Annotated in this window: 49 protein-coding genes and 1 other RNA gene (1 of these 50 cut by a window edge); 29 read left to right on the top strand and 21 right to left on the bottom strand. The window is 65.6% G+C overall.

Features of this window, described 5'->3' with window-relative positions; genetic code table 11:
* The 5 genes from M3I54_RS29140 to M3I54_RS29120 form a co-directional block, all read right to left on the bottom strand.
* Window positions 1–929 carry the 5' portion of a glycosyltransferase gene (locus M3I54_RS29140; RefSeq protein WP_254342124.1) on the bottom strand. It extends 178 nt beyond the left edge of the window, so only the first 929 of its 1,107 coding nucleotides appear in the window; its start codon is at window positions 927–929; its stop codon lies beyond the left edge, outside the window.
* A 189-nt stretch (window positions 930–1,118) separates the two neighbouring features.
* Window positions 1,119–2,282: a DegT/DnrJ/EryC1/StrS aminotransferase family protein gene (locus tag M3I54_RS29135; protein WP_254342123.1), complete on the bottom strand. Its 1,164-nt coding sequence runs from the start codon at window positions 2,280–2,282 to the stop codon at window positions 1,119–1,121.
* A gap of 145 nt (window positions 2,283–2,427) precedes the next feature.
* Entirely contained in the window at window positions 2,428–2,799 is a 372-nt protein-coding gene (locus M3I54_RS29130) for an SMR family transporter (RefSeq protein WP_254342122.1), read from the bottom strand.
* Window positions 2,800–2,935: 136 nt separating this feature from the next.
* Entirely contained in the window at window positions 2,936–4,627 is a 1,692-nt protein-coding gene (locus M3I54_RS29125) for a glycosyltransferase family 39 protein (RefSeq protein ID WP_254342121.1), read from the bottom strand.
* A 161-nt stretch (window positions 4,628–4,788) separates the two neighbouring features.
* Window positions 4,789–5,163, bottom strand: coding sequence for an Mth938-like domain-containing protein (locus M3I54_RS29120; protein ID WP_254342120.1), 375 nt, complete (start codon window positions 5,161–5,163; stop codon window positions 4,789–4,791).
* 523 nt (window positions 5,164–5,686) lie between these two features.
* Here M3I54_RS29120 and M3I54_RS29115 point away from each other — a divergent pair.
* From M3I54_RS29115 to M3I54_RS29090, 6 genes are all read left to right on the top strand, one after another.
* Window positions 5,687–6,925: a pyridoxal phosphate-dependent aminotransferase gene (locus tag M3I54_RS29115; protein WP_254342119.1), complete on the top strand. Its 1,239-nt coding sequence runs from the start codon at window positions 5,687–5,689 to the stop codon at window positions 6,923–6,925.
* A gap of 49 nt (window positions 6,926–6,974) precedes the next feature.
* Window positions 6,975–8,306, top strand: coding sequence for a homoserine dehydrogenase (locus M3I54_RS29110; protein WP_254342118.1), 1,332 nt, complete (start codon window positions 6,975–6,977; stop codon window positions 8,304–8,306).
* A 10-nt stretch (window positions 8,307–8,316) separates the two neighbouring features.
* Window positions 8,317–9,768, top strand: a complete 1,452-nt coding sequence (gene thrC / locus M3I54_RS29105) for a threonine synthase (RefSeq protein WP_254342117.1) — start codon at window positions 8,317–8,319, stop codon at window positions 9,766–9,768.
* Between the two features lie 297 nt (window positions 9,769–10,065).
* Entirely contained in the window at window positions 10,066–11,292 is a 1,227-nt protein-coding gene (glp, locus tag M3I54_RS29100) for a gephyrin-like molybdotransferase Glp (protein ID WP_375542230.1), read from the top strand.
* Window positions 11,293–11,305: 13 nt separating this feature from the next.
* The gene (gene moaD / locus M3I54_RS29095) at window positions 11,306–11,563 is read left to right on the top strand and encodes a molybdopterin converting factor subunit 1 (RefSeq protein ID WP_069267522.1); all 258 of its coding nucleotides are present in this window, start codon (window positions 11,306–11,308) and stop codon (window positions 11,561–11,563) included.
* A gap of 19 nt (window positions 11,564–11,582) precedes the next feature.
* Window positions 11,583–12,065 carry a molybdenum cofactor biosynthesis protein MoaE gene (locus M3I54_RS29090; protein WP_254342115.1) on the top strand — a complete coding sequence of 161 codons (483 nt, stop codon included), beginning with the start codon at window positions 11,583–11,585 and terminating at the stop codon, window positions 12,063–12,065.
* Between the two features lie 99 nt (window positions 12,066–12,164).
* On the opposite strand, the gene M3I54_RS29085 is transcribed toward M3I54_RS29090, so the two are convergent.
* Window positions 12,165–12,725 (bottom strand): group III truncated hemoglobin, encoded by a 561-nt coding sequence (locus M3I54_RS29085; protein WP_254342114.1) that lies wholly within the window; start codon window positions 12,723–12,725, stop codon window positions 12,165–12,167.
* A gap of 210 nt (window positions 12,726–12,935) precedes the next feature.
* Here M3I54_RS29085 and M3I54_RS29080 point away from each other — a divergent pair, with 210 nt between their 5' ends.
* Window positions 12,936–13,436 (top strand): Rrf2 family transcriptional regulator, encoded by a 501-nt coding sequence (locus tag M3I54_RS29080; RefSeq protein ID WP_254342113.1) that lies wholly within the window; start codon window positions 12,936–12,938, stop codon window positions 13,434–13,436.
* A gap of 254 nt (window positions 13,437–13,690) precedes the next feature.
* Window positions 13,691–16,288: an ATP-dependent chaperone ClpB gene (gene clpB, locus M3I54_RS29075; RefSeq protein ID WP_254342112.1), complete on the top strand. Its 2,598-nt coding sequence runs from the start codon at window positions 13,691–13,693 to the stop codon at window positions 16,286–16,288.
* A 109-nt stretch (window positions 16,289–16,397) separates the two neighbouring features.
* Here clpB and M3I54_RS29070 read toward each other — a convergent pair whose 3' ends face one another.
* The 4 genes from M3I54_RS29070 to M3I54_RS29055 form a co-directional block, all read right to left on the bottom strand.
* Window positions 16,398–16,898, bottom strand: a complete 501-nt coding sequence (locus tag M3I54_RS29070) for a YidB family protein (RefSeq protein ID WP_375542229.1) — start codon at window positions 16,896–16,898, stop codon at window positions 16,398–16,400.
* 65 nt (window positions 16,899–16,963) lie between these two features.
* Window positions 16,964–17,554, bottom strand: a complete 591-nt coding sequence (locus M3I54_RS29065; protein ID WP_254342110.1) for a helix-hairpin-helix domain-containing protein — start codon at window positions 17,552–17,554, stop codon at window positions 16,964–16,966.
* 218 nt (window positions 17,555–17,772) lie between these two features.
* Entirely contained in the window at window positions 17,773–19,785 is a 2,013-nt protein-coding gene (locus tag M3I54_RS29060; RefSeq protein WP_254342109.1) for a sigma-54-dependent Fis family transcriptional regulator, read from the bottom strand.
* Window positions 19,786–19,989: 204 nt separating this feature from the next.
* Complete coding sequence (locus M3I54_RS29055; protein ID WP_254342108.1) at window positions 19,990–20,247, bottom strand: hypothetical protein; 258 nt, start codon at window positions 20,245–20,247, stop codon at window positions 19,990–19,992.
* Window positions 20,248–20,262: 15 nt separating this feature from the next.
* Here M3I54_RS29055 and M3I54_RS29050 point away from each other — a divergent pair, with 15 nt between their 5' ends.
* The 6 genes from M3I54_RS29050 (at window position 20,263) to lipA (ending at window position 26,378) form a co-directional block, all read left to right on the top strand.
* Complete coding sequence (locus tag M3I54_RS29050) at window positions 20,263–21,330, top strand: NAD(+)/NADH kinase (RefSeq protein ID WP_254342107.1); 1,068 nt, start codon at window positions 20,263–20,265, stop codon at window positions 21,328–21,330.
* Window positions 21,331–21,379: 49 nt separating this feature from the next.
* Window positions 21,380–22,156 carry an SDR family NAD(P)-dependent oxidoreductase gene (locus M3I54_RS29045; protein WP_254342106.1) on the top strand — a complete coding sequence of 259 codons (777 nt, stop codon included), beginning with the start codon at window positions 21,380–21,382 and terminating at the stop codon, window positions 22,154–22,156.
* Between the two features lie 66 nt (window positions 22,157–22,222).
* The gene (locus M3I54_RS29040; protein ID WP_254342105.1) at window positions 22,223–23,200 is read left to right on the top strand and encodes a thiamine pyrophosphate-dependent dehydrogenase E1 component subunit alpha; all 978 of its coding nucleotides are present in this window, start codon (window positions 22,223–22,225) and stop codon (window positions 23,198–23,200) included.
* Between the two features lie 46 nt (window positions 23,201–23,246).
* Window positions 23,247–24,251, top strand: a complete 1,005-nt coding sequence (locus M3I54_RS29035) for an alpha-ketoacid dehydrogenase subunit beta (RefSeq protein ID WP_254342104.1) — start codon at window positions 23,247–23,249, stop codon at window positions 24,249–24,251.
* Between the two features lie 4 nt (window positions 24,252–24,255).
* A complete protein-coding gene (locus tag M3I54_RS29030; RefSeq protein ID WP_254342103.1) occupies window positions 24,256–25,377 on the top strand; it encodes an acetoin dehydrogenase dihydrolipoyllysine-residue acetyltransferase subunit in 1,122 nt (373 codons plus the stop codon).
* Window positions 25,378–25,379: 2 nt separating this feature from the next.
* Window positions 25,380–26,378, top strand: a complete 999-nt coding sequence (lipA, locus tag M3I54_RS29025) for a lipoyl synthase (RefSeq protein WP_254342102.1) — start codon at window positions 25,380–25,382, stop codon at window positions 26,376–26,378.
* A gap of 44 nt (window positions 26,379–26,422) precedes the next feature.
* Here lipA and M3I54_RS29020 read toward each other — a convergent pair whose 3' ends face one another.
* The 8 genes from M3I54_RS29020 to trxA all read right to left on the bottom strand — a co-directional run bounded on the left by M3I54_RS29020 (window position 26,423) and on the right by trxA (window position 35,321).
* The gene (locus tag M3I54_RS29020) at window positions 26,423–27,790 is read right to left on the bottom strand and encodes an MATE family efflux transporter (protein ID WP_254342101.1); all 1,368 of its coding nucleotides are present in this window, start codon (window positions 27,788–27,790) and stop codon (window positions 26,423–26,425) included.
* Window positions 27,791–27,797: 7 nt separating this feature from the next.
* Window positions 27,798–29,552, bottom strand: coding sequence for a glycosyltransferase family 39 protein (locus M3I54_RS29015; protein WP_254342100.1), 1,755 nt, complete (start codon window positions 29,550–29,552; stop codon window positions 27,798–27,800).
* Between the two features lie 328 nt (window positions 29,553–29,880).
* A complete protein-coding gene (locus M3I54_RS29010; protein WP_028204933.1) occupies window positions 29,881–30,144 on the bottom strand; it encodes a type B 50S ribosomal protein L31 in 264 nt (87 codons plus the stop codon).
* A 158-nt stretch (window positions 30,145–30,302) separates the two neighbouring features.
* Window positions 30,303–31,139, bottom strand: a complete 837-nt coding sequence (locus M3I54_RS29005; protein ID WP_254342099.1) for a M90 family metallopeptidase — start codon at window positions 31,137–31,139, stop codon at window positions 30,303–30,305.
* Between the two features lie 34 nt (window positions 31,140–31,173).
* Entirely contained in the window at window positions 31,174–32,730 is a 1,557-nt protein-coding gene (locus M3I54_RS29000; protein WP_254342098.1) for an MFS transporter, read from the bottom strand.
* Complete coding sequence (locus M3I54_RS28995; RefSeq protein WP_254342097.1) at window positions 32,727–33,278, bottom strand: MerR family transcriptional regulator; 552 nt, start codon at window positions 33,276–33,278, stop codon at window positions 32,727–32,729. The genes M3I54_RS29000 and M3I54_RS28995 overlap by 4 nt, the downstream gene beginning before the upstream one ends.
* 162 nt (window positions 33,279–33,440) lie before the next feature.
* Window positions 33,441–34,703 (bottom strand): transcription termination factor Rho, encoded by a 1,263-nt coding sequence (gene rho, locus M3I54_RS28990; protein WP_027818379.1) that lies wholly within the window; start codon window positions 34,701–34,703, stop codon window positions 33,441–33,443.
* 291 nt (window positions 34,704–34,994) lie between these two features.
* A complete protein-coding gene (gene trxA / locus M3I54_RS28985; protein WP_027818380.1) occupies window positions 34,995–35,321 on the bottom strand; it encodes a thioredoxin TrxA in 327 nt (108 codons plus the stop codon).
* A 455-nt stretch (window positions 35,322–35,776) separates the two neighbouring features.
* Here trxA and ffs point away from each other — a divergent pair.
* The 5 genes from ffs to M3I54_RS28960 all read left to right on the top strand — a co-directional run bounded on the left by ffs (window position 35,777) and on the right by M3I54_RS28960 (window position 40,997).
* Window positions 35,777–35,875: signal recognition particle sRNA small type (ffs, locus tag M3I54_RS28980), an RNA gene on the top strand.
* Window positions 35,876–36,096: 221 nt separating this feature from the next.
* Window positions 36,097–38,469, top strand: a complete 2,373-nt coding sequence (dnaX, locus tag M3I54_RS28975; protein ID WP_254342096.1) for a DNA polymerase III subunit gamma/tau — start codon at window positions 36,097–36,099, stop codon at window positions 38,467–38,469.
* Window positions 38,470–38,551: 82 nt separating this feature from the next.
* Window positions 38,552–38,878 carry a YbaB/EbfC family nucleoid-associated protein gene (locus M3I54_RS28970; protein ID WP_028204938.1) on the top strand — a complete coding sequence of 109 codons (327 nt, stop codon included), beginning with the start codon at window positions 38,552–38,554 and terminating at the stop codon, window positions 38,876–38,878.
* Between the two features lie 179 nt (window positions 38,879–39,057).
* Complete coding sequence (recR, locus tag M3I54_RS28965) at window positions 39,058–39,654, top strand: recombination mediator RecR (protein ID WP_028204939.1); 597 nt, start codon at window positions 39,058–39,060, stop codon at window positions 39,652–39,654.
* Window positions 39,655–39,725: 71 nt separating this feature from the next.
* Window positions 39,726–40,997, top strand: a complete 1,272-nt coding sequence (locus tag M3I54_RS28960) for a CaiB/BaiF CoA-transferase family protein (protein ID WP_254342095.1) — start codon at window positions 39,726–39,728, stop codon at window positions 40,995–40,997.
* 86 nt (window positions 40,998–41,083) lie between these two features.
* On the opposite strand, the gene M3I54_RS28955 is transcribed toward M3I54_RS28960, so the two are convergent.
* Window positions 41,084–42,055 (bottom strand): NADPH:quinone oxidoreductase family protein, encoded by a 972-nt coding sequence (locus M3I54_RS28955; protein ID WP_254342094.1) that lies wholly within the window; start codon window positions 42,053–42,055, stop codon window positions 41,084–41,086.
* Between the two features lie 268 nt (window positions 42,056–42,323).
* Here M3I54_RS28955 and surE point away from each other — a divergent pair, with 268 nt between their 5' ends.
* Genes surE through M3I54_RS28930 form a run of 5 tightly spaced genes read left to right on the top strand, consistent with a single transcriptional unit; the run spans window position 42,324 to window position 46,991 of the window.
* The gene (gene surE, locus M3I54_RS28950; protein ID WP_254342093.1) at window positions 42,324–43,085 is read left to right on the top strand and encodes a 5'/3'-nucleotidase SurE; all 762 of its coding nucleotides are present in this window, start codon (window positions 42,324–42,326) and stop codon (window positions 43,083–43,085) included.
* Window positions 43,082–44,143 carry a protein-L-isoaspartate(D-aspartate) O-methyltransferase gene (locus M3I54_RS28945; RefSeq protein ID WP_254342092.1) on the top strand — a complete coding sequence of 354 codons (1,062 nt, stop codon included), beginning with the start codon at window positions 43,082–43,084 and terminating at the stop codon, window positions 44,141–44,143. The genes surE and M3I54_RS28945 overlap by 4 nt, the downstream gene beginning before the upstream one ends.
* 5 nt (window positions 44,144–44,148) lie before the next feature.
* A complete protein-coding gene (locus M3I54_RS28940) occupies window positions 44,149–45,072 on the top strand; it encodes a peptidoglycan DD-metalloendopeptidase family protein (RefSeq protein ID WP_254342091.1) in 924 nt (307 codons plus the stop codon).
* A gap of 13 nt (window positions 45,073–45,085) precedes the next feature.
* Window positions 45,086–46,192: an RNA polymerase sigma factor RpoS gene (rpoS, locus tag M3I54_RS28935; protein WP_254342090.1), complete on the top strand. Its 1,107-nt coding sequence runs from the start codon at window positions 45,086–45,088 to the stop codon at window positions 46,190–46,192.
* 19 nt (window positions 46,193–46,211) lie between these two features.
* Window positions 46,212–46,991, top strand: a complete 780-nt coding sequence (locus tag M3I54_RS28930; protein ID WP_254342089.1) for a 3'-5' exonuclease — start codon at window positions 46,212–46,214, stop codon at window positions 46,989–46,991.
* A 15-nt stretch (window positions 46,992–47,006) separates the two neighbouring features.
* Here M3I54_RS28930 and M3I54_RS28925 read toward each other — a convergent pair whose 3' ends face one another.
* Window positions 47,007–47,888, bottom strand: coding sequence for an endonuclease/exonuclease/phosphatase family protein (locus tag M3I54_RS28925; RefSeq protein ID WP_254342088.1), 882 nt, complete (start codon window positions 47,886–47,888; stop codon window positions 47,007–47,009).
* A gap of 388 nt (window positions 47,889–48,276) precedes the next feature.
* Between M3I54_RS28925 and rlmD the strand changes: the two genes are divergently transcribed.
* Entirely contained in the window at window positions 48,277–49,581 is a 1,305-nt protein-coding gene (gene rlmD, locus M3I54_RS28920; RefSeq protein ID WP_254342129.1) for a 23S rRNA (uracil(1939)-C(5))-methyltransferase RlmD, read from the top strand.
* A 115-nt stretch (window positions 49,582–49,696) separates the two neighbouring features.
* Here the strand turns inward: rlmD and M3I54_RS28915 are convergent, their stop codons facing one another.
* Window positions 49,697–50,593, bottom strand: a complete 897-nt coding sequence (locus tag M3I54_RS28915) for an outer membrane protein assembly factor BamD (RefSeq protein WP_254342087.1) — start codon at window positions 50,591–50,593, stop codon at window positions 49,697–49,699.
* 41 nt (window positions 50,594–50,634) lie between these two features.
* Here M3I54_RS28915 and M3I54_RS28910 point away from each other — a divergent pair, with 41 nt between their 5' ends.
* From M3I54_RS28910 to M3I54_RS28895, 4 genes are all read left to right on the top strand, one after another.
* Window positions 50,635–51,861, top strand: coding sequence for an RluA family pseudouridine synthase (locus tag M3I54_RS28910; protein WP_254342086.1), 1,227 nt, complete (start codon window positions 50,635–50,637; stop codon window positions 51,859–51,861).
* The gene (gene pgeF, locus M3I54_RS28905; RefSeq protein WP_254342085.1) at window positions 51,858–52,727 is read left to right on the top strand and encodes a peptidoglycan editing factor PgeF; all 870 of its coding nucleotides are present in this window, start codon (window positions 51,858–51,860) and stop codon (window positions 52,725–52,727) included. Before M3I54_RS28910 ends, pgeF begins: the two co-directional genes overlap by 4 nt.
* A gap of 410 nt (window positions 52,728–53,137) precedes the next feature.
* Window positions 53,138–55,153: a class I poly(R)-hydroxyalkanoic acid synthase gene (gene phaC, locus M3I54_RS28900; protein ID WP_375542228.1), complete on the top strand. Its 2,016-nt coding sequence runs from the start codon at window positions 53,138–53,140 to the stop codon at window positions 55,151–55,153.
* A gap of 90 nt (window positions 55,154–55,243) precedes the next feature.
* A partial coding sequence (locus M3I54_RS28895) for an acetyl-CoA C-acetyltransferase (protein WP_254342083.1) occupies window positions 55,244–56,332 on the top strand: 1,089 nt, incomplete at its 3' end.

The following is a 56,332-nucleotide window of genomic DNA, read 5'->3' as shown; positions in this document are numbered from 1 at the left end:
GGACGCGCGCGCACCTGCTGGTAGATGCGGCCGATGTACTCGCCAAGCAGACCGAGCGCGAAGATGATCACGCCGAGCAGGAAGAACGTGATGGCGAAGAGCGTGAACACGCCTTGCACTTCCGCGCCGAGGATGAAGCGGCGAATCAGCAGCAGCAGGAAGAGGCCTGCCGAGCCGAGCGAGAGGATCACGCCGATGAACGAGAGCCACTGCAGCGGCACGACGGAGAAGCCCGTCACGAGGTCGAAATTCAGGCGAATGAGGCTGTAGAGCGAGTACTTCGATTCGCCCGCGAAGCGCTCCTCGTGCGCGACCTCCACCTCGACCGGGTTCTGCGAGAACGTGTAGGCGAGCGCCGGAATGAAGGTGTTGATTTCGCCGCAGCGGTTGATCGTGTCGATGATGCGGCGGTTGTACGCGCGCAGCATGCAGCCCTGGTCGGTCATCTTGATGCGCGTGATGCGCTCGCGCAGACGGTTCATCGCCTGCGAGGCCTTGCGCCGCCAGAGGCTGTCCTGGCGCTGCTTGCGGATGGTGCCGACGTAGTCGTAGCCCTCGCGCATCTTCTCGACGAGCTTGCCGATTTCCTCGGGCGGATTTTGCAGGTCGGCGTCGAGCGTGATGACGATCTCGCCGCGGGCCTGCTCGAAGCCCGCGAGAATCGCCATGTGCTGGCCGTAGTTGCCGTTGAGCAGAATCGCGCGTGTGCTATCGGGACGCGCGCGGAACTGCTCCGCGAGCATCGCGGCCGAGCGGTCGCGGCTGCCGTCGTTGATGAAGATCACTTCGTACGAGGTGCCGAGCTTGTCGAGCGCCGGATACAGGCGCGCGAACAGCGCGGGGAGGCCAGCTTCCTCGTTGTAGACCGGAATGATGACCGAGACTTCCGGCGTGTCCGGGGTCAAGGTGCCTTGTTCCGTTTGACTCATGTGTGCGTCGATTCCGTTATTTGATGCTTCGGTTTGCTGCGTGCGCAAATCGGCGGCGTATGCGCTGCGCCGTCCGCCTGCGTTTCCCCTGTGTCGACCGGAGTTAGCGCTTGAGCGCTTACTCTGCTCCCACGCCCGTCAGGGCGGCTCCATCCAGTCCTCGACTTCTGTTACTGCCTGCCTTGCGAACTACTTCGCAAACTTCGCGCAAATCTCGTTCACCGCGCTGCACACGCGCGCCACATCGGCTTCGGTCATCTGCGTGAAGAGCGGCAGCGTGACCGTGCTCGCGCCGAAGCGCTCCGCGTGCGGGAACATGCCCGCCCTGAAACCGCGCTCGCGGTAGAGCGTGAAGAGGTGGATGGCCGGGTAATGCACGCCCGAGCCGATGCCGCGCTCCTTGAGTTCGCCCATGAAACCAGCGCGGTCGATCGCGAGCTTGTCGAGCGGCAGCGTGATCTGGAACATGTGCCAGTTGCTGTTGGCGAAGTCGGCGAGCGGCAGGCCAATGCCGAGTTTCGCTGCCGCGCCGCCCTCGAAACCCGCGAAGTAGGCCCGCGCGAGCGCGTGGCGCTGACGGGTGAAGCGCTCGATGTGCCTGAGTTGGCCGAGCCCGACGCGCGCCGCCACATCCGTGAGATTGTACTTGCCGCCGAGCACGTCGCAGTCCATGCCGTCGAAGCCCGTGCGCGTAATCCCCTGGAGGCGGTATTTCTGCGCGAGCACGGCCTCGGCTTCGTCGTTGAGGACGAGCGCGCCGCCTTCGATCGACGTGAGGTTCTTGTTGGCGTGGAAGCTGAACGAGACGATGTCGCCGATCGCGCCGATGCGCTTGCCGTTCCACGTCGAACCGAAGGCTTGCGCAGCGTCCTCGATCACGCGCAGCTTGTGCTGGCGGGCGATCGCGTAGAGCCGGTCCATGTCGACGGGCAGGCCCGAGAGAAAGACCGGAATGATGGCTTTCGTCTTCGGCGTGATGGCGGCTTCGAGTTTGTCGAGGTCGATGTTGCGCGTGACGGGATCGATGTCGGCGAACACCGGCGTCGCACCGACTTCATAGACCACATTGCTGGTCGCGACCCACGAGGCGGGCGTGGTGATGACTTCGTCGCCGGGACCCACGCCGGCAATGCGCAGACCGATTTCGAGCGTCGCCGTGCCCGAGTTGAAGGTGCGCACGGGACGGCCGCCGCAGTATTCGGAGAGCGCCGCCTCGAACGCCTGGTTCTGCGGGCCGGTCGTGATCCAGCCCGAGCGCAGCACATCGACGACGCCCTGGATGGTTTCCTCGTCGATTTCGGGGCGCACAAACGGCAGGAACGGAAGGGGCGACTGCGGGGATGACTGGGTCATGAGTGCTTTGCTCTTTGCTCGTCAGAAAGTGGGGCCAGGCAGCGAGGCTGCCGCGGCGCATCTTACGAAATGCCTATATGGGCGCAATACGCTGCGCTGCAAGCGGTCTCGCCACGCGCGCCAGAATCGCGCGCGCCGTGGCGCATTAGCTGCGCGCCAGCACGAACACGCCGATCAGGATGATGCCGATACCCACGAGCCGCTGCACGCTCAGCACCTCGCCGAACAGATACCACGCCGCGAACGCATTGACCACGTAGCCGAGCGAGAGCATCGGGTAGGCGATCGAGACGTCCACGCGCGAGAGCCCGACGATCCACACGACCACGCTGAACACGTAGCAGGTGAGCCCGCCGAGAATCGGCACTTGGGACGCGAGCTTCAAGCCAATGGGCAAGATGTTCGCACGGCTGAATTCGAAGTGTCCAACGGCATTGACACCCGCTTTCAGCAACAGTTGCGCACACGCGTTGAGGCCGACGCCGGCGAGGATGCAGATCAGGGAAATCGGATTCATCGGAAAGGGTGGTTCAACGGGTTATCGGATTGTGGCGGGAGCTGGGGCGGCCGGGCCGCGCAGGCCGGGCCGCGCCGGGCGCGCCTGCGCGGTCCGCCCAATTATCGCCCATGCGTCAATCGGGGCCAGGAAGCGCTCAGGATTGCGGCTTTTCAACGATCACGCGCCGCGCGTCGCGGGCGATCACCTGCATCGGCAGGCCTTGCGCGGCCAGTTCTTCGTAGCGCTTCACGGGAATCAGCGCGAGCGCATAGCGGTCGGACTTCCAGCGCGCCTCCCAGTCGGCAATGGTCGGCACCCATTTTTGCGGCTCCTCGGAGATGCCGAAGGCAAGCTCGTCGGTGACCTCGACCATCGTCATCGTATGGCGCACGTAGAAAGGCAGGGTGTGGTCGAGTACGCCCACCGAGTAAAACGGCGTGTCGGGCGGCAACTTCGCAATGGCGGCGCGCACCGCGGGCGCAAGCGGCGCGCCGGAACTCAGGGTGCCGAACACGTCGTGGCCCGTGCCCGCAATGGTCGCGAGCAGCAGCCACGCGGTGCCGAGCGCGAGCGCCGGTGCGCGCGCGCCGGTGTCGGGCGTGCGCTTCGCCCGGTTCAGGCGCAGGCCGGCCATGGTGACGACGAAGGCCACCGCGGCCGCGGCGAACACCCATACCTGGAACTCCCGGTAGAGCGCGTTCGGATTGCGCGCGTCGCCGAGCCGCGTGAGCACGAACGAGGCCGCCATCAACACGACGGCGAACAGTGCGTAGCCCGCGAGGTGCTTGTTCCACTGGACGCGCGTCATGACAGGCAGATACATGCCGATGATGAGCGCAACGGGCGGCGCGATCGGCAGGACGTAGGAGACGAGCTTGGAGTGCGAGGCGCTGAAGAACAGGAAAATGAACACCGTCCACACAAGCATTAGCATGACGGGCGAGAAACCGTTGGGCTGGCGCGGCGCGCGCAGCGCATGGCGCACACTCTGCACGCTCACCGAAAGCCACGGCAGGAAGCCCACCAGCATGACCGGCAAGAAGTAGTAGAACGGGCCGGGGCGGTTCTGCGCGGGCGTGAGGTAGCGCTGGAACTGCTGGACGACGAAGAAGAAGTTGAAGAACTCGGGATTGCGCTGCTGCACGAGGATGAACCACGGCGAAACGATCGCGAAGAACACGATCAGGCCGCTCACGAGATAGAGGCGCTTCCAGAGCGCCCAGTCGCGCGAAATCGCCGTATAGAGCACGAGCACGGCGCCTGGCAGGATCAGGCCGACAAGGCCCTTGGACAGTACCGCCATCGCCATGGCCGCCCAGGACACCCACATCCACAGGCGCGCGTGCGCTTTGGGCAGGTTCGGGCGCTGCGCGAGCAGCAGCGCGCACAACGTGAGCTGCATCCAGAACGACAGGCCCATGTCGAGCGTGTTGAAGTGGCTCATCAGGTTCCAGTACGGCGCGCAGGCGAGCACGACCGCGGCGAAGAAGCCCGTGGCGGCGTTGAACACGCGCGCGCCGGTGAAGCCGATCAACAGCACGCCCGCGAAGCCGGTGAGCGCCGTGTAGAGGCGCGCCTGCCACTCGCCGATGCCGAACCACGCGAACGTGAGCGCGTTCATCCAGGTTTGCAGTGGGGGCTTTTCAAAGTACTTGTAGCCGTTGTAGCGCGGCGTGATCCAGTCGCCGCTCGCGAGCATTTCGCGGGCCATTTCGGCGTACCGGCCTTCGTCGCTCGGCAGCAGATGGCGCCAGCCGAGCGGCAGGAACCAGATCACGGCGAGGGCGAGGATCAGGAGCAGGATCGCGCTGCGGTTGAGCGGTAGCCTCGATGGCGTATCGTTCATGGTTTTCAGCCTGTTCTTGTTGCAGTCGTTGCGGTCGAGGTGCGGGGCGCGCGCGTTGGCCGCGTGCGGCATGCGGGCCAGGTCCGGCGCGCGCGCTTCGCACGCGGCGCGCAAGTGTACTACGCCGCCGCGCGGCGACCTGATGGCAAGCTTAAGGCGCGTCAGCTTTCGATCAGAAGCGCGGCCGCCACGCGGCGGCCTTCGGCCATGAGGATGTTGTAGGTGCGGCAGGCGGCCTTGAAGTCCATCGCCTCGACGCCGATGCGCTTCGCGGTCAGCGCCGCGGTCAGGCGCGGATGCGGAAAGCGCAGCCGCTCTCCGCTGCCGAATACGACCACTTCCGGGTTCAGCGGGAGAAGCATCTCGAAGAGTTCGGGCGTGAGGGCGTCGAACGACTGCACCGGCCAGTGGGTGACCGGCGATTCGGGCATCACGATGATGCTGCCCGTATGGCGTTCGAGGTTCACTTCGACGTAGTCGGCGCCGTAAGCGGTCACGGTGTTCAGCGCGGCGCTGGAGTCCTGGTGTAGTTTCAAAACGGGGTTCCGGGGTAAGGGCAGGTCGGGTGCGCAAGCGATGGGGGCGCATATCCTGTGCCGACGCCGGCCGCGGCGCGAGCCGCTTTGTAGCCCGCCTTGTCACCCGCTTCGCGACCCGCCTCCTGGCCGATTGCGCATTGCGGAAGTTGGTCAAAATCCGCTAAATTATAGCTTTTTAGCCGCCGCTGCGGCGGCGCCCGCGGGTAGACCGCGCCGGCAGGCCGCTACGCGCGCCATCCGCGCATCGGGCGAGGGCAGCCACAAGCTGCCGGGGTGGTCGGGTTGGCCAGCGGACGCTTTCCGTGGCGTTGTGCGTGCGCCCGGCGCTTCCACGCAATCGTGCACGGCTTTTGTCCCGCCGGGGGGCGCCCCTCCGGCTCCCTTGCCTGTCTTGTCCGCCAAGGCGCCATCCGCCGGCCGGTCAAGGGCATTTCAGCCTGTTCCAGCCCTTTTACCGCGTCTGACTCGCCTCTGACGCTCTGACTGATTCTCTGACCGCTTCTCTGACCGATAGCCCGCCGTGAAACCGATTCTCAAATCCAACAAGCTGCAGAACGTTTGCTACGACATCCGCGGGCCGGTGCTCGAGCACGCGAAGCGCCTCGAAGAAGAAGGCCATCGCATCATCAAGCTGAACATCGGCAATCTCGCGCCGTTCGGTTTCGACGCGCCCGACGAGGTCATTCAGGACATGATCCTGAACCTGCCGGGTTCCTCGGGGTATTCGGATTCGAAGGGCGTGTTCGCGGCGCGCAAGGCGATCATGCATTACGCGCAGCAAAAGGGCGTCAGGGGCGTCGAGCTCGACGACATCTACATCGGCAACGGTGCGTCCGAACTGATCGTCATGGCCATGCAGGCGCTGCTCAACGACGGCGACGAAGTGCTGCTGCCCGCGCCCGACTATCCGCTGTGGACGGCCGCGGTGAGCCTCTCCGGCGGCACGCCCGTGCACTACATCTGCGACGAGTCGAACGCGTGGATGCCCGACCTCGACGACATTCGCTCGAAGATCACGCCGAACACGCGCGCGATCGTCGTCATCAACCCGAACAACCCCACCGGCGCGCTCTATTCGGACGACCTGCTGCGCGGCCTCGTGGCGATCGCGCGCGAGCACGGCCTGATCCTGTTCGCCGACGAGGTCTACGACAAGATCATCTACGACGGCAAGACGCACACGGCGCTCGGCTCGCTCTCCGAAGACGTGATCACCGTCACGCTCAACAGTCTTTCGAAGAGCTATCGCGCGTGCGGCTACCGCGCGGGCTGGATGTTCCTCTCGGGCATGACGGGGGAAAACCGCCGCCGCTCGAAGGACTACACGGAAGGTCTTGGCATTCTCGCCTCGATGCGCCTGTGTGCGAACGTGCCGGGCCAGTACGCGATCCAGACGGCGCTGGGCGGCTACCAGAGCATCAACGAGCTGATCCAGCCGGGCGGGCGCCTCTATCGCCAGCGCGAGCTTGCATACAACATGCTCACGGCTATTCCGGGCGTGACCTGCGTGAAGCCGGAGGCGGCGCTCTACATGTTCCCGCGCCTCGACCCGAAGCTCTATCCGATCGAGAACGACCAGCAGTTCATCCTCGATCTGCTCCTGCAAGAACGCGTGCTGCTCGTGCAGGGCACGGGCTTCAACTGGAAGCAGCCTGACCACTTCCGCGTGGTGTTCCTGCCGAACGTCGACGACCTGTCCGATTCGATCAACCGCATCGCGCGCTTCCTCGACGGTTATCGTCAGCGGTACGGCACCTGAGCAAGTCACACGCACTCCCTTTTCAAACACTTGGACGAACACACGCTGCATGGATCCGATCAAAGTAGGTCTCTTGGGCTTCGGCACGGTGGGCAGCGGCACCTTCACGGTACTGCGCCGCAACCAGGAAGAAATCAAACGCCGCGCGGGCCGCGGCATCGAGGTGGCGCGCATTGCCGTGCGCAACCCGGCCAAGGCCACGGCGGCGCTCGGCGGTGAAGCCGGCGCCGTCGAGCTGACGACCGACTTCAACGCGGTGGTCGACGACCCCTCGATTTCGATCGTCGCCGAAATGATTGGCGGCACGACGCTGGCCAAGGATCTCGTGCTGCGCGCCATTGCCAACGGCAAGCATGTCGTCACGGCGAACAAGGCGCTGCTGGCGGTGCATGGCACCGAGATCTTCGAAGCGGCGCGCGCCAAGGGCGTGATGGTCGCGTTCGAGGCGGCGGTGGCGGGCGGCATCCCCATCATCAAGGCGCTGCGCGAAGGCCTCACGGCCAACCGCATCCAGTACATCGCCGGCATCATCAACGGCACGACGAACTACATCCTCTCGGAAATGCGTGAGCGCGGGCTCGACTTCGCGACCGCATTGAAAGCCGCGCAGGAACTGGGCTACGCCGAAGCCGATCCGACCTTCGACATCGAAGGCGTGGACGCCGCGCACAAGGCCACAATCATGAGCGCGATCGCGTTCGGCGTACCCGTGCAGTTCGACAAGGCCTACGTGGAAGGCATCAGCAAGCTCGACGCCATCGACATCAAGTACGCGGAAGAACTGGGTTATCGCATCAAGCTGCTCGGCATCGCGCGCCGCACCGATCGCGGCATCGAGCTGCGCACGCATCCCACGCTGATTCCGGCCAAGCGCCTGCTCGCCAACGTGGAGGGTGCGATGAACGCCGTGGTCGTGCATGGCGACGCCGTGGGCACGACGCTGTACTACGGCAAGGGCGCAGGCGCCGAGCCGACGGCATCCGCCGTGGTGGCCGATCTCGTGGATGTGACGCGTCTGCACACGGCCGACCCCGAGCACCGCGTGCCGCATCTGGCGTTCCAGCCGGACAGCCTCTCGAACACGCCGATCCTGCCGATCGACGAAGTCACGAGCGGCTACTACCTGCGCCTGCGCGTGGCGGACCAGACCGGCGTGATGGCGGCCATCACGCGCATCCTGGCGGACAGCGGCATCTCGATCGACGCGCTGCTGCAAAAGGAAGCGGAGCAGGTCGACGCGCAAGGCAAGGCGGAAACCGACATCATCCTGATCACGCACGAGACGGTCGAGAAGAACGTCAACGCGGCGATCGCGCAGATCGAAAAGCTCGCGACGGTGAAGTCGCAGGTCACGAAGCTGCGCATGGAAGGACTGAACTAAGGCAAGGGCTATGAATTACGTATCTACGCGCGGCGCGGGCGCCGGCGAGCATCATTCGTTTTCCGACATCCTGCTGGGCGGCCTCGCGCGCGACGGCGGCCTGTATCTGCCGGCCGAGTATCCGCGGATCAGCAAGGAAGAGCTCGCGCGCTGGCGCGGCCTCTCGTACGCGGATCTCGCGTTCGGGATCCTCTCGAAGTTCGCCGGCGACATTCCGGCCGACGACTTGCGCGACATCACGCGCCGCACCTACACGGGCGAGACGTACCGCAACGTGCGCCACGGCGAAGACGCGAGCAAGATCACGCCGCTCACCACGCTCGGCGAGGAAAACGGCGCGCAGCTCTCGCTGCTCGAACTCTCGAACGGCCCGACGCTCGCGTTCAAGGACATGGCGATGCAGCTGCTCGGCAACCTGTTCGAGTATACGCTCGCGAAGGCCGGCCAGGAACTGAACATTCTCGGCGCGACGTCGGGCGACACCGGCAGCGCGGCTGAATACGCCATGCGCGGCAAGAAGGGCGTGCGCGTGTTCATGCTCTCGCCGCACAAGAAGATGAGCGCGTTCCAGACGGCGCAGATGTTCAGCCTGCAGGACCCGAACATCTTCAACCTGGCCGTGGAAGGCGTGTTCGACGACTGCCAGGACATCGTCAAGGCGGTTTCGAACGATCACGCGTTCAAGGCGCAGCAGAAGATCGGCACGGTCAACTCGATCAACTGGGCGCGCGTCGTGGCCCAGGTCGTGTACTACTTCGCCGGTTACTTCGCGGCGACGCAGTCGAACGACGAGCGCGTCTCGTTCACGGTGCCCTCGGGCAACTTCGGCAACGTGTGCGCGGGCCATATCGCGCGCATGATGGGCCTGCCGATCGAAAAGCTCGTGGTCGCGACCAACGAGAACGACGTGCTCGACGAGTTCTTCCGCACCGGCATTTATCGCGTGCGCGGCTCGGCCGAGACGTATCACACGACGAGCCCGAGCATGGACATCTCGAAGGCGTCGAACTTCGAGCGCTTCGTGTACGACTTGCTTGGCCGCGATCCGGCGCGCGTGACGCAGTTGTTCCGCGACGTCGAGGAGAAGGGCGGTTTCGATCTCGTGGCGAGCGGCGACTTCGTGCGCGTCGAGCAGTTCGGCTTCGTGTCGGGCAGCAGCAGCCACGACGACCGCATCGCCACGATTCGTGACATCTACTCGCGCTACAAGACGATGATCGACACTCATACGGCCGACGGCGTGAAGGTCGCCCGCGAACACCTGCAGCCGGGTGTGCCGATGATCGTGCTCGAAACCGCGCAGCCAGTGAAGTTCGGCGAGACGATTCGCGAAGCGCTGGACCGTGAGCCGGAGCGTCCGGCGGCGTTCGAAGGCCTTGAGGCGCTGCCGCAGCGCTTCGAAGTCGTGCCTGCCGACGCCCAGCGCGTGAAGGACTATATCGCCGCTCACACGGCGGACTGATCTACGCAGCCGGGGCCGGATCTGCTTGCGGTCCTGGCGCGTCGACATCTCATCAGCTTTTACGCGGCGGCGGGTTGCTCGAATCCGGCCGCGGCAACGCGCCAGCCGATCCCGCGCACTCGCACGCATTGCGCGCCAGGGATATCCACGGCATACGGCACAGCGCGCCGATCACGCCGCTACAATAACGGCAGACCAACCGCTGCTGGCGGCTCGCCCGCCAAGTCCGAGACGACCTCGATGTCCACGCCTACGTCCCCGTCTTCCGCTGCGCCGGCACCCGCGCCGCGCGCGCCGATGCTCTCCACCGCCGACGCCCTTGCCGCGCTGCTTGCCGCGGCGAAGCCGCTCGCCGGCACCGAAACGATATCGACGTTCGACGCGCTGAACCGCGTGCTCGCCGCAGACGTCGTCTCGCCGCTCGACGTGCCGCCGATGAATACGAGCGCGATGGACGGCTACGCGGTGCGCGTGGCCGATCTCGCGCAAGGCAGCCGCCATCTGCCGGTTTCGCAGCGCATTCCCGCGGGCCACGCGCCACAACCGCTCGCGGCGGGGACGGCCGCGCGCATCTTCACGGGCGCGACGGTGCCGCCGGGCGCGGACGCCGTGGTGATGCAGGAGCAGACCGAGGCCGCGGAAGGCGCCGTCACTTTTCTGCACACGCCCAAGGCCGGCGAATGGATCACGGCGCAGGGCGCGGACATCCGCAAGAACACCGTGATCCTGCCGGCGGGCACGCGCCTTACGCCGGCAGCGCTCGGGCTCGCGGCGTCGGTTGGGTGCGCCGCGCTCACCGTCGTGCGCCGCGTGAAGGTCGCGGTGTTCTTCACGGGCGACGAACTGACGATGCCAGGCGAGCCGCTCAAGCCCGGCGCGATCTACAACTCGAACCGCTTCACGCTCACGGGCCTGCTGCGCAACCTCGGCTGCGACGTCACCGACTACGGCATCGTGCCGGACCAACTCGACGTCACGCGCGCGACGCTGCGCGAGGCGGCCGCCGCCCACGACCTCATCCTCACCTCGGGTGGTGTCTCGGTAGGCGAGGAGGATCACGTGCGGCCCGCCGTCGAGGCCGAAGGCCGTATCAACCTGTGGCAGATCGCCATGAAGCCGGGCAAGCCGCTCGCGTTCGGCGCGGTGCGTCGAGCGCAAGGGGCAACGGGCGTGGAAACCGGCGAGGCGTTCTTCATCGGGCTGCCGGGCAACCCGGTGTCGAGTTTCGTCACCTTTTTGTTGTTCGTGCGCCCGTTCCTGCTGCGACTCGCGGGCGCGACGCACGTGAGCCCGCGCGCGCTCTCGCTGCGCGCCGACTTCACCCAGACGAAGCGCGACCGCCGCAACGAATTTCTGCGTGCGCGCGTGAACCCGGCTGGCGGTCTCGACCTGTTCCCGAACCAGAGTTCGGCGGTCCTCACCTCCACGGTCTGGGGCGACGGTCTCATCGACAATCCGCCCAACCACGCGATCAGCGCAGGCGAGACCGTGCGCTTTATTCCGTTCACCGAATTGCTGTACTGAAAAGCCTCAAGCGATGAAGATCCAGTTGAAATTTTTTGCGAGTGTGCGCGAGGCGCTAGGCGTCGCGGACGAAACGGTCACGCTGCCTGACGCCATCGTGACGGTCGGCGACGTGCGCGGCTGGCTGCGTGCGCGCGGCGGTGTGTGGGCCGAGACGCTGGCGGAAGGCCGCGCGCTGCGCATGGCCTGCAATCACGTGATGACGGATCCGCGCACGCGTATCACCGAGGGCTGCGAAGTGGCGTTTTTCCCGCCTGTGACGGGCGGCTGAGCGCCACGGGAGACTCACGATGCCCGTGCGCGTACAAACGGAAGATTTCGACCTCACCACCGAGGTTGCGCAGTTGCGCGCGCGCAATCCGGCGATCGGCGCGGTGGCGTGCTTCGTCGGCACGGTGCGCGATCTGAACGACGGCAGCACGATCGCCTCGCTCGAACTCGAGCACTATCCAGGCATGACCGAGAAGGCGCTGGAGGCGATCGTCGAGGAGGCGCAGCGGCGCTGGTCAGGCATCGAGGTGCTGATCGTGCACAGGGTGGGCAAGCTCGCGCCGCTCGACCAGATCGTGCTGGTTGCGACGACCTCGAAGCATCGTGGCGACGCTTTCGCGTCCTGCGAGTTCGTCATGGACTACCTCAAGACCGAGGCGCCTTTCTGGAAGAAGGAAGAGACGGAGCAGGGCGCGCGCTGGGTCGATGCACGCGAGAGTGACGATACGGCGCTGGCGCGCTGGGGTGTGGCGTCGGGGAACGCTTCGCCGGAATCCAGCTAGGCGTTCGTCTTTCAGGGTGAAGCGACGGTTTTAGCTCACCCGTGCGTTCTCTAATGCAACTAACCGCCTATTCCGGCACCCCGCTGCAAGCAGATGTGCTCACTCTGCCGGCGTGCTCTCGTCGACATCCATCTGGCGGCCAACGAAACGGGCTGGAAACGGCTCGCCTGTCGGGCGCGTGGGTAAGTCATGGCCGTCCCCGGCGGGGCGCCTGCGCGGCGCTACGCGATCGAGAAGCGCCTGTTGCTCGGGCGGGATCGCGTAATCCCAGCCAAAGCGGCTCAATTGCAGGCTTTGCGCAATACGCAGCGCGGGTTCCATGAACTGCACCGCCGCCGCGGGCTCGTAGCGCCCCTGAACCGTATCGAGGAAGAGATAGAGCCAGCGGCTGAAATGCTGCGGCTCGACGCCTGGCACCGGATCGTGCGCCTGCTGCACATTGCCGCGGTAGCTCCTGGTGCCGACCACGAGGCTCGACCAGAAGCGGCACATTTTGGGCAGATGTTCGTCCCAGCGCCCGGCGAGCACGCCGTCGAACACCGGGCCGAGCATGGCGTCGCCGCGCACGCGGTCGTAGAACGCGTAGACGAGTTCGCGGATGTTCTCTTCAGTGGGCTGGGCGTGCAGCGCGGCGGCGGGGCGGGTGTCGGGGCGAATCATTTGGGGCCTGGGTGATACCTGGAGTGCCTGGCGTGTAGTCGGCGGCGGGGCGCCGGCACGATGCGGCCGTGAGCCGCATACAAGCCGCGAGGGACTGCGAAGTGACCATCGAAGTGGCAATCATACCCAGTCCAGGCAAAACCTGCATGCTACCTGCATGTTATTGTATGGGCTTCTGTCACCCACACCACCTCCGTCCCTGCCGCCGCCATGAGACTGACCGACTACACCGACTATTCGTTGCGCGTGATGTTGTATCTCGCGCTGCGTCGCGACAGCCTGGCCACGATCCAGGAGATTTCGGACGCCTATGGCGTTTCGAAGAACCATCTGATGAAAGTCGTGCAGCGCCTTGGTGAGCTTGGCTGGGTCGACACCGTTCGCGGGCGCAATGGGGGCTTGCGGCTCGCGCCGGCTTCGCTCGATCTGAGCGTCGGCGCGGTCGTCCGTCAGACCGAGAGCGACTTCTCGCTCGTCGGCTGCTTTCCGGACGAACATGGCGACCGGCGTAGCTGTGTCATCGAGCCGCAGTGCCGTCTCAAACACGTACTGGTTGCGGCGCGCGATGCGTTCCTCGCGGAACTCGACCGCCATACCATCGGCGAACTGGCGCAGCCGGCAGGCGAACTGTCCGGGCTGCTTGGCCTCGCACCTATCCAGTTCATGCCGCGTGCGCAAGCGGCTCGACCGGTGTCTTCGCGGGAGCATTGAAGGGCGCGTCAACGTCACCCCTTCGGTTTTTCTTCTCTCCTGAGCAGCGGCGCCCAGCCGTAGCGCTCTGCCTCGTGCGGCTGCGGTCGCGTCGCATTGTTTCCCCGTTTTGTCACGCCTCGGCAGGGCTTGCCGACGGCCGCTGCCCGTGCTCGAATCCAAAAAATCGGAAAAAATGACGCCAGAGCGCTTGAAACCGGCGTGTCCCCCCTCAAATTTGGTGACAGTCTAGAAATCTGGAGGTCTCGCATCCAATGAGAATCGACAAACTCACCACCAAGTTCCAGGAAGCCATCGCCGACGCGCAAAGCCTCGCGGTGGGCCACGATAACCAGTACATCGAACCCGTTCACCTGCTGGCTGCGCTCGTCGCGCAGCAGGACGGCTCCGCGCGCTCGCTCATGTCGCGTGCGGGCGTGCAGGTCCAGGCGCTGCAGAACACGCTCAACGACGCCATCAATCGCTTGCCGCAGGTGCGGGGCACCGACGGCAACGTGCAGATCGGCCGCGAGCTCACGGGTCTGCTCAATCAGGCCGACAAGGAAGCGCAGAAGCTCAACGACACGTATATCGCGAGCGAGATGTTCCTGCTCGCCGTTTCCGAAGACAAGGGCGAAGCGGGTCGTCTCGCGCGCCAGCACGGCTTGACGCGCAAGGCGCTCGAAGCGGCGATCGTCGCGGTGCGCGGCGGTGCGCAGGTGCACACCCAGGACGCCGAGAGCCAGCGTGAAGCGCTCAAGAAGTACACCGTCGATCTGACCGAGCGCGCGCGTTCGGGCAAGCTCGACCCCGTGATCGGCCGCGACGACGAAATCCGCCGCTCGATCCAGATCCTGCAACGCCGCACCAAGAACAATCCGGTGCTGATCGGTGAACCGGGCGTGGGCAAGACGGCCATCGTCGAAGGCCTCGCGCAGCGCATCGTCAACGGCGAAGTGCCCGAGACGCTCAAGGGCAAGCGTGTGCTCTCGCTCGACATGGCCGCACTGCTCGCGGGCGCGAAATATCGCGGCGAGTTCGAGGAGCGCCTGAAGGCCGTGCTCAGCGACATCGCCAAGGACGAAGGGCAGACCATCGTCTTCATCGACGAAATTCACACGATGGTCGGCGCGGGCAAGGCCGAAGGCGCGATGGACGCGGGCAACATGCTCAAGCCGGCGCTTTCGCGCGGCGAGCTGCACTGCATCGGCGCGACCACGCTCGACGAATATCGCAAGTACATCGAAAAGGACGCCGCGCTCGAACGCCGCTTCCAGAAGGTGCTCGTCGATGAACCGTCGGTCGAGGCGACCATCGCGATCCTGCGCGGCCTGAAGGAGAAGTACGAGCTGCACCACGGCGTGGAAATCACCGACCCGGCGATCGTCGCGGCGGCGGAGCTGTCGCATCGCTACATCACCGACCGTTTCCTGCCGGACAAGGCCATCGACCTGATCGACGAAGCGGCTTCGAAGATCAAGATGGAAATCGATTCGAAGCCGGAAGCGATGGACAAGCTCGATCGCCGCTTGATCCAGCTGAAGATCGAGCGCGAGGCCGTCAAGAAGGAGAAGGACGAAGCGTCGCAAAAGCGTTTGCAGCTGATCGAGGAAGAGATCGACCGACTGAGCCTCGAATATAAGGACCTCGAAGAGATCTGGACCACCGAGAAAGCCGCGGTGCAGGGCGGCGCGCAGATCAAGGAAGAGATCGACCGCGTGCGCGCGGACATCAATCGCTTCCAGCGCGAAGGCAAGCTCGAGAAGGTTGCGGAACTCCAGTACGGCAAGTTGCCGGAACTCGAAGCGCAGCTCAAGCAGGTGACGCTAGCCGAGGCGAACGAGCAGAACAACCCCACACGTTTGCGCTTGCTGCGCACGCTCGTGGGCGCCGAAGAAATCGCGGAAGTCGTGTCGCGTTCGACCGGCATTCCCGTTTCGCGCATGATGCAGGGCGAGCGCGAAAAGCTGCTGCAGATCGAAGATAAGCTGCATGAGCGCGTGGTGGGCCAGGACGAGGCCATTACCGCTGTTGCCGACGCGATTCGCCGCTCGCGCGCCGGTCTCTCGGACCCGAACCGGCCGTATGGCTCGTTCCTGTTCCTCGGGCCGACGGGTGTGGGCAAGACCGAGCTGTGCAAGGCGCTGGCGGGCTTCCTGTTCGATTCGGAAGATCATCTCATCCGCATCGACATGAGCGAGTTCATGGAGAAGCACAGCGTGGCGCGTCTGATCGGCGCGCCGCCGGGATACGTGGGCTATGAAGAGGGCGGCTATCTGACCGAGGCCGTGCGTCGCAAGCCGTATAGCGTGATCCTGCTCGACGAAGTCGAAAAGGCGCACCCGGACGTGTTCAACGTGCTGCTGCAAGTGCTCGACGACGGCCGCATGACCGATGGCCAGGGCCGCACCGTCGACTTCAAGAACACCGTGATCGTGATGACGTCGAACCTCGGTTCGCACCTCATTCAAGCGATGGCGGGCGAGCCGCAGGAAGCCGTGAAGGACGCCGTGTGGAACGAAGTGAAGCAGCAGTTCCGCCCCGAGTTCCTGAACCGGATCGATGAGGTCGTGGTGTTCCATGCGCTCGATCGCTCGAACATCGAATCGATTGCGAAGATCCAGTTGCAGCGTCTGCGCGAGCGACTGGAGAAGCTCGACATGGAGCTCGTAGTGTCGGACGACGCGCTGAGCCAGATCGCCAAGGTCGGTTACGACCCGCTATTCGGCGCACGGCCGCTCAAGCGCGCGATTCAGCAGGAGATCGAGAACCCGGTCGCCAAGCTGATCCTCGCGGGCAAGTTTGGACCGAAGGATGTGATTCCGGTCGGCGTGCACGACGGCAAGTTCGTGTTCGAGCGCGTGGTGCACTAAGGCGAGTAGCAAGATTCGGGTGAGACGCGTGCCGCGAGGCGCGCTTAGCCGAAACGAAAAGGGCAGCGGAGTGATCCGCTGCCCTTTTTTCATTCCCGCAAAGAAGCGCTTACGCCTGCTTGTTGCCGCCGCCAAACAGCGAGGCAAGCCCGCCCAGCGTGCCGAGCACGCTCTCGGTGTTGATCTGGCCGCCTTGCGGCACTTCGCCGTTCGGCGTGCCCGCGTTGACCACGTGCGGCAGCACCTGGGCCAGCAGGCCGCTCACCTGGTCGGGCTGCATGCCGACCTTCTGCGCGAGACCCGAGACGACGTCCGAGCCGAGCACGTTGTGCAGTTGCTCCGCCGAAACAGGCTGGTTCTCGCCGTTGCCGACCCACGACTGCACGACGTCGCCGAGGCCGCCTTGCTGGAACTTCTCGATGAGGCCATTCAGCCCGCCGGGCTGGTTGTTGACGAATTCCATCGCCGTGGCGAGGAGCTGGGCCTGGCCGCCGCCTTGCTGTTGCGACTGCGAACCGAGCAGGGAACCGAGGGTATCTAGCAGACTCATGACGATCTCTCTGAGTGATGGCCGCGACGGGGGACGCGGCCGGTAAGTCGGACGGCGCACGTGGAGGCGGCGCCGCGTTTTCGAGGTCCGACGCACGGCTTGCGCGCGCCGGACGATGGCGGCAATCAGGCGCCGGAAGCGGCCGCGGCGGAAGCGGCCTTGTCCTTCTTCGACTTCTTGGGCTTTTTCGCCTTCGTATCGGATGCCGTGGCCGGCGCAGCCGCAGCGGAGCCCGCCGCGGGCGCGCTTGCAGCCGCGGCTGCCTTGTCCTTCTTGCTCTTGTGCTTCGACTTGCCCGCAGCCGTGTCCGAGGCGGCTTGCGCAGTGGTCGCGGCCGCCGGCGTCTGCGCCGTCATCGGATTGGCCGTGGTAGCAGCGGGTGCGGCGCTCGTTGCAGCGGCGCTCTTGCCGCTCTTCGCGCTAGCCGTCTTGCCCGCTGGCGGTGCGGAGGAGCCGTTGACCGTGAGCCCCGCCGCCTCGAGGTTCTGCACCGACTTCGGACCAATGCCCTTGACGCGGCTCACGAGGTCGTCGGCGTCCTTGAACGGGCCGTTCTTCGTGCGTTCGTCGATGATCGCCTTGGCGTGGACGGGGCCGATGCCCTTGACCGATTCGAGCGCGGTTTCGTCGGCGGTGTTCACTTCCACGGCTGCGGCGAGCACGGCAGACAGCGAGAGGCCGATTGCGAGGAACAGCATCAGCAGCTTCTTGAGCATGGCAATCACTCCATTGAGGGCATTTCAGTGAGCCGGGAACGGACGACGCATCCAGCAACGGGGGCTGCGGTACAAGAATAGGCCAGATGGCGTATCCGTGGATCGCGAGCGCTCGATTTATACCGGTCGATGTGTGGCAAGTAAATCGCGCCGCACGATATTTAATACTTCTGTGCAATTTGGCGACGCGAAACGCGCGGCTGTCGGCGCAATCCGGCTCAAGCGCCATGCGGCCCGACGATGCCGAGCTTTGCAATGCGCCGGTAGAGCGTCGCGCGCGAGACGCCTAGCGCCTGCGCGGCGGCGTTCGGACGCCAGCGGTGCGCCGTGAGCGCGGCGACGATGCGTGCGCGCTCATCTTCGTCGCAGAGTGGCGACGTTGGCGGGATGCCGGCTGGGGAGCCGGACGCGGCAGGCGGTGCGAGTTGCGGCAGGCTCGCCGCGAGGTCGGCGCTCAGGTGCCGCGCTTCGACCCGCACGGTGTCGCATACGGCGCATGCGTAGCGCATCGCATTGCGCAGCTGCCGCAGGTTGCCGGGCCACGCAAACGCCGCGAGCCGCTGCGCGAGCGTGGCGTCGAGCGCGAGCGGGCGGCCTGCGGCTTGCGCTTCTTCCGCGAATACCATGTCGATGAGCATCGCGATGTCGCGCCGCTCGCGCAGCGGCGGCAACGTGAGTACCGCACCGCTCAAGCGATAGTAGAGATCGTCGCGGAATGCTCCCGCGCTGGCCATTTGCGCGAGGTCCCGGTGCGTTGCGCAGACCACGTCGATGTCGACGCGCACCGGCGTCTCGCTCCCAAGCGGCAGGACTTCGCCCTCGGCCAGCACGCGCAAAAGGCGGGTCTGCAGCGCGAGCGGCATGTCGCCGATCTCGTCGAGAAAGAGCGTGCCGCCGTCGGCCATTGCGAGCTTGCCGCGCGCGCCGTGGCGGCGCGCGCCCGTGAATGCGCCCGGCGCATAGCCGAACAGTTCGCTCTCGATCAGCGACTCGGGCAGCGCCCCGCAATTCACCGCGATGAATGGGCGATTGCGTCGCGCGCTGGCGTCGTGAATGGCGCGAGCGAACACTTCCTTGCCGGCGCCGGTTTCGCCGAGCAGCAGGATCGGCAGGCGCTTGCCCGCCACGCGCTGCGCGATGCGCGCGTTCTCGGCCACGCGCGCGTCGGCGCTGCGCAGGAAGGGGCCGAGCGCGCTGCGATCGTATTCGTGCGCGTCGGTGGCGTCGCGCCGCAGCGGCATGGCGCCATGCGCCGTGCTGGCGCCGCCGCTGTGGCCGCTACGTGCGCTGTGTCCGCCGTAAGCGCTGGCCCCGAGCGGCGCGCGAATGCGCGCATACAACATCGAGCCGTTCGCGCGCAGGCGCAGTGCCGCGATGGTCTCGATGCGCCCGATGTCACGCAACTGCACGTGCGACGAATCGAAGATCTCGTCGATATGACGCGGGCCGTCCAGGCACGGCATGCATTCGCGCGCGCGCCGGTTCGCGGCGACCACGTTGCCGTTCTCGTCGAAGGCGATCAGCAGCTCGGGCTGCGCTTCCACGTAATTGCGATTCTGGTGACCGAAGAGTATCCAGCACGACGCGAGGCGATGCAGGAAATAGCCGTCTTCGATGAGCGTGGCGCTCTGGCGCACGAGCTGGTTGACGATGCGCTGGCTCTCGCGATTGTCGGGCGACTGCACGGCCGACGCATCGAGTACGCCAATCAGCTCGCCGCCCGGCGCGAAGATCGGCGCGGCGCTGCACGTGAGCGTCGTGAACGCGGCGCGGAAATGGTCGGTCTTGTGCACCGTGATGGGCGCAAGATCGGTGAGCACGTTCGCGATGCCGCAGGTGCCTTCCTCGCTCTCGGACCAGCACGAGCCGATATAGAGCCCCGCGTGCTTGAAGTCGTTGCGGCGCTCGCGGTCGAGGCGGTAGTCGATAGTCACGCCGTGCGCGTCGGTCAGCATCACGCAGTAATCGGCTTCGCGCACCATGTCGTGCAGTCGCGTGAGGCATTGGCCCGAGGCACGCAGAAAGGACTCCTCGCGGTCGCGGATCTCGCGCAGTTCGGCGGCGCTCAGCACGCGCGGGCCGATTACGGAGCCGGGGTCCAGCTGATAGCGCTCGAACGAGCGCTGCCACGACGAGACGAGGCGCGGCGAATCGGACGGCGCGGGCAGCCGGCCTTCTACGGCGCCACGCACGCGCTCGGCGTGCCGGGTAGACGCAAGGGCGTAGGGCATGAGCGGTTCCAGACGGTGGCTTGCGGTGAGCGTCGGGGTAACGTCGGGTTACGTCGGACCGGAAAGCGTTCGGCGGGAGTCTTTTGTAGCACATCCTTTGCGCGCGATCACACCGCAGCGCAGCATGCGAGACGGCTGAGACGATCGTCTCAGCCTGTCGTGTGCCGTGTTCCGGTGCGGTGGACAGGAGCGCTCGGTGGCGGCTCAGGCAGGCCACGCGGGGCCTTGCGCGTTTTCCATCGCGCGGGCGGCTGGCGGTGCGATCGGCGCGTTGCCCACGCGAGACGGCGGCTGAGACGCCGCGCGCGACGCCAGCGCGGCAGGCGACACGCCGCGCAATTGCCGCGGAAGCCCGCCGCGCGGCCTTCCGTGCTGATCGATCGCGTCATCCACGTCATTGGCATGACGCTTGCAGAGTCTGCTGGCAAAAGCGGCGCACGGCAATTCACGGTGCGACGCCATGAGGAGACAAGATCCGTGACGACACCCGTGACCGTAGGCGTGATCGCGAACCCCGCATCGGGCCGCGACATCCGCCGTCTCACTTCGCATGCATCCGTCTTTCCCACGGCCGAGAAGGCGAATATGGTTGTGCGCCTGCTCGCGGGCCTGGGCGCGCTGGGCGTGGCGCGCGTGCTCACGTTGCGCGACAACACCGGCGTGGCCGCGCTGCTTCTGCGCGCCATCGAGACGCACGCGGCCATCGCCGCGCACGAGCCCTGGCCCGAGGTCGTGTTCGTCGATCTGCCCGTGAGCGAAAGCGTTGCCGATACGTATGCCGGCGTCGATCACATGGTGCGTGAGGAGGTCGCGCTGATCGCGGTGCTGGGCGGCGACGGCACCCATCGCGCCGTTGCGGCGCATTGCGGCGCGACGCCGCTGCTCGCGCTTTCCACCGGTACCAATAACGCCTTTCCCGAATTGCGCGAAGCCACCGTCGCGGGCCTCGCAGGCGCGCTCGTCGCGACCGGCGCGGTGCCCGCCGAGTCGGCGCTCTCGCGCAACAAGCGGCTCGTCGCGCGCTGCGTGGAAGGGCCCTCGCGCGGGCGCGAAGAAATCGCGCTCGTCGACATTTGCCTGGCGCGTCAGCCGTTCATCGGTGCGCGTGCGATTTCGGAGAGTTCGGATATCGAATCACTTTTTCTGACCTTTGCACCGCCCGACGGTATCGGTCTCTCGTCGATTGGCGGGGCATGGGCGCCGGTCGGGCGCGATGCGGCACACGGCCTGCATATGACGTTCACTCAGGCGGGCGCGCCCGAGCACGGCGGCGCGGGCGTGCCGTTGCTCGCGCCGATTGCGCCGGGCCGGGTCGAGCGTCTGACGATGCGCACCTGCCAGCGCCTCGAAGTCGGCGTGGCGCTGCCGCTCGAAGCGGGCCACGGCACGCTCGCGTTCGACGGCGAGCGTGAGATCGAACCCGCGCGGGGCGACCGTTATGAAGTGACGCTCGACTGGCACGGTCCGCTGACCGTCGATGTCGCGCGTACGCTGCGTTACGCGGCGTCGCATCAGTTGTTGCGCGAGGCCGCCGCGCGCGCGTAGCGATTTGGCTTGCTTCCTCCACGCGTAACCGAAAGAAGGAGACATCGGCATGGACACACCCTTGAAAGGCCAGGTCGCGATCGTGACCGGCGGCGCGCGCGGCATCGGCCGCGGTATTGCGCTCACCCTCGCGCAAGCGGGCGCGGACGTGCTGCTCGCGGATCTGCTCGAAGAACCCCTTGCAGCGACTACGGAAGAGATACGGGCGTTAGGCAGACGCGCCTCCTTTGCCAAGGTCGACGTCACCCAGGCCGTCCAGCTCGAAGGGATGGTATCGCAGGCGCTCTCGGAATTCGGTGGCCTCGATATTCTCGTGAACTGCGCCGGCGTGATTTCCATTAATCCGGTCTCCGAATTAACGGAGCGGGACTGGGACTTCGTAATGGGCGTCAACGCGAAAGGCGTGTTCCTCGGCTGCAAGGCTGCATTGCCGCATTTCCGGACGCAAAAGCGCGGGCGAATCATCAACGTCGCTTCGATCGCGGGCAAGGAAGGGTTCCCGAATCTCGCGCACTACAGCGCCTCAAAATTCGCGGTGGTCGGCTTCACCAACGCGCTCGCCAAGGAAGTCGCGCGCGAAGGCATCACCGTGAATGCGATTTGCCCTGGCATCGTGCGCACTTATATGTGGGACCGGCTATCCGACGAATGGAAAACAGAAGGCGAGAGCGTCGAAGAGTCCTGGCAGCGCCATCAACTCACGCTGATCCCGCAGGGCCGCGCGCAAACGCCTGAAGACATGGGGCGGCTCGCCCTGTTCTTCGCGACGATGGACAACGTCACGGGCCAGTCGGTGAACGTCGACGGCGGTTTCACTTTTCATTAGGAGCAGGGCATTTCCCGCAGCAGGCTAATCGAGAGCGGTACCGCGTCTTACACCCAGGAGACAACCATGTCAGTTCAGTTGAACAAGGAGCAGTTGCTCACCGCGTATCGCTCGATGCGCACGATCCGCGAGTTCGAGGAACGGCTGCACGTCGAGTTCGCGACCGGCGAGATTCCGGGTTTCGTGCACCTGTACGCGGGCGAGGAGGCCTCCGCGGTCGGCACGATGAGCCATCTGAGCGATGCCGACTACGTCGCCACCACGCACCGCGGCCACGGCCACTGCATCGCCAAGGGCGTGGACGTGCACGAGATGATGGCCGAGATCTATGGCCGGGCCACGGGTTCGTGCCGTGGCAAGGGCGGCTCGATGCATATCGCCGACCTGTCGAAAGGTATGCTGGGCGCTAACGGCATCGTGGGCGCGGGTGGCCCGCTTACGTGCGGGGCCGCGCTCGCCGCCAAACAGAAGAAGACGGGCGGCGTGGGCGTGTGCTTCTTTGGTGACGGTGCGTCGAACCAGGGGGTGATCTTCGAGTCGATGAATCTCGCCTCCGTCTGGCGCTTGCCGGTGATCTTCGTCGCGGAGAACAACGGTTATGCCGAGGCGACGTCGTCCACGTGGTCGGTCGCGGCCGACAACATCGCCGACCGCGCGAACGGCTTCGGCATGCCGGGCGTGATCGTCGATGGCTTCGACTTTTTCGCCGTGCATGAGGCGCTGGGCGAGGCCATTGCACGCGCACGCAGCGGCGGAGGCCCGACGCTCGTGGAGATGAAACTCTCGCGCTATTTCGGCCACTTCGAAGGCGACGCGCAAACCTACCGCGCCCCTGGCGAAGTGCAGAAGCTGCGCGAAGAAAAGGATTGTCTCAAGCGCTTCGAGGAGCGCGTGGTGCGCGCCGAACTCACGAGCAGCGACGATCTGCGCAAGGTGGACGCCGAAGTGAAGCAACTGATCGACGATGCCGTCGCGCAGGCCAAGGCCGCACCGGTGCCGGCTGCCGAGGCGTTGCTCACCGACGTGTACGTGTCGTATCCCTGAGCGCTGCGCACTCAGGTCATCAGGATCCCAGATCAAGGAGACGGAAATGGCACGGAAAATCACCTATTCGCAGGCCATCAACGAAGCGCTTGCCCAGGAGATGGGCCGCGACGAAAGCGTGATCGTCATGGGCGAGGACAACGCGGGCGGCGCGGGCGCGCCTGGCGAGCAGGATGCGTGGGGCGGTGTGCTCGGCGTGACGAAGGGCCTTTACGGCAAATTTCCCGGGCGCGTGCTCGACACGCCGCTCTCGGAAGGCGGCTTCATCGGTACAGCAGTGGGCGCGGCGGCGTGCGGCATGCGGCCGGTAGCGGAGTTGATGTTCATCGACTTCATGGGCGTTTGCTTCGATCAGATCTTCAACCAGGCGGCGAAGTTCCGCTACATGTTCGGCGGAAAGGCGGTCACCCCGGTTGTGATTCGCACCATGTATGGCGCGGGGTTGCGTGCCGCTGCGCAGCACTCGCAGATGCTCACCTCGCTCTTCACACATATTCCGGGGCTGAAGGTCGTGTGCCCGGCCACGCCCTATGACGCCAAGGGCCTCATGATCGAGGCGATTCGCGACAATGACCCCGTGATCTTCTGCGAGCACAAATTGCTCTACACAATGGAAGGTGACGTTCCGGAGGAATCCTATTCGATTCCGTTCGGCGAGGCCAACATCGTGCGTGATGGCGACGACGTCACGATCGTCACATATGGACGCATGGTGCACTACGCGCTCGATGCCGCGCAGAAGCTCGCGAAAGACGGCATCGAGGCGGATGTGATCGACCTGCGCACGACCTCGCCGCTCGACGAGGAAACGATCCTCGAAAGCGCGCGCCGCACGGGCCGGGTCGTAGTCGTGGACGAAGCCAATCCGCGCTGCTCGATCGCGACCGACATTGCCGCACTCGTTGGCCAGAAGGCGTTCAAGGAACTGCAGGCCCCGGTCGGCATGGTCACCGCGCCGCATACGCCGGTGCCGTTCGCGGCATCCCTCGAAGACCTCTACATCCCTTCGGCGGAGAAGATCGCCGAAGCCGCGCGCGCAGCAAGGAGCTGAAGTCATGCCGATTCACATGATCACGATGCCCAAATGGGGCCTGTCGATGGAGCAGGGCCAGGTGAACGGCTGGCTCAAGTCGCTCGGCGACAAGGTCACCAAGGGCGATGAATTGCTCGACGTGGAGTCCGACAAGATCGCGTCGGGCGTCGAGTGCGCGTTCGAGGGCGTGTTGCGGCGGCAGATCGCACAAGAGGGCGACACGCTGCCCGTGGGCGCGCTCCTGGGCGTGGTCGCCGATGCCGAAGCGGCCGACGCGGATATCGATGCCGCGGTGGTTGAATTTCAGCGCGACTTCGTGCCTGCGCAGGCGGGCGACGCCGACGCGGGACCGCAGCCGGAAAAGTCGCAGATTGGCGGCAGGACCGTGCGCTACCTGAAGCAGGGCGAAGGCGAGGGCGTGCCTGTCGTGCTGATCCACGGCTTTGGCGGCGATCTCAACAACTGGCTCTTCAACCACACCGATCTCGCGGTGGAGCGCACCGTCTGGGCGCTCGATCTGCCGGGTCACGGCGAGTCGGGCAAGGCGCTCGAGAGCGGGAGCCTCGACGAGCTTGCTCAAAGCGTGATCGCGTTCCTCGACGCGCAGAAGATCGACCGCGCGCATCTCGTCGGGCACTCGCTGGGCGGTGCGGTGGCTATGGCGGTGGCCGAGCAGGCGCCCGGGCGCGTGGCGTCCCTTGCGCTGATTTCGAGTGCGGGGCTTGGCAGCGAGATCGATGGTGCGTATATCGAGGGCTTCGTCGCGGCGGGCAATCGCAATGCGCTCAAGCCGCACGTGACGAAGCTGTTCGCCGATCCCGCGCTGGTCACGCGTCAGCTTGTCGAGGACCTCGTGAAGTACAAGCGGCTCGAAGGCGTGCAGGCCGCGCTCGGCAAGATTGCAGGGCAGGCGTTCGAAGGCGGCGCGCAGCGGCGCGTATTCCGCGATCGTGTGGCATCGCTCGCACCGCGCGCGCTCGTGATCTGGGGCGACGCCGACCAGATCATTCCGGCGCGCCATGCGCAGGGGTTGCCGTCGCAGGTGCGCGTGGAGGTCATTGCGGGCAAGGGGCACATGGTGCAGATGGAGGCGGCGCAGGACGTCAATCGCCTGCTCAAAGCCTTTTTCGACGAAGGAGCCTGAGCATGGAGACCGCCACGTCTCGAACGTCCCGTTCGTCGAGTACGGCGCTGGGTCAGGAGGGTCTGCGCAGCCGCGAGAAGCTTGCGCGGATTCCGGTGAAGATCGTGCCGCCTACCGGCGCCGACGCGGTCTTGCCGAAGCCTGGCTGGCTGCGCGCGCGCCCGCTGATGAGTGAGACCGTAGCGGGCGTGGCGGCCGTATTGCGCGAGCATCGGCTTCATTCGGTGTGCGAAGAAGCGATGTGCCCGAACATCGGCGAATGCTTTGCGCAGCGCACCGCAACCTTCATGATCATGGGCGGCCTTTGCACGCGGCGCTGTCCATTCTGCGATGTCGCTCACGGGCGGCCCGCGCCGCTCGACGAGGACGAGCCCGCGCACCTCGCGGCAGCGGTGGCGGCGCTGGGCTTGCGTCACGTCGTCATCACATCGGTCGATCGCGACGATTTGCGGGACGGCGGCGCGACGCACTTCGCGCGTTGCATTGCGCAGGTGCGCGAGCGCGTGCTGGGGATCGGCGTCGAGGTGCTGACGCCCGACTTTCGCGGCCGTATCGGGCGGGCGCTAGAAGCGCTTTCGCTCGCGTGGCCCGACGTGTTCAATCACAACATCGAGACCGTGCCCTCGCTGTATCGTGCGGCGCGGCCGGGCGCGGACTATCTAGGCTCGCTCGACCTGCTTGCGCGCGCGAAAGCGGCGAACGGTGCGCTCGTCACGAAGTCGGGGCTGATGGTGGGGCTGGGCGAAACCGATGAGGAGTTGCTCGCGACGATGCGCGACTTGCGCGAGCATCGCGTAGAAGTGCTGACGATCGGGCAATATCTCGCGCCTTCGCGGTTTCATCTACCGGTGAAGCGCTACGTGCATCCCGACGCGTTCGCCGCGTTGCGCACGGCGGGGCTGAAAATGGGATTTAGCGAGGTCGTGGCTGGGCCGCTGGTGCGTTCGTCGTATCACGCGGCGCAGACAGTGGAGGCGGCGCGGCAGACCGATGCGGGGTGATCCGCGGTTGCAACTAACCGCCCGGCGCCTCCGACGCCAACAGGCTAGGCGTGCTGTCGCGCAAACCGCGTACTCACAAGCGAGAGATAAAACAGGAGTCCAGCACCGGCAATCATGAGGCTTGCCATGTTGGCGAGCCAAAACCCGCGCGCGCCCGTCGCCCAGGCGGGCATCGTGCCGGTCACGTCGAAGCCGAGCGCGTAGCCGCCGCCAAGCCCCACGCCCCAGAGCGCGAGCGCATAGATGATGGTCGGTACGACCGCGACCTTGTAGGCGCGCAATGCAAAGGCCGTGGTGATCTGCAGGGCGTCGAACACGTGATAGCACGTGACGATGGCGACGAGCGGCATCGCCGCGACCGCCACGGCGGGATCCGGCGTATACCCGCCGATGATGAGCGGCCGCAGCACGTACACGATCGCGCCGTAGCAGCAGGCAATCGCCACGGCCGCCGCCACGCCGTGCCGCGCGAGCGTGCGCGCTTCGGCCGGGCGATTGCCGCCCAGCGCCTGGGCGACGAGCGTCGAGGTCGCTACGCCGATCGAAAGCGGCGTCATGTAGAGCACGGCACCGATGTTTCCGGCGATCTGATGTCCGGCGAGCGTGGTCGTGCCCATGCGTGCGATGAAGATCGCCATGAACGTGTACGACGTCACTTCGATGAGGTACGAAAGCCCCATCGGAATACCGAGCTTGAGCAGTTCGGCCTGGCGTTTCCACTCGGGCCAGCAGAAGTGCTTGAAGATTTCGAACGGCTCGAACACGTCCGCGCGCGTGAACGCGACGGCCGCACAGAAGGCGAGTGCCCAGTTGATCGACGTGCTCGCGAGTGCGCAGCCCGGGCCGCCGAGTGCCGGCGCGCCGAGGCCGCCGAAGATGAGCCACGTGTTGAGCGGCACCTTGAGCAGGAGTGCGCCGACTTGCAGGAACATCACGAGGCGCGGCCGCCCCACGGCATTGGCGAGCGAGCTGTAGATGCGAAAGGCCAGCGCCGCGGGCAGCCCGAACGAGAGCAGCCGCAGATAGCCGACAGTGCGTTCGCGCAGCGCCTCGGGCGCGCGCGCGAGGTCGAGCAGCGGGCCGGGAAAGTAGAGGATCGTGAAGCCGATCACCATCAGCACGAGCGCGAGCCAGAACGCCTGGCGCACTTCGAGGCCGATTTCCGTGTCCTTGCGCGCGCCATAGAGCTGCGCCGCAACGGGCTGCAGCGCGCTGAGAATGCCCGTGAGGGCGATATAGACCGAGACGTAGATCGACGAACCCAGGCCGAGCGCTGCGAGATCGAGCGCCGAGTAGCGGCCGACCATCGCGGTGTCGATCACGCCGAACGCGATGATCGCGAGCTGTCCGATCAGCACCGGCCACGCAAGCGCGGCGATGCGCCGGACGTCGCCGGCGAAAGTCGCCGTCACCGTGGCCTCAGTCTGGACGCTTGCGCCAGACATGCTTCTTGAGCGGCGGCGTCGGACGGTCGATGCGCACGTACAGGCGGAAGCGCTCGTCGCGGTCGGCGGCGCGGCGGCCTTCCCACACGAGCTTCCACACGTAGTCCGGCATCGAACTCGGCTCGCCGTAGTCTTGCGTGTCCTGGCGCAGGATCACGTCGCAGTCTTCGTTGAACGAGAAGTGCATCTCGCCGAAGTACGCGAAGGTGGCGATCTGCGCGTCGCCGAGGCGTACGGGCGAGATGCACTGATAGTCGGCAGGCAGGTGCGCGGCGATCTGCTCGGCCACATCCTTGTAGGTCCGGCTGTAGTTGACGACCGGCAACCACAGCGTCATGAGCAGCACCCACATGAGCGTGGTGCCGCCGCTCGAGAGCACGACGCTGCGCCACAGCACCTTCGGATGGCGCGCCACGCGCCACCGCACGAGCACCATCCAGCACATGGTGACGGCCACCGCGCACACGAACGAGAGAATCTTGAACTGCGGCACGAAGCCGGGCGCGAGGCGCGCGAGGTTGCGCGCGAGTGGCGCCGGGAAACCGGTCATGCCCGCGAGCCACACGAGCCACACGAAGGTGCTGAGAATCGTGAAACTCAGCACCGCGAACCAGTCGATCGCGTTGATCGCGCCGCGCTTGAGCGTGGGCAGCGCGAATGTCGCGAGCACCGCAAGCGCTGGCAGCACGAGCATAAAGAGCCGGTTCGATTCGTGGCTCTGCACGATCACGAGGATCAGGAGCGGCACGATCACCGACAGCGGAATCGCGATGTGCGGCTTGCGGCGCAGTCCGGCCCAGCTCACGAAGGCCCAGAGCGCAAGTGGCCACGCGGGCCAGGTGAAGAGCGGGAGGTTCTTGGCGGCGTAGCGCAGCACGTAGCCAGGCGGGCCGGCGAAGGCGTTGGCGTTCGTGTGCGCCCACTGGTTGAGGAACCAGACCGCGTCGTCGGGATACAGGTGCAGCGCCAGCAGCGGCCATGAGGCCGAGACCACGAGCGCCACGGGCAGGCCCGCCACGAGCAGCCAGCGCGAGCGCGTTTCGGGGGCGACGGCGAGCATGGCGAGCGTGCCGATGAGGAGCGCACCCACGAGCACCGGGCCGCTCGAGAGCATCACGATGCCGAGCGCGAGGCCCCACCAGAGGGCGCCCTGGACCGGCTTGTCGATGGCGCGCACGACGCCGTACAGAAGCATGGCGATGCCCACGAACTGCATGAGCTGCGGCGTAGTTTCGTGGCCGCGCTCGGCGAGACCGAAGCAGCCCAGCAGAATGAGCAGGGCGCCGTCGCCGAGGGTGCGGCCGTAGTCGCGCGGCTCGGGCTCGCCGCCGAACGCGTACTTGAACGGCTGCACTTCGGGGCGGCGGCCGAGCAGATACGCGCTGTACCAGACGAACGCGCACGCGAGACAGAACAGCACGCCCGTGGCGATGCGCGAGGCGTTGCTGGCGTCCACCCAGGGCGCGAAGAGCCGGATGCAGGCGGCGCCCAGCCAGTAGCCGAGCGGACCGTTTTCGGTCACGTACTTGCCGACGAGATTGGGCAGCAGCCAGTCGTGCGAGGTGCCACCCGCCATCGTCCACATCACGCCGAAGCCCGCCGCATCCTCGTTCTTCCACGGGTCGCGGCCAAAGAGGCCGAACGCCGCGAAGACGATACAGATGGTCAGCAACAGCCAGCGCGGCAGGGCGCTGGTGGCGGAGGCGGTCAGTCGAATGGCTGGCTTCATGCAGTACGAAGGGAGACGGATAAACCGGGCGTGCTCGAGCGGGTGGCTCACACGCGGGGGCAAGCGGGCATGCGCGGCAGACGGTACACCTGGCCGCGCGCCGCGGAGCAATCCGGCATTCTAGCCGGGCCGGCGACCGCGCGTCACGGCGTCAGTCGCGGGTTAATCCACGGAAACAACTGACAAGGGGCAGTAAGTCGCACCCGCCTGGACGCCTGGACGCCGGGACGGCGCAACGGTGGCGCAGGCAACAAAAAAGGGCAGCGTATGCTGCCCTTTTTATGCACGTTCAATGCGGGACCGGCCAGAAGCCGGTGCGGCGAGGTGCTTACTTGCCGGCCTTGCCCGAGGCGCGTGCGCCGAACTTCTTGTTGAACTTCTCGACACGGCCTGCCGTGTCCATGATCTTTTGCGTGCCCGTGTAGAACGGATGCGATTCCGACGACACTTCGATCTTGGCGAGCGGGTAGGTCTTGCCGTTGAATTCGGCGGTTTCGCGCGTCTGGATGGTCGAGCGGGTCACGAAGCGGAAGTCGTTCGAAACGTCGATGAACAGGACTTCGCGGTAATTCGGGTGAATGCCTTCTTTCATGGTTATTCCTTAAATCTGACGGTAGCCAACCCGCGTGCCTGCAACACCATGTTGCCGACTTTGCTTGCGCGAGCCACTTACCCAAGGGTCGAAAAACGGCGATTATGCCAGATAATCAGCCGGTTGGCGAATTTTTGGAGGCCCCGCGTGGCAGGATTTCAGGCCGGCTCGCCGGCCAGTGCGCCCACGCGCGCCGGGTCCTGACGGTAATAGCGCGCGAGCAGCCGGTAAAGCTCGGGATATTCAGCCTCGAACGCCTTCGGCTTGACGAAAAGGGCCTCGCTGCACACCGCGAAGAACTCCGAGGGGTGGTCGGCGGCATAGGGATCGATCAGCGAATCGCGCTCGAAACGCGCCCAGCGGCGCTCCGGCACGGCGTCCACCTTGTCGCAGAACTGGTCGTAGGCGTTGTCGAACACGTCGGCCCACGCCTGCGCGTCGAGCGGGGCATGCCAGCGCCGAAAAAGGGGCGGATGGCCGTCGGCCTCGCCGTTGAGCATATCGATCTTGTGCGCGAATTCGTGGATCACGACGTTGTACGCGTCGCTGCCATCGGTCATCTGCGCGTCTTCCCACGAGAGGATCACGGGACCGCCTTCCCAGGCCTCGCCGCTCGCGTCGTGTTCCACCTCGTGGACCACGCCGTCCTCGTCCTCCACGGTTTTGCGGATCACGAATTCGCCCGGATAGACGACCACGCCCACCCAGCCCTTGTAGAGGTCGAGTGAGAGATTGAGCACCGGCAGCGACGCCTGCGCGGCGATCGCCACGGACATCGGGTCGGTCAGCTCGAGATCGTGCGCCGTGGAGAACTCCTTTTGCGCGATGAAAAGGCTCGTCAACTCGCGCAGGCGCACGAGGTCGTCGGCATCGAGGTGCTTGAGAAAAGGCAAGCCCGCGAGCGTGGCGTGCCAGAGCGCGTCGGCGATCGCGTAGGTGCGCAGCGCCTTTTCGCGGCGGCGCGCGTCGAACCAGTGAGAGAGTTTCGAAAGCATCGCTGGGTGTGTTTTCCCGTGCGTCGGATGTCGTTCAGTCGATCTGCTTTTGCCACGCGGCGAAGATCCCGCCGCACACCGCCACGCCGATCAGGAAGTAAAAACCGTCGAGCGAACTCAGAAAGCTCGCCTGCTGCGCGACCATGCTGCTCACCTGGGCGAGGGCAAGTCCGTGCGCTTCGCCCGCGGACCGGCCCATGAGCTCGAACGAATGCGTCAGCGCTGCGTAGGTGCTCTGGAACGCCGGGTTGAACGGATTCACGAACTCGGCGAGCCGCGTCTGGTGCAGCGCGAGCCGGTGCTGCTCGACGATGATAACCGTGGCCGTTGCGAACGATATCGTCAACTGCCGGACGATGTTTTTCAAGCGGTAACCGTGCGTGAATTCTTCGATCGCGAAGATGCGGAACGTGAGATTGGCGACGGGGAGCACGATGAAGAGCAGCAGCAGGCCACGCAGCAGTAGCGGCGGGATGAGCCAGGCTTCGCTTGCTTGCGGCGTGAGCCGCGTCATCCAGAACGAGATGAACGCCGAGAGCACGAAGCCGGGCACGATGATCCACTTCTTGTGCGTAATGAGCTTTGCGTAACGGAAATAGAAAAAGAGCGCGCCGGCCGAGATGAGCGACGTCACGCCGGTGAGGCGGCCGGCGTTTTCGACGGGGTAGTTGAAACCGCCTTCGAGCAGCCGCGAGACCAGATAGCTGAGCGCCGTGCTCAGGTAGTAATAGGCCATGTAGAGCAGCAGGCCCACCTGGAACGGCTTTTCGCGCAGCGCGTGCAGGCGCATGAGTGGCTTGGGATGATGCCATTGGTGCCAGCCGAACCAGGCGAGCGCCGTGATCCCGACGAGCGTGAGCAGAATGATTTCCGGCGACGCGCTGAAGAGTTCGAAGCGCACCTGCTGCATGGCGATTTGCAGCGCGCCCTGCGCAAACGCGAAGATGATGTACGGCCAGAAGTGCGCTTCACCCCGTTCCTCGGGCAGCAAGTGGCCCGTATCGGGCAGCGCGAGCACGGCTAGCACGGCATAGAGCACGCCGGCGGGCGCGGAAAACGCGAACAGGGCGCGCCAGTCGAAATGCGAGACGAGTTGGCCGCCCACGAGCGGCGCGAGCGCGCTGGAGAGCACGATGAGAATGAGGAACGCGCGCGTCGCGACCGGACGCTGCTGCGGCGTGAAGCTGATCTGGATGAGGATACGGCAGGTGCCCATCATCGGGCCGATGAAGTAGCCCTGAAAGCCGCGCGCGAAGGCGAGCTCGATCGACGATTCGCACAGTGCCGCCGCGATCGCGCCGACGGAATAGAGCAGCAGGCAGCTACCCACGTAGCGGCGGTAGCCCATGCGCTCCACCCACCATTGCTGCTGCAGGATGCCCAGAACGGCGCACACGGCGTAGGCGCTCGACGACCAGACGAGCTCGTCGGGGGAAGCGTTGATGCCCCCCGCGATATGGCTCGTGAAGAACGAGAAGATCGCGTTGTCGTAGTAGTCGAGACCGGTCGCGAGGGCGAGCACCCACGGGAAAAAGTCGCCGCGCAGGCGCGCCGCGCTGAAGATCGGCTCGCGGGGCTGGGCCGTGTTCATGCCGATTCGTCGTGCTCGCGTGCGTTGCCCGAAGGCTCTGCCGGTCTGCTGCCCGTAGCGCCCGTGGCCGCCTTGCGGCGCCGCGTGGCGGCGAGCCGCTGCTCGATCAGCTGATCGGACGGCTCTCCCGCGAGGCGCCGCTGCAGGTAGTCGAGGTCGTCGGCAAGCTCCGCGCGCACCGTCTGCGCTTCCTTCAACTCGCGCCGCACGGCCGCGATGCGCGTGTCCAGCGTTTCGATCTGCTGCGCGAGCGCGTCGGCGATCTGCTGGAGCGACGCCTGCGAATAGCGCCGGCGGCCCTCGCTAACCTGTTCGAGCGGCCGCTTGAGCATTTCGGTAATGCCGTGCAGCGAAAAGCCGAGCGCGCGCAGCCGCAGGATGCGCGAAAACTGCTCGAGGTCGTGCTCGTCGTAGAGCCGGTAGCGACCTTCGCTGCGCGAGGGGCTGACGAGCCCACGCTCTTCGTAATACTTGAGCGTGCGCGGCGTGACATTCAGGCGCTCGGCGGCGTCGCGCACCGTGAGCAGCGCGGGGGAATCCTTGGACATGGGGAACTCTTTTTTCGCCGCGGGGCGATCAAGACATGCCGCGCATTATAGTCCAACGTGAACGTTCACGTACAGGTTGTCGCGCGCAACGATCCGCTGCCGGAAAAGAAAAACGCCCGCGAATACGCGGGCGTTTTGTGGTGAATCTAGCGGGCGAGGGCCTTAGCCGCCGCGGCGCATCATGTCGAAGAACTCGGAGTTGTTCTTCGTCTGGCGAATCTTGTCGAGCAGGAATTCCATGGCCTCGACTTCGTCCATGTCGTGGATGAACTTGCGCAGCACCCAGATCTTTTGAAGGATGTCCGGCTTGATCAGCAGCTCTTCGCGGCGCGTGCCCGACTTGTTCAGGTTGATCGACGGGTAGACGCGCTTTTCCGCGAGACGGCGCTCGAGGTGCACTTCCATGTTGCCGGTGCCCTTGAACTCTTCGTAGATCACGTCGTCCATGCGGCTGCCGGTTTCGATCAGCGCCGTGCCGATGATGGTGAGCGAGCCGCCTTCTTCGATGTTACGTGCCGCGCCGAAGAAGCGCTTCGGACGCTGGAGCGCGTTGGCGTCCACACCGCCCGTGAGCACCTTGCCCGATGCGGGCACAACGGTGTTGTAGGCGCGCGCGAGACGCGTGATCGAGTCGAGCAGAATCACGACGTCGTGCTTCATTTCGACGAGTCGCTTGGCCTTCTCGATCACCATTTCGGCGACCTGCACGTGACGCGCAGCCGGTTCGTCGAAGGTCGAGGCGATCACTTCGCCCGCCACCGAGCGCTGCATTTCGGTGACTTCTTCAGGGCGCTCGTCGATCAGCAGCACAAACAGGACCACGTCGGGGTGGTTCTGCTTGATGGCGTGCGCGATGTGCTGGAGCATCACGGTCTTGCCGGACTTGGGCGAAGCGACCAGCAGGCCGCGCTGACCCTTGCCGATGGGTGCAATCATGTCGATGATGCGGCCCGTCACGTTCTCCTCACCGCGCATTTCGCGCTCGAGCAGCAGCACCTTGTTCGGGTGCAGCGGCGTGAGGTTCTCGAACATGATCTTGTGCTTCGAGGCCTCGGGCGGCTGGCCGTTTACCTTGTCCACCTTCACAAGCGCGAAATAGCGTTCGCCGTCCTTCGGCGTGCGCACTTCACCTTCGATCGTGTCGCCGGTGTGCAGGTTGAAGCGGCGGATCTGCGACGGGCTGATATAGATATCGTCCGTGCTGGCGAGATACGAGGTTTCCGGCGAGCGCAGGAAGCCGAAGCCGTCGGGGAGTACTTCGAGCGTGCCGTCACCGAAGATCGTTTCGCCCGTCTTGGCGCGCTTTTTGAGAATCGCGAACATGAGTTCCTGCTTGCGCAGGCGGTTCGCATTTTCGATCTCGAGGCCATTGGCCATCTCGATCAATTCGGACACGTGCAGAGACTTGAGCTCGGAAAGATGCATACGGAGAACCCGTCGGGGAGGAGTGCGACGAAAAGGATGGGGGGAAAGAAGCGAGCGGAACCGCTCAAGGACTTTTGCTTGAAACTTTGCTTGAAGCTTTATAAGGGCGCCGGTAGACGCTTTATGAATTCTAGCATACCACACGCCAGAAGCCGTCGGTGAAGACCGACAGCAAGTTTCGGCGTGTTTTTATGGTGCGTGTTGTCGCATGACAACACACACCATTGCCTGGCTCATCCCCTTGCTGGCCGGGCGATACGCCCGGGCGGGGAGGGGCGGCCAGCGAGGAAGTTACAGGTGGCTGTCCAGGAACGCGGTGAGCTGCGACTTCGAGAGTGCACCGACCTTCTGCGCCGCCACGGCGCCGTTCTTGAAGAGAATCAGCGTGGGGATGCCGCGCACGCCGAACTTCACCGGCGTCGACTGGTGCTCGTCGACGTTGATCTTCGCGACCTGAAGACGATCGCCATAATCCTTCGCGACTTCATCGAGAATCGGCGCGATCATCTTGCACGGACCACACCACTCCGCCCAGAAGTCCAGCAGCACGGGCTTGTCGGATTTCACGACGTCCTGTTCGAACGATGCGTCGCTGATATGCTTGATTTGTTCGCTCATTGTATGAATACCTCTCTCGATTCGAGGCTGAGTAAATTGCTCGCCACGATACACCAAAACTGAAAATTCATCCGGGGCCGCCTGAGCGGCCAGACCGAACCCGAGTCATACGTCCGAATCACACGCCACTCGCACGCAAACCACGTGGCCCAGCCAATTGCCGACGCCAGTGTAGCCTAAATCCCTATGCGTTGCCGACGGTGATAGTACTCATGCCGCAAGCAGGGTTTCCGTCTTGCAGGCCACATTCGGCGGGACATTCGGGCCGTGGCGCCAGCATTTTCGCGGGGCCTTTTCGTGCGATACCTTGTGCTCCCGCACGCTATCTGGAGGCGACGCGCGCCGTTGCAAGAGGGTGTCTTTCCATGGCGCGCGACGATGTCCTGAGCGGCTCGGCGCGTTTTTTCGCACCGCAGCAGTCGCATTGCCGCGCGACCGATGTTAGAATGCCCCGTGACGGGCCTCCTCGCATGGAGGGGCGGTCAACCTGGTCAGGTCGGGAACGAAGCAGCCACAGCCGTTTTCCGCCAGTGCCGAGGGTCAGGCTCGTCACCTTCCTCTTTTTTCTTCCGCTTTTCTTCCCAGATACGAGATTGACGCCGCGCGATTGGCTGCGCGACGCGGTTCTTCGTACGTCCTGTTTGTCACGCCTGCATCGCCGCTGTTTTCGTCGCCCGTAATCGCTTGCTGGCACCGTCGCGCGGCGGCTGCGAACCGAGCATTGGCCGCCTTTCGATTCATCTGGACGCGCGGGCGTTGCTGATACAATTTCCAGATGACCTATCAAGTTCTCGCACGCAAGTGGCGACCGAAGGATTTCGCTTCGCTCGTCGGACAGGAGCACGTGGTGCGCGCGCTCACGCATGCACTCGACGGCGGCCGCCTGCATCATGCGTACCTCTTCACAGGCACGCGCGGCGTGGGCAAGACGACGCTGTCGCGTATCTTCGCCAAGGCGCTCAACTGTGAGACCGGCGTGACGTCGAAGCCCTGCGGCGTGTGCCGCGCGTGCCGGGAAATCGACGAAGGGCGCTTCGTCGATTACGTCGAGATGGATGCGGCGAGCAATCGCGGCGTGGACGAAATGGCCGCGCTGCTCGAGCGTGCGGTCTACGCGCCGGTCGATGCGCGCTTCAAGGTCTATATGATCGACGAAGTGCACATGCTCACGAACCACGCCTTCAACGCGATGCTGAAGACGCTGGAAGAGCCGCCGCCGCATGTGAAGTTCATCCTTGCGACGACGGACCCGCAGAAGATTCCGGTCACGGTGCTCTCGCGCTGCCTCCAGTTCAATTTGAAGCAGATGCCGGCGGGCAACATCGTGGAGCATCTCACGCACATTCTTGGTGAGGAGAAGGTCGAGTTCGAGCCGCAGGCGCTGCGCCTGCTCGCGCGCGCCGCCGACGGCTCGATGCGCGACGCGCTTTCGCTCACCGACCAGGCCATCGCTTATTCGGCTAACCAGGTCACCGAAGAAGCGGTGCGCGGCATGCTCGGCGCGCTCGATCAAAGCTATCTGATCCGCCTGATCGACGCGCTCGTGGCCGGCGACGGTGCGAACGTGCTTGCCATCGCCGACGAAATGGCGCTGCGCAGCCTGTCGTTCTCCACCGCGCTGCAGGACCTCGCGAGTCTGTTTCATCGCATTGGCTGGGCGCAGTTCGCGCCTTCCTCGGTGCTCGACGAGTGGCCGGAAGCCGACGACATTCGCCGTTTCGCAGAAGCGCTGAGCCCCGAGCAGGTCCAGCTTTTCTATCAGATCGCGACCCTTGGCCGCAGCGAACTCGGCCTTGCGCCCGACGAATACGCTGGCTTCACGATGACGCTCCTGCGCATGCTCGCGTTCGAGCCTTCCGTGAGCGCGGGCAGTGTGGGTAGCGCGCCGGCGTCGAAGCCCGCTGCGGCGGCCACGGGCGCGCGTGCGGCGGCTCCGGTAGCGGCGTTGGCGCGCAGTGCGGCGCCTGCCGTTGCGCAGCCGGTCGCGCCGAAGCCGGAAGCGCCGGTGCCGCAGTCGATAGAAGCCGCACCGGCGAAGACGCCCGTTGTCGAGCCGCAAGCGAGCGCGCCTGCGCCACTCGCGAGGCCCGTAACCGAAGCGCGCGTCGTACCTCCCTGGGAAGACGAGGGCGAGTCCGCGCCGAACCTGGGCACAGCGCCGCAAGCTGCGCCTGCCGCTGCGGTCGAGCCGGCTGCAGCCGCTCCCGCGCCGGCAGAAGAGACGCAACCCGTTCAAAGCGCGGCCGCCGCACCCGGGCCGCAATTCGAATCGCGTGCGGAACCTGCCGCTACGGCGTCCGCTCGTGGTGGTCCAGGTGCTGCGCTCGACGTGCTGCGCAGCAAGGGTATGCGCGTTGCCACGGGCCGCGGTCCCGCTGCCGGCGCGGCCGCCCCGGCGCCCGCGCCGAAGGCCGCGCCGCGCATGGAAGTGAAGGTGCCGACGCCCGATCCGGCTCGCCGCGCCGCCACCGCGCAGGAAGCGCAGGCGCGCCAGCCGGCGCGTAACGCAAACGCGCAGCAAGACGCCTCGGGCGCGCCGCCGTGGGACGAGATCCCGCCCGACGACTACGTGCCGCTCGGCGCCGATGACGCGTACTTTGCGCCGCCCGACGACGGCTTCGTGCCTGCCTACGACAGCGAGCCGTCCGCGCCGCGCGGCGCCGCTTCGTTGCCGACGCCGTCGCCGGCCGTGGTCGACGTGGGCAAGCTGCCGTCGGGCATTCCGCTCGGTCCGATCGGTTTCACGGGAGACTGGCCCGCGCTCGCCGCCACGCTTTCGCTCAAGGGCATCTCCTACCAGCTCGCGTTCAACAGCGAACTGACGGCGCTCGAAGGCACACTGCTCAAATTGAGCGTGCCGGTGCCGCAGTACGCAGAAGCCTCGCAGGTCGCGAAACTCAAGGCGGCGCTTGCCGAGCGTCTTGGCAAAACCGTTGAAGTGAGCGTAGAAGTCGGCCCCGCGCGCCGCACGGCGGCCGCGCTCGACGCCGCCGAGCGCGCCCAGCGTCAACGCGAAGCCGAGCGCGAGATTGGCGCCGACCCCTTCGTGCAGCAACTGATTCGCGACTTCGGCGCGAGCATCGTGCCGGGCTCGATCCGGCCGGTCGCGCCGGAAGCCGCATCGGGCGGCACTCAGGCCGCCCACTGATTTGCGCCGCGCGGCGCGGGAAGCGTCGCGCGCTTTTGAGCGCATTGATTCGAACGACTACGATCCAGAAGGAGCAGTGACTATGTTGAAAGGCCAACTCGCAGGGCTCATGAAGCAAGCCCAGCAGATGCAGGAAAACATGAAGAAGATGCAGGAGCAGCTTGCCCAGATCGAAGTCGAGGGTCAGGCTGGCGCCGGTCTCGTCAAGGTCACGATGACCTGCCGCAACGACGTGCGCCGCGTGTCGATCGATCCGAGCCTGCTCGCTGACGACAAGGACATGCTCGAAGACCTCGTGGCTGCGGCGTTCAACGACGCGGTGCGCAAGGCCGAAGCCACCTCGCAGGAAAAGATGGGCGGCATGACCGCCGGCCTGCCGCTGCCGCCGGGCTTCAAGATGCCGTTCTAAGGAACGTTGCGAGCGCCGCGTCTGCTTCGGGCAGGCCGGTGCCCGCGCGTCCCGCGTGCCTTGCCGCAGCCGGCACGGCTGCGCAGGCGTCATGGTGTCAAAAGCAGCAGGTAGCAGCAGGAAGCACCCCGAAGTCGATTCCGCTTCAAACTCCGTCGCGCATCTCGCGCTGAATCCGCATGAAACAACCTTCCGCTCTCGCCGCTCTCGTCGAGGCGCTGCGCGTGTTGCCCGGTGTCGGGCCGAAGTCGGCGCAACGCATGGCTTATCACCTGATGCAGCACGACCGTGACGGCGCCGAAAAGCTCGGCAACGCGCTCCTGTTCGCGACCGGGAATCTGAAGCACTGCGAGAAGTGCAATACCTTCACCGAAGCTCAGGTCTGCGAAACTTGCCTGGACGAGGAGCGTGACCCTACGCTGCTGTGCGTCGTCGAAACGCCGGCCGACCAGATCATGCTCGAACAGACCATGACGTACCGCGGGTTGTATTTCGTGCTGATGGGGCATCTGAGTCCGCTCGACGGCATCGGTCCGAAAGAGATCCATTTCGACCGGCTCGTGAAGCGCGCGTCGGACGGCGTCGTCAAGGAAGTGGTGCTCGCAACCAATTTCACGAACGAGGGCGAGGCGACGGCCCATTATCTCGGCCAGACGCTCAAGGCGCGCGGACTCGCCGTCACGCGCCTCGCACGCGGGGTGCCAGTGGGTGGCGAGCTCGAATATGTCGACGCGGGTACCATCGCGCGGGCCATGCTCGACCGGCGCTCGATGTAGCGTCTCGCCATGCTTCGATCGCGGCGTAGTCGATATGGCGCCGCACGCCGAACAGAACGAAAGGAGACACCATGAGCGCAGCTGCCGCTTCCCCCGATTCCCAATCGAACGCATCCGCAGCGAAAGGCGCGGGCCCGCTTGCGGGCGTCAAAGTCCTCGAACTCGGCACGCTGATCGCGGGCCCGTTCGCCGCCCGCTTTCTCGGCGAGTTCGGCGCCGAGGTCATCAAGATCGAAGACCCCAAGGGCGGCGATCCGCTGCGCAAATGGCGCAAGCTCTACCCGGAGGCGGGCGGCACTTCGCTCTGGTGGGCCGTGCAGGCGCGCAACAAGAAGTCCGTCACGGTGAATCTCAAAGCCGAAGAGGGCAAGGAGATCGTGCGGCGGCTCGCGAAGGAAGCCGATATCGTCATCGAGAACTTTCGGCCAGGTCTGCTCGAAAAACTCGGGCTCGGCTACGATGTGCTCTCGAAGGAGAATCCCGGCCTCGTGATGGTGCGGCTCTCGGGCTACGGCCAGACCGGCCCGTATCGCGACCGTCCGGGCTTCGGCGCGATCGCAGAATCGATGGGCGGCCTGCGCCACATTACCGGCTATCCCGATCTGCCGCCGCCGCGCATCGGCATTTCGATCGGCGACTCGATTGCCGCGCTGCACGGCGTGATCGGCGCGATGATGGCGCTCCATCATCGCAACATGAACGGCGGCAGCGGCCAGATTGTCGATGTCGCACTCTATGAGGCCGTGTTCAACATGATGGAGAGCGTGGTGCCCGAGTACGGCGTGTACGGCATGGTGCGCGAGCGCACCGGCGCGTCGCTGCCCGGCATCGTGCCGTCGAATACGTATCCGTGCCGGGACGGCAGCATCGTGATCGGCGGCAACAGCGATCCGATCTTCAAGCGGCTGATGACGGCCATCGACCGCGCGGACCTCGCGAACGATCCGCAACTCGCGCACAACGACGGCCGCGTGCCGCGCACGGCGGAGATCGACGGCGCCATCGCGGCGTGGCTCTCCACGCGCACCATCAACGAAGCGCTCGACGTGCTCAACGCCGCCGACGTGCCGGTGGGCCGCATCTACAGCGTGGCCGACATGTTCGCCGATCCGCAATTCGCGGCGCGCCAGATGATCCAGCAGTTCCGCTGGCAAGCGCCGGATGCGAAGGAAGGCGAGGGCGTGGACATCGCGCTGCCCGCGGTCACGCCCAAGCTCTCGGTGACGCCCGGCGATACGCGCTGGCTTGGCCCCGCGCTGGGCGAACATACCGATGAAGTCCTGAAGACGCTGGGCTACGGCGCGGACCACATTGCACGGTTGCGCGAGCAACACATAGTCTAAGGCGGTGTGCATCATGCAAAACGGCTCGCCGGATGTTCACCGGCGAGCCGTTTTCGTTTTGCGTCGTCCTGCGTGACAGGAAACGTTCAGGGCTCGATCACGATCTTGCCGGTCACCTTGCGCGAGGCCATGTCCTTGAGCGCCTCCGCTGTGTCGGCGAGCTTATAGCGCTTCGAGACGTACGGCTTGAGTTTGCCTTCGCCGATCCAGCCCACCATCTGTGCAAACGCTGCCGCATTGTGCTGCGGCTCGCGACGCGCGAAATCGCCCCAGAACACGCCGACGAGGCTCGCGCCCTTGAGCAGCGCGAGATTGAGCGGCAGCCTGGGAATCTCGCCATTCGCGAAGCCCACCACGAGATAGCGTCCGCGCCAGCCGATGCTGCGGAACGCCGGTTCCGCATACTCGCCGCCCACGGGGTCGTAGATCACGTCGGGGCCCTTGCCGTCGGTGAGCGCCTTGACGCGCTCGCGCAAATCCTCGGTGCTGTAATTGATGGTGGCGTCCGCACCGAACCGGCGGCAGACTTCGAGCTTCTCCTCGCTCGAGGCGGCCGCGATCACGCGCGCGCCGAGCACCTTGCCGATTTCGACAGCCGCGAGGCCCACGCCGCCCGCCGCGCCGAGCACGAGCATCGTTTCGCCTGCGCGCAGCGCGGCGCGATCGACGACGGCGTGATGCGACGTGCCATACGCGAGCGTGAAGGCGGCGGCCGTCGCGAAATCGGCGGCTTCGGGCAGCGCCACGCACGCCGATGCGTCCGCAAGCACCTGCTCGGCGAATGCGCCAGTGCCCACATACGCCACCACGCGCGTACCGGGCGCGAGCTTCACGCCTTCGCCCGCAGCGCGCACGACGCCCGCGAGTTCGGCGCCGGGCGTGAAGGGCAGCGGCGGCTTCATCTGATACTTGTTCTCGATGATGAGCACATCGGGAAAGTTGACAGCCGCGGCCTTCACGTCGATCACGACCTGGCCCGGGCCCGGCACGAGATCGGGCGAGTCTTCGAGCCTGAGCGAGTCGGGCGGCCCGTACTGGTTGCAGCGGATTGCGCGCATCGTGTCTCCTGTCTTTTCCGATTCGGTTGCTTTCAGTTGCGTTGGTCATGCATTCACTACAGCGGGACAGTGTACGGCAATCCGCCGCAATGTGAACGACCGTGCGATTTATTCCGCGTCGACGACACGTGTCTTTCGAGACGTACCGCGGAGGCGAATGCGTCCTGGACCGGCGTGTGATATCGACGTTCGGCGCAGTGCCAAACACGCACTCCGCAAGGGCCGGGCTGTCGTTCGCGTGCCTTCTTTCCTCGGTTACAATCGCTCGATGCGAATACTACTCAGCAACGACGACGGTTATCTCGCCCCCGGTCTTGCGGCGCTCTATGAAGCGCTCAAGCCGCTCGGCGAAGTCACGGTCATGGCGCCCGAGCAGAACTGCAGCGCCGCATCGAACTCGCTTACGCTGTGGCGCCCGCTGTCGGTGTTGCGGTCGGCGAGCACCGGCTTCTATTACGTGAACGGCACGCCCACCGACTCGGTGCACATTGCGCTCACGGGCATGCTCGACCAGCAGCCCGACCTCGTGGTCTCCGGCATCAACAACGGCCAGAACATGGGCGAGGACACGCTGTACTCGGGCACCGTGGCCGCGGCAACCGAAGGCATCATGTTCGGCGTGCCGGCCATTGCGTTTTCGCTCGTCGACAAGGACTGGGTGCATCTCGATTCCGCCGCGCGCGTCGCGGCCGAGATCGTTGCGCATTACCTCGCGAACCCGTTGCCGGGTCATCCACTGCTGAACGTCAACATCCCGAACCTGCCATACGACGAGCTTGGCGATTGGCGCGTCACGCGCCTCGGCAAGCGTCATCCTTCGCAGCCCGTGATCCGCCAGACCAACCCGCGCGGCGAGCCGATCTACTGGATCGGGCCGTCTGGCAGCGCACGCGACGCGAGCGAGGGCACGGACTTCCACGCGGTATCGAACGGCCATGTGTCGATCACGCCGCTGCAACTCGATCTCACCCATACGCAGATGCTGTCCGCGACGCACGACTGGGCGCGCAAGGGCGGCAGCGCTTCATGACGGGCGAGCGCACGAAGCGTTTTCCGCTCGGGCTCGCGGATCTCGTACGCGAGCCGCGCCGGCGCGACACGCGCCCGGGCGATGCACGCACGTCGCTCGCGGGCGCGGGCAACAGCAGTTCGTCGAAACCGGGGGTCGGCGCGCTCGCGAAGCCCGGCGCGAAGGTAGGGACTTCGGCCGTTGCGAAGTCCACTGCAAACTCGCCGTTCAAGGCGCCGCCTGCGAAGCCGGTCAATGCGAAGGCGGTGAGCGCAAAGCCGGCGAGTTCGATCAAGTCTGCGCATCCTGTTGGCAACGCAGCCGCGCCGCGCGCCGCAATGCCCGGCGGCGTGAGTGCGCCGCGTGCCGCGGTAGCCGTCACGGGCGCGCCCACCGTTGCGCTCAACGGCGCGCACGCGCTGACTTCGGAACGCATACGCGAACGCATGGTCGAACGCCTGCGTACGAATGGCATTGCCGATGCACGCGTGCTTCAGGCGCTCGCGGCCGTGCCGCGCCACATGTTCATCGACCCGGGTCTTGCTACCCAGGCCTACGAAGATGCGGCGTTGCCGATCGGTCATCACCAGACCATCTCGAAGCCTTCCGTGGTCGCGCGCATGCTCGAGCTCGCTGGCGCGGGCCGCGTGCTGGAGCGCGTGCTGGAAATCGGCACCGGCTGCGGCTATCAGGCAGCCGTGTTGAGCCAGATTGCGCGCGACGTGTATTCCATTGAACGCATCAAGCCGTTATACGAGCGCGCGAAGACGAATCTTCGTCCGCTGCGTATCCCGAATATCCGCTTGCACTACGGCGACGGACGGCTCGGGTTGCCGTCGGCGGCGCCGTTCGACGCGATCGTAATCGCCGCTGCTGGCTTCGACGTGCCGCAGGCGCTGCTCGAGCAACTCGCCATCGGCGGGCGGCTCGTGGCGCCGGTAGCGGTGTCCGGCACGCAGAGTGCCGCCGGCGAAGCGACGCAGGTCCTCACGCTCGTCGAGCGTACGGGGCCGGCGCAGTGGCGGGAGTCACGGCTGGATCGCGTTTTCTTTGTCCCCTTAAAATCTGGAGTGATCTGAATCCGATGAGTATGTTGCGCGCGATCAAAAGAAACCGCCTGAATGTCGACCTGTCCGAAGCCACGCTGATTGCAGCCCAGCGCGGCGCGGCGGTCGCCGCGCTCTGTCTTCTGGCCGCATGCGCCACGCGACTCGATCAGGCGCCTGTGGTGGACCGCACCGCGCCGCTCGGCACGGCGGCCGCGCAGCCTCCGGTGCCGCTCGGGCCGCCGCCTCCGGGATATTACCGGGTGAAGCCGGGCGACACTGTCTATAGGATTGCGCTCGAAAACGGCCAGAACTATCGCGACATCGCGACGTGGAACAATCTCACCAACCCGAACCAGATCGAGGTGGACCAGTTGTTGCGCGTCGTGCCGCCGGGTGCGAATCCCTCGGCGTACACGCCGGGTGTCGTGACCGCGCCGGTGCCGGGCGTGGGTGCCGCGCCGGGCGCTCCGGCAGCGGGGTCGCCGGCGCAGCCGCCGATCTACGGTTCGGGTGCGAACGCTGCGGCGCCGACAGCCGCCGTGCCGCCGCAGCCGGGTGCAAGCGGCGGCGACATGGCCGCCGCGCCGGGCGGCAACATCGCGCTTGCGTGGCCGGTGCGTGGTCCGGTGCTCAACGGCTTCGACGATACGAAGAACAAAGGCATCAATATTGGCGGTGCGCCGGGCGATCCTGTCAAGGCAGCCGGCGATGGACGCGTGGTTTATGCCGGAAATGGGCTGCGCGGTTACGGCAATCTCATTATCATCAAGCATGACGCGACGTTTTTGACCGCGTATGCACACAACCGGACTTTGATGGTAAAAGAAGGGGATGCGGTCACCAAAGGTCAGAAGATCGCCGAAATGGGCAATACCGACTCGGACCGGGTGATGCTGCATTTCGAAGTACGCCGTCAGGGTAAGCCCGTCGACCCACTGAAGTACTTGCCGCCGCAATAAAAGCGAGCCGACCATGCCGAAATCGAAGCGCCGTCTGCAGCAATCCGAGTCTGACAGCCAAGCCGCCCAGGTTTCGGTGGAGGACGGCGCGCAGGCGGGCGACGACGACGCGTCGCCCGACCTCGACGGCGGCCGCGACTACGAAGAGCGCGAGGAGCGTGAAGAGCGCGATTCCCCGGCCGACGAAGGCGGCTCGGGCGAGGGCGCCGAAACCGCCGAGGCCGCGCCCGACGCCGACGATTTCCGCGCCATGCTGCAGGCCGAACTCACGGCCGACACCATCCAGCATTATCTGAACCGGATCAGCGTGAAGCCGCTCCTCACTGTCGAGGAGGAGCAGCGCTACTCGCGGCTCGCCAAGGCCGGCGAGTTCGAAGCGCGTCAGGTCATGATCGAGCGCAATCTGCGCCTCGTCGTCAGCATTGCCAAGGGTTACCTCAATCGCGGCGTGCCGCTGCTCGACTTGATCGAGGAGGGCAACCTCGGCCTCATGCACGCGATCGAGAAGTTCGATCCCACGCGTGGCTTCCGTTTCTCGACTTATGCGACGTGGTGGATCCGCCAGAGCATCGAGCGCGCGATCATGAACCAGGCGCGCACCGTGCGTTTGCCGGTGCACGTGATCCGCGAGCTCAACCAGGTGCTGCGCGCGAAGCGACATCTGGAGAAGAATTCGCTCAACGCCGATTCGGCCTCCGAGCGACGCGACGCGAGCATCGACGACATCGCGTATCTCACCGGCAAGACCACCGAGGAAGTCACCGACATTCTCGCGCTCAACGAACACACGGCCTCGCTCGACGCGCCGCTCGACCTCGACCCGGCCAGCAGCCTGCTCGACCTGCTTTCGGACGACCAGAGCCAGTCGCCCGACGCCGAAGTGCAGCATCGCGAACTGGAAACGCTTACACGCGCGTGGCTCGGTCGGTTATCCGACAAGCATCGCCACGTCATCGAACGGCGCTTCGGGCTGAACCATATCGAGCCCGCCACGCTCGAAGAGCTGGCCGACGAAATGGGCCTCACCCGCGAGCGAGTGCGGCAGATCCAGCAGGAGGCGCTGGTGCGCCTCAAGCGCTTTTTCGCTTCGAACGGCGTGCGCAAGGACGCCGTTCTCTAAACCCTCGCAGTCCATCTGAATGACAGTTCCCGTACTCGTATTCGACATCGAGACGATTCCCGATGTCGACGGCATTCGCCGTCTCGAAGATTTGCCCGCCACGCTCACCGACACCGAAGTGGCCGAGCACGCCTTCGCCGCGCGCCGCGAGAAAACCGGCAGCGATTTCCTGCCGCATCACTTGCAGCGGGTCGCCGCGATCTCGTGCGTGTTTCGCGACGGCCAGGGCTTTCGCGTGCGCTCGCTCGGCACCCCCGAAGACGGCGAAGCGCGCCTGATCGATTCGTTCTACCGCACGATCGAGAAGTATTCGCCGCAGCTCGTTTCGTGGAACGGCGGCGGCTTCGACTTGCCGGTGCTGCACTATCGTGCGCTCGTGCACGGCATTCGCGCGGTGCGCTACTGGGAAACGGGCGAAGAGGACCGCGAGTTCAAGTGGAACAACTACCTTAGCCGCTACCACACGCGACACACCGACCTGATGGATGTTCTCGCGATGTACCAGCCGCGCGCGAACGCGCCGCTCGACGCGCTCGCGAAGCTCTGCGGCTTTCCGGGCAAGCTCGGCATGGACGGCGGCCAGGTGTGGACCGCGTTTCAGGAAGGCCGCATCGAGGAAATCCGCAACTACTGCGAAACCGACGTGGTCAACACGTATCTGCTCTATTGCCGGTTTCAGATGATGCGTGGCGGTTTCACAGAGCGCGAATATGCGGATGAGATCGAGTTCGTGAAGCAGTCGCTTGCCGCGGAAACCGCGCCGCATTGGGGCGAGTATCTCAAGGCGTTCGCGAGCTAAGTACGGCGAAATCTCTCAGCTCAGCTCGAGCACGATTGGCTGATGATCCGAAGCCTGCGTCGCGCCGTCTATTTCGCAGCTTCGCAAGCGTGCGCGCAAATCCTCCGTGACAAAGACGAAGTCGCACGCGAGCGGGCCGTCCGACCATTGCTGCGTGTCGTAGACGCCGGCGGTGGGCGGTGGCGTCGCGCCCGCATGAAGCGCGCTCCACGCGTCGATGAAGGCGGGGCTGCCCGCGAGCGGTTCGAGCATGCGCGTGTACGCCTCGCTGCCCCACGCGCTGTTGAAGTCGCCGCAGACGATCGCGGATACGGGGCGCGCGGTGCGGGCGAACGGGCCAACATCGTTTTCGGCTGGCGCGGGGTGCGCCGCGTGATCGGCGGCTTCCTGCTGCAGGCGCCGCAACTCGTCCACTTGCGCGAGCCGCTGGCGCGGCGAATAGAACTCCAGATGCGTGACCAGCACGCGCAGCGCGCCGCCCGGCGCGTCGAGCACGGCTTCGAGCGCCACGCGTTGCATCGAGGGTGCGGTGGAGTCGGCGGGCCACGGCAGGGCGTGGCGAAAAACCTGCGCGACTGGCAAGTGCGTGGCGAGCGCGTTGCCGAACTGGCGGCGCGGCATCTGCGCCATGCCTTGACTGGAGGCTTGCGCGTCACGCGGCGCAGGCAAGTCGGCGCCGATTGCTTCGATGACCGTATACCCGGGCAGGAGCGAGCGCAGTTCGGCGAACTGATCGTCGCCAGGCCCCCCCGGCAGCGCCCGAAAACCGCGCGTGATTTCCTGCAGGCATAGCACGTCGAAGTCGGCGAGGCGCTGGGCCTCGCGCACCGTGCGCGCGAGATCGACGACGCCAGCAGCGTCGCGCCCCCACTGCACATTCCAGCTCACCAGTTTCATCGGCACGCTCCTCGCATGGCGCGGCGGCGGTTCCCGCACGTTCAACCCTAGCCTGGTTTCTTCTGAAGTGTTGTATGACAAATGAGAAGGCAGCGGCGGATACGGGGCGTAGAGAGCACGATCGGACAAGTTCGAAAACAGCAGCGACGGAGCGCGGGCGTCGACTTCGACTACAATCTCGCCTTCGCCCACAATTCACTCATCGTCAGTCAGGAATCCGCTGGTGTCTCAAGCTGCCCCCGACCCTCAAGCCGAGCCTGCTCAGGCCGCGCCCATGCCGTCCACGCCCTCGAAAAAGCGCACCAAGCGCGAGCGCCGCGCCGAAAAGCGCGCCGCCATCGAAGCCTCGGTCGCTCATGCCCCCATTCTCGAGATCGAGTCGCTCGACATGGAGGCCCGCGGCGTTGGCCGCACCGTGACCGAGACGGGCGAGCCCGGCAAGGTGATCTTCGTCGAGGGCGCGTTGCCGGGCGAGCGCGTGACCTACCTCAGCTACCGCAAGAAGCCCACGTTCGAACAGGCGCAAGTGGTCGACGTGCTGCGCGAGAGCGCGATCCGCACGAAGCCGCAGTGCGCGTTCTTCGGCACCTGCGGCGGCTGCTCGATGCAGCACCTCGACGTGCGTGCGCAGATCGCCGTCAAGCAGCGCGTGCTCGAAGACAGCCTCATGCACCTCTCGAAGGTGCGTTCGGAGACGATGTTCCGGCCGATTCACGGGCCGTCGTGGGGCTACCGCTATCGTGCGCGCCTCACGGTGCGCAACGTGCCGAAAAAGGGCGGTGTGCTGGTCGGCTTCCACGAGAAGAAGAGCAGCTACGTGGCCGACATGACGAGCTGCGAAGTGCTGCCGCCGAACGTCTCGGCAATGCTCGTGCCGCTGCGCCATCTGGTGGCCGCGCTGTCGATTCGCGATCGCATGCCGCAGATCGAACTCGCCGTGGGTTCGAGCGTGACGGCGCTCGTGCTGCGCATTCTCGAGCCGCTCACGGCCGCCGACGAGGACTTGCTGCGCGCGTTCGCGGACGAGCACAACGTCCAGTTCTGGCTGCAGCCGAAGGGCCCGGAAACGGTGTTCCCGTTCTATCCGCTCGACAAGGAACTGGACTACACGCTGCCCGAATACGGCATTCGCATGCCGTTCAAGCCGACGGACTTCACGCAGGTCAATCATCAGATCAACCGCGTGCTGGTGGGCCGCGCATTGCGCCTGCTCGCGCCGGAGGCGGGCGACCGCGTGCTCGATCTGTTTTGCGGCATCGGCAACTTCACGCTGCCGCTCGCGCGTGTCGCGCGCGAAGTGGTGGGGATCGAAGGCAGCGATTCGCTGACGGCCCGCGCGCTGGAAAATGCGCGCGCCAATGGCGTGGAGGGCCACACGTCGTTTGCGTGCCGCAATCTGTTCGAAGTCACCGCCGACGACATCCGCGCGCTCGGCCACTTCGACAAGTTTCTGGTCGACCCGCCGCGCGAAGGCGCGTTCGCCGTTTCCCAGGCACTCGCGGAAATCGCGCGCAGCGGCGATGGCCCGCTGCCCAGGCGCATCGTCTACGTGTCGTGCAGTCCCGGAACGCTGGCGCGCGATGCGGGTGTGCTCGTCAATGAGGCCGGCTACCGGCTCAAGGGCGCGGGCGTAGTCAACATGTTCCCGCACACGTCGCACGTGGAATCGATTGCGCTGTTCGAGCGCGATTGAGGAAGCCCGCGGCAGCGCAGGCGCGAAGCCTGCGTTGCTGCTGAAGCCAAAAAAAACGCCACGGAAAACCGTGGCGTTTTGCTTTGTGGCGTGCCTCAAGCTAGAGGCGCGGCGATCACCAGATCTGCCACCAGGACTTGTTTTCTTTGCCGGGGCGTGCGTGACCGGTAATGTACGGGCTGTCCGGGAAGGTGCCAGCGAGCACGCGGCGCGTGTCTTCGGCAAGCTGCGGCTGATCGAGCTTCTGGTACGACAGGATCATGATGTGCAGCGCGTCTTCGATTGCCGGCGCGCTCTTGTAGTCCTGAATCGCGAGCTGCGCGCGGTTGATGGCCGCCACATAGGCGCCGCGACGATAGTAGTAGTCGGCCGCGTGCACTTCGTGCGAAGCGAGCGCGTTCACGATGTAGCGCATGCGCTGGGCGGCGTCCGGGGCGTACTTGCTCTGCGGATACTTGTCGACCACCATCTTGAACGCGTCATACGACTCGCGCAGCGACTTCGGGTCGCGCTCGCTCATGTCCTGGCCCGAGAAGCGGCCGAACAGACCCAGGTCGTCGTTGAAGTGGATCATGCCCTTGAGGTAGTACGCGTAGGCGATGTCCGGGTGATCCGGGTGCAGCTGGATGAAGCGGTTGATCGCCTGGTCGGCGGCGTCGTTCTCGTTGTCCTTCCAGTTGCAGTAGGCCACGTTGATCTGCGCCTGCTGGGCGAAGTGGCCGAACGGGTCGCGGCCCTGGAGTGCTTCAAAATATTTCGCGCACTTGCCCCAGTCGCCGCCGGCGAGCGCGTCCTGGGCCTCCGTATATAATTTGTTGTTGTTCCACGCTGCCGTTTCGTCGGTCTTTTCCGGCAGGCCGTGGCAGGCCGCGACCACGGCGAGCGCCGTGCCGCAGACAGCAAGGCGAACGACGTTGCCAATCTTGCCGAGCATTTGTGCTCGCGCCGCGCGCATTGCGTTTCGGGCCACCGCATGTTGGGCCAGTTTCGTAATCGTGTTCAAGGCTCGCATTTATCCAGTCCAGCTTCAGGTCCACAGGTGACCCAGACTCAATGACCCGTACAGTTATTCCGGGGGCCGGCGCTCCCGGCGCCCAAAACAGCATCAGCGATTATAGCCTGGGCGATGCGCCCGATGACGCAGCCTCCAGTGAGGCGCGCGACAACGAACTCGCAGGCGAGAACGCCGGCGCCGCCCCGCGCTCGATTCAGGTGCCTGATGAGCTGGCAGGCGAGCGCCTCGACAAGGTGCTCGCGAAAGTATTTCCGGAATTTTCACGCAGCCGTTTGCAGGGCTGGATCGAGGAGCAGCGCGTGCGCGTGGACGGCAAGCCGGCCAAGGTGCGCCAGCCGGTGCCGCTAGGCGCGACCATCGAGCTCGTGCCGGACCTCCTGCCCGAGCAGCTTTCGTTCACGCCCGAGCCGGTGCCGCTCGACATCGTCTACGAGGATGACGCGATCGTCGTCATCAACAAGCCCGCCGGGCTCGTCGTGCATCCGGCCGCGGGCAACTGGAGCGGCACGCTCCTCAACGGCCTCCTGCATCGCTACGGCGCAGCGGCGGCGGGTCTGCCGCGCGCGGGGATCGTCCATCGGCTCGACAAGGAAACGTCCGGGCTGATGGTCGTCGCGCGCACGCTCCAGGCGCAGACCGACCTCGTGCGCCAGTTGCAGGCGCGCACGGTCAAGCGCCGCTATCTCGCGCTCGTGTGGGGCAGCATGGCCGACGAAGGCACCATCGACGCGCCCATCGGCCGCGACCCGCGCGAGCGTACGCGTATGGCGGTGATGAAGGGCGCTTCGGGCAAGCCCGCGCGCACGCACTTCCGGCGCATCGACAAGGCGCTCTGGCACAACCAGCCCGTAAGCGCCATTCATTGCGACCTGGAAACGGGGCGCACACACCAGATTCGTGTGCACTGCGCGCACATCGGCCATCCGTTGCTGGGCGATCCGGTGTACGGACACGCGCGCGGCAAGCGTTCGGTCGCGGCGCTGCCCGACGGCTTCGCGCGCCAGGCGCTGCACGCGTGGCGCCTCGGCCTCGTTCACCCGGTCACGGGCCGCGCGATGCAATGGCGCGCCGAAGTGCCCGACGACCTGGACGCGCTGATCGAGGCGCTCGGCTTCGGCGGCAAGGAAGACGAGGACGAAGTCGGCTTCGATGAAGATATGTTCGACAGTGCCTACACCGACGAAGGCTACGTGATCGGCAGCGACGAGGAAGATTACGAAGACGACGAAGACGACGATGCGCAAGACGAGGACAAGCACGCATGACGACCTGCCCGGAACTCACATCCGACGATTTGCTGCATCCCGACTGGCAGGTTTCGCCGCGCGTGCGCGCGCTGGTGACGACGCGGGGCGGCGGCGTGAGCGAGCCGCCATTCGGGCGCTGGCAGTCGGCACAGGGGGGTGAGGGCGTCGATCTCCCAGGTGGCCTGAATCTCGGTCGCGGCTCCGGCGACGATCTCGTGCACGTCGAGGCGAACCGCGACCGGCTGCTCACACATGCGGGCGTGCCTGCCGCGTGGCTCAAACAGATCCACGGTCCCGTCGTGGTCGACGCCGCGCAGGCGCTAGTCGCTGCGCGCGCGGGCGCCCCGCTCGAAGCCGATGCGAGCGTGACCGCCGAGCCCGGCATCGCCTGCACGGTCATGGTGGCCGACTGCATGCCCGTCTTGCTGTGCGACGGCGAGGGTCGCGCAGTGGGCGCCGCGCACGCGGGCTGGCGCGGGCTGGCCGCCGGCGTCATCGAGCGCACGGCCGAACGCGTTGCTGCGCTCGCGGGCTGTGCGACTGCCGACCTGCATGCGTACCTCGGCCCCATGATCGGGCCCACCGCCTTCGAGGTCGGTGCCGACGTGCGTGACGCGTTCATGACCCATGTGGAGCATGTCGACGCGGCACAACGCGATGCGCACCGCGCCGCCACCGCGGCGGCCTTCGTGGCACGCCCCGAGGCGAGCGGCAAATACCTCGCCAATCTCGCCGCACTGGCGCGGCTGCGGCTCGATACGCTCGGCGTGCGCCACGTGAGCGGCGGCGACATGTGCACGGTCACCCTGCGCGAGCGCTTCTACTCGTACCGGCGCGATCGCGTCACCGGCCGCATGGCCGCGCTGATCTGGCTCCATCCCTGACGTTGCCGCGACGTGCCGCCGCCGTGATGCAATGCGGCGGCGCGTTGCGAGGCAGACGATTTTTGTTGCGCCGCAGCGATTCCCGCAACGCGCTGTGCGCCACTCACTGCGCATTAGATCCCCGATTCCCGCATTGCACTGCAAGCGCTTGCCGTCACGGCGGATTTTTGTGCGCCTGACCGCACAACGATGTGTCGCGGCAGTTAAACAATTGATTACATCGGGAAAACGATAATTAAAAAAATATCGCAGCGCGGCAAAATCGGGCACAAGCATTGACACGCTTTGCAATGGGGAGCAAGAATGTCCCTCACCCACGGGACAGGTCGTGACGAGCGCCGCAACGGCGTCCGTATGCGTACCACCTGCCTCTCAACCAGTCCTTCGGGACACATCGGTCAAAAGCAGGCATGACGGCATCTCAACGTTCCAAGACTGCCCCGGGCACGGGCGCTTCAACTGATGGTGCACCGCGCGGCAATCCGCCTTTCGCTCCCGACGCAGCCGGCATGCAGCAATATCTCCACGCGTGGACGAACGCCTGGAAGAGCGCTCTGAATGCTGCGCAGCAAACGGGCGGCGCGGCGCAGCAAGCGCCCTTTGCGGGACTTGCGGCCAACTGGTGGCCGCCCGCGGGCAATGGCGCGCCTGGCAATCCGTTCGCTGCGGGCAATCCCTTTGCAGCAGGCAATCCGTTTGCAGCAGGCAATCCGTTTGCCCCAGGTAATCCCTTTGCCGCGGGTAATCCGTTTGGCGCCGGCAGTCCTTTCGGTGCAGCCAATCCGTTCGGTGGTGCAAACCCGTTCGAAGGTTTCAAGCTTCCTACGGCATCGATCGAACCCACGCGGCTGCAGCATCTGCAAGCGGATTATTCGCGCGACGCGCTCGACTTGCTCCGCCAGGCCACCGACACCACGCCCAAGGCGCCCGAACTCAAGGACCGGCGCTTCAGCTCCGACGCCTGGAAGGCAACGCCCGCGTATGCGTTCACAGCGGCGTGGTATCTGCTCAACGCGCGCTACCTGCATGAACTCGTCGACGCGATCGATACCGATGCGAAAACGCGCGAGCGCATTCGCTTCGCCGTGCAGCAGTGGACCGCGGCGGCCTCGCCCAGCAACTTCCTCGCGCTCAATCCCGACGCGCAGAGCGCCTTGCTCGAAACCCACGGCGAGAGCCTGCGCCAGGGTGTGATGAACCTGCTCGGTGACATGTCGCGCGGCAAGATCTCGCAAACCGACGAATCGCGCTTCGTGGTGGGCCACAATCTCGCGAACACCGAAGGTTCGGTCGTGTTCGAGAACGCGCTGTTCCAGTTGATCCAGTACAAGCCGCGCACGGCCACCGTGCGTGAGCGGCCGCTTCTGATCGTGCCGCCGTGCATCAACAAGTTCTACATCCTCGACCTGCAGCCCGAGAACTCGCTCGTCGCTTATGCGCTCGAGCAGGGGCAGCAGGTGTTCCTCGTCTCGTGGCACAACGGCGACGCGTCGATTGCGGACCGCTCCTGGGACGACTACATCGAAGAGGGCGTGCTCACGGCCATCGAGACGACGCGCAGCATCAGCGAGCGCGAGCAGATCAACACGCTCGGTTTTTGCGTGGGCGGCACGCTCCTCGCCACGGCGCTGTCCGTCGCGGCGGCGCGCGGCGAACATCCCGCTGCGTCGATGACGCTGCTTACCGCGATGCTCGATTTCAGCGACACGGGCGTGCTCGATGTGTTCGTCGATGAAGCCCACGTGCAGATGCGCGAGCAGACCATCGGCGGCAAGAATGGCGGCACGCCGGGGCTCATGCGCGGCGTCGAGTTCGCGAACACATTCTCGTTCCTGCGGCCCAACGATCTGGTCTGGAACTACGTCGTCGACAATTATCTGAAGGGCCGTACGCCCGCGCCGTTCGACCTGCTGTTCTGGAATAGCGACTCGACGAGCCTGCCGGGGCCGATGTACGCGTGGTACCTGCGCAATACGTACCTGGAAAACAAGCTGCGTGAGCCGGGCGCGCTCACGGTATGCGGCGAGGAAGTGGATCTTTCGCGCATCGAGGTGCCGACGTTCATCTACGGCTCGCGCGAGGATCACATCGTGCCCTGGCGTACGGCGTATGCGTCGGTGCCGTTGCTGTCCGGGCCGCTGAAATTCGTGCTTGGCGCGTCGGGCCATATCGCGGGTGTGATCAACCCCGCGTCGAAGAACAAGCGCAGTTTCTGGAGCATCGAGGCCGACGCGAAGCATCTGCCGGAAGAGGCCGACGACTGGTTAGCGGTTGCCGAGGAAAAACCTGGCAGCTGGTGGCCGACCTGGGCCGAATGGCTCGATCAGTATGGCGGCAAGAAGGTGAAGCCGCGTGCGCAAGCCGGCTCGGCGGAATTCCCCGAGATCGAGCCGGCGCCGGGGCGTTACGTGCAGCAGCGCGATTGAAGCGATTGAAACGCTTGCTGCGGAATTCGGATTAACAACTTGACGGGCGGGGCGCATGGCGCGCCTTCAAGCCGCCCGGAGGATCTGGAAATGACTGACATTGTGATCGTTTCGGCCGCACGTACGGCGGTAGGCAAATTCGGCGGCTCGCTCGCGAAGGTGGCGGCGCCCGACCTGGGCGCGATCATCATCAAGGCCGCGCTCGAGCGCGCGGGCGTGAAGCCCGACCAGGTGAGCGACGTGATCATGGGTCAGGTGCTGACCGCCGGTTCGGGCCAGAACGTGGCGCGTCAGGCGGCGATCAAGGCGGGCCTGCCCGGGGCCGTTCCCGCCATGACGATCAACAAGGTGTGCGGCTCGGGCCTGAAGGCGGTGATGCTGGCCGCGAACGCGATCATCGCGGGCGATTCGGACATCGTCGTGGCCGGCGGCCAGGAGAACATGAGCGCCGCGCCGCACGTGCTGCCGGGCTCGCGCGACGGTTTCCGCATGGGCGACGCGAAACTGATCGACAGCATGATCGTCGACGGCCTGTGGGACGTGTACAACCAGTACCACATGGGCGTGACGGCGGAAAACGTCGCGAAGGAATACGGCATCACGCGCGAGGAGCAGGACGCGTTTGCGGCACTGTCGCAGAACAAGGCGGAAGCCGCGCAGAAGGCGGGCCGCTTCGACGCGGAAATCGTGCCGGTGGCGATTCCCCAGCGCAAGGGCGAGCCGCTGCAGTTCGCGACCGACGAATTCGTGCGCCACGGCGTGACGGCGGAATCGCTCGCGGGTCTGAAGCCGGCGTTCAACAAGGAAGGCACGGTGACGGCGGCGAACGCGTCGGGCATCAACGACGGCGCGGCAGCGGTCGTGGTGATGTCGGCGAAGAAGGCCGAAGCGCTGGGCCTGAAGCCGCTCGCACGCATCAAGGCGTACGCAAGCGGCGGCGTGGACCCGAAGGTGATGGGCATGGGTCCGGTGCCGGCGTCCAGGCGTGCACTGGAGCGCGCGGGCTGGTCGGTGAACGACCTCGATCTCCTGGAGATCAACGAGGCATTTGCCGCGCAGGCGCTGGCCGTGAACAAGCAGATGGGCTGGGACACGTCGAAGATCAACGTGAACGGCGGGGCGATTGCGATCGGTCACCCGATCGGCGCGTCGGGCTGCCGGATTCTCGTGACGCTGCTG

The sequence above is a fragment of the Paraburkholderia sp. CNPSo 3274 genome (genome assembly GCF_024206475.1).
Lineage (GTDB): Bacteria > Pseudomonadota > Gammaproteobacteria > Burkholderiales > Burkholderiaceae > Paraburkholderia.
This window is presented reverse-complemented; position numbering and strand designations above follow the sequence as displayed.

What these genes read in the sequence shown, in the direction of transcription:
- M3I54_RS29065 (WP_254342110.1), bottom strand. Translation starts at nt 17,554, where the DNA reads ATGCTCAAGAAGCTGCTGATGCTGTTCCTCGCAATCGGCCTCTCGCTG.
- rlmD (WP_254342129.1), top strand. Translation starts at nt 48,277, where the DNA reads ATGGAGGCCCGCGGCGTTGGCCGCACCGTGACCGAGACGGGCGAGCCC.
- M3I54_RS29030 (WP_254342103.1), top strand. Translation starts at nt 24,256, where the DNA reads ATGCCGATTCACATGATCACGATGCCCAAATGGGGCCTGTCGATGGAG.
- moaD (WP_069267522.1), top strand. Translation starts at nt 11,306, where the DNA reads ATGAAGATCCAGTTGAAATTTTTTGCGAGTGTGCGCGAGGCGCTAGGC.
- M3I54_RS29130 (WP_254342122.1), bottom strand. Translation starts at nt 2,799, where the DNA reads ATGAATCCGATTTCCCTGATCTGCATCCTCGCCGGCGTCGGCCTCAAC.
- trxA (WP_027818380.1), bottom strand. Translation starts at nt 35,321, where the DNA reads ATGAGCGAACAAATCAAGCATATCAGCGACGCATCGTTCGAACAGGAC.
- clpB (WP_254342112.1), top strand. Translation starts at nt 13,691, where the DNA reads ATGAGAATCGACAAACTCACCACCAAGTTCCAGGAAGCCATCGCCGAC.
- M3I54_RS28925 (WP_254342088.1), bottom strand. Translation starts at nt 47,888, where the DNA reads ATGAAACTGGTGAGCTGGAATGTGCAGTGGGGGCGCGACGCTGCTGGC.
- surE (WP_254342093.1), top strand. Translation starts at nt 42,324, where the DNA reads ATGCGAATACTACTCAGCAACGACGACGGTTATCTCGCCCCCGGTCTT.
- M3I54_RS29125 (WP_254342121.1), bottom strand. Translation starts at nt 4,627, where the DNA reads ATGAACGATACGCCATCGAGGCTACCGCTCAACCGCAGCGCGATCCTG.
- M3I54_RS29040 (WP_254342105.1), top strand. Translation starts at nt 22,223, where the DNA reads ATGTCAGTTCAGTTGAACAAGGAGCAGTTGCTCACCGCGTATCGCTCG.
- M3I54_RS28915 (WP_254342087.1), bottom strand. Translation starts at nt 50,593, where the DNA reads ATGCGAGCCTTGAACACGATTACGAAACTGGCCCAACATGCGGTGGCC.
- M3I54_RS29090 (WP_254342115.1), top strand. Translation starts at nt 11,583, where the DNA reads ATGCCCGTGCGCGTACAAACGGAAGATTTCGACCTCACCACCGAGGTT.
- recR (WP_028204939.1), top strand. Translation starts at nt 39,058, where the DNA reads ATGAAACAACCTTCCGCTCTCGCCGCTCTCGTCGAGGCGCTGCGCGTG.
- M3I54_RS29085 (WP_254342114.1), bottom strand. Translation starts at nt 12,725, where the DNA reads ATGATTCGCCCCGACACCCGCCCCGCCGCCGCGCTGCACGCCCAGCCC.
- phaC (WP_375542228.1), top strand. Translation starts at nt 53,138, where the DNA reads ATGACGGCATCTCAACGTTCCAAGACTGCCCCGGGCACGGGCGCTTCA.
- lipA (WP_254342102.1), top strand. Translation starts at nt 25,380, where the DNA reads ATGGAGACCGCCACGTCTCGAACGTCCCGTTCGTCGAGTACGGCGCTG.
- M3I54_RS29005 (WP_254342099.1), bottom strand. Translation starts at nt 31,139, where the DNA reads ATGCTTTCGAAACTCTCTCACTGGTTCGACGCGCGCCGCCGCGAAAAG.
- M3I54_RS28960 (WP_254342095.1), top strand. Translation starts at nt 39,726, where the DNA reads ATGAGCGCAGCTGCCGCTTCCCCCGATTCCCAATCGAACGCATCCGCA.
- M3I54_RS29135 (WP_254342123.1), bottom strand. Translation starts at nt 2,282, where the DNA reads ATGACCCAGTCATCCCCGCAGTCGCCCCTTCCGTTCCTGCCGTTTGTG.
- M3I54_RS28910 (WP_254342086.1), top strand. Translation starts at nt 50,635, where the DNA reads ATGACCCGTACAGTTATTCCGGGGGCCGGCGCTCCCGGCGCCCAAAAC.
- M3I54_RS29035 (WP_254342104.1), top strand. Translation starts at nt 23,247, where the DNA reads ATGGCACGGAAAATCACCTATTCGCAGGCCATCAACGAAGCGCTTGCC.
- M3I54_RS28940 (WP_254342091.1), top strand. Translation starts at nt 44,149, where the DNA reads ATGAGTATGTTGCGCGCGATCAAAAGAAACCGCCTGAATGTCGACCTG.
- M3I54_RS29110 (WP_254342118.1), top strand. Translation starts at nt 6,975, where the DNA reads ATGGATCCGATCAAAGTAGGTCTCTTGGGCTTCGGCACGGTGGGCAGC.
- M3I54_RS28930 (WP_254342089.1), top strand. Translation starts at nt 46,212, where the DNA reads ATGACAGTTCCCGTACTCGTATTCGACATCGAGACGATTCCCGATGTC.
- M3I54_RS28955 (WP_254342094.1), bottom strand. Translation starts at nt 42,055, where the DNA reads ATGCGCGCAATCCGCTGCAACCAGTACGGGCCGCCCGACTCGCTCAGG.
- rpoS (WP_254342090.1), top strand. Translation starts at nt 45,086, where the DNA reads ATGCCGAAATCGAAGCGCCGTCTGCAGCAATCCGAGTCTGACAGCCAA.
- M3I54_RS29080 (WP_254342113.1), top strand. Translation starts at nt 12,936, where the DNA reads ATGAGACTGACCGACTACACCGACTATTCGTTGCGCGTGATGTTGTAT.
- M3I54_RS29000 (WP_254342098.1), bottom strand. Translation starts at nt 32,730, where the DNA reads ATGAACACGGCCCAGCCCCGCGAGCCGATCTTCAGCGCGGCGCGCCTG.
- M3I54_RS29010 (WP_028204933.1), bottom strand. Translation starts at nt 30,144, where the DNA reads ATGAAAGAAGGCATTCACCCGAATTACCGCGAAGTCCTGTTCATCGAC.
- pgeF (WP_254342085.1), top strand. Translation starts at nt 51,858, where the DNA reads ATGACGACCTGCCCGGAACTCACATCCGACGATTTGCTGCATCCCGAC.
- M3I54_RS29060 (WP_254342109.1), bottom strand. Translation starts at nt 19,785, where the DNA reads ATGCCCTACGCCCTTGCGTCTACCCGGCACGCCGAGCGCGTGCGTGGC.
- M3I54_RS28970 (WP_028204938.1), top strand. Translation starts at nt 38,552, where the DNA reads ATGTTGAAAGGCCAACTCGCAGGGCTCATGAAGCAAGCCCAGCAGATG.
- glp (WP_375542230.1), top strand. Translation starts at nt 10,066, where the DNA reads ATGCTCTCCACCGCCGACGCCCTTGCCGCGCTGCTTGCCGCGGCGAAG.
- rho (WP_027818379.1), bottom strand. Translation starts at nt 34,703, where the DNA reads ATGCATCTTTCCGAGCTCAAGTCTCTGCACGTGTCCGAATTGATCGAG.
- M3I54_RS28945 (WP_254342092.1), top strand. Translation starts at nt 43,082, where the DNA reads ATGACGGGCGAGCGCACGAAGCGTTTTCCGCTCGGGCTCGCGGATCTC.
- M3I54_RS28995 (WP_254342097.1), bottom strand. Translation starts at nt 33,278, where the DNA reads ATGTCCAAGGATTCCCCCGCGCTGCTCACGGTGCGCGACGCCGCCGAG.
- dnaX (WP_254342096.1), top strand. Translation starts at nt 36,097, where the DNA reads ATGACCTATCAAGTTCTCGCACGCAAGTGGCGACCGAAGGATTTCGCT.
- M3I54_RS29015 (WP_254342100.1), bottom strand. Translation starts at nt 29,552, where the DNA reads ATGAAGCCAGCCATTCGACTGACCGCCTCCGCCACCAGCGCCCTGCCG.
- M3I54_RS29045 (WP_254342106.1), top strand. Translation starts at nt 21,380, where the DNA reads ATGGACACACCCTTGAAAGGCCAGGTCGCGATCGTGACCGGCGGCGCG.
- M3I54_RS29055 (WP_254342108.1), bottom strand. Translation starts at nt 20,247, where the DNA reads ATGGCGTCGCACCGTGAATTGCCGTGCGCCGCTTTTGCCAGCAGACTC.
- thrC (WP_254342117.1), top strand. Translation starts at nt 8,317, where the DNA reads ATGAATTACGTATCTACGCGCGGCGCGGGCGCCGGCGAGCATCATTCG.